Here is a 56,958-nt window from a genome sequence, read left to right as displayed (position 1 = left end):
CCTGTCCGTCCGCGTAAGTTGTTATTGAAACAATCGGAAATCAATAAGTTAATCGGCAAAACCGAACGCGCCGGTTATACGATTGTGCCTTTAAACCTGCATTACACCCGCGGTAGAATCAAAGTGGAGATCGGTTTGGCCAAGGGTAAGAAACAGCATGACAAACGCCAAAGCCTGAAAGAAGCGGATTGGAAGCGTGAGAAACAACGTTTGATGAAAAACGTACGTTGATTTTTTCAGACGGCCTTTGCATAAAGGCCGTCTGAATATTTATTGTTTGAACATTTTAAAAGGAAAACAGATGAAAACCATGATTTTAGCGGCGGCTTCAGCCGTATTGTTGCTGGGCGCGTGTTCTACTACGGAACAAAGAGTATTGAAGCCTGAAGAGCTGACCAGCATCAAACATGTCTGCATCATTCAAAATGCAAAAGTAAGACCGCATGATTTGGATCGTGCTTTGTCCAAAGCTTTGGCAAAACGCGGCATTGGCAGCACTATTGTGACAGCAGACAACCGCGGCAAACTGTATGATTCTTCTTGCCCGTATAATCTGCGTTACAAAACCAAAGGCAATAACGAAATCTTGCGTAAAGGCGTATTTGTGTTGCGAAGCACCAAATACGCGGTTTCTACGGTCAGCTATTCTTTGAACGATGAAAACCACTTCCGAACCAATCCTGATTTGGTGAAACAGGCCGAAGGCGTTGTCGCCAAATTGTTGGAAAAAAACAGCAAATAAAAGCCAGAATAAAAAACCGGCTTGCCGTGATATGGAGAATATCGGGCAAGCCGGTTTTATTTTCAGACGGCCTTAAATGGATTTGATTTTTTCCCAAAGGGTTTTGACCGTACCTTGATAGTAAGTATCGGAAGTGCAATAGACTGTTTCTAAAGCACATTGTCCTTGAGAGCCATATTTTTTGATGCACTGGTTCAAGGCAATTTGATGCACGTTTTTGAAGCGCGGAGACGTAATGGCCACCACGTTTTGAGCGGTCAATTTGCCCATGGCTTTAGGATAGGCAACCGCGATACAGGTGTTATGCAGAGGGACAACCGTTTTGCAGCCTGTTGCTTGGCCTGCGCCGATACCGGCTAAGGCATCTTGGCCTTTACAGAATGTTTCGAGTTCTGCCGTCGCGTCCAGTTGGGTGGCATTTTCTTTGGTGGTTTTGATTTGCAGCGCTTCATTGCTGTCAGCTGGGTTTTGCCACATGGCCAAGTAGCCGTAAGTGTCGGCAGCCAGGGCGGCAGGAGTCAGTGCGCAAAGGATAAGTGTCGTTAGTGTTTTTTTCATGTTTGTTCCCTGTTTGTTGGGTATTTGTTGTCATTATAAAGCAAAAGTACTTATTTGATATAAATTTGCCATTAAAATGAAATTCAGTGTGGCAAACAGATAATAGGCCATCTGAAATTTCAGACGGCCTGTTGATGATGTTTTAAAGAATAGGGCGTAGCTTAGAGGCTCATACGCCGTGGCGGTCGAGCCAGCGTTCGGCATCCAGCGCGGCTTGGCAGCCGGAAGCTGCGCTGGTGATGGCTTGACGGTAGGTATGGTCTTTGACATCGCCTGCCGCCCATACGCCTTCGATATTGGTGGCGCCGACATTGTCGCCGGTGCCGCCTTTGGTTTTCAGGTAGCCGGTTTCATCCATATCAAGTTGGCCTTTGAAGATGTCAGTGTTGGGTTTGTGGCCGATGGCGATGAAGACGCCTTTGACGGAGATTTCTTCAGTGCCGCCGTCATTGTGTTTCAGGCGTGCACCGGTAACACCACTTTCGTCTCCCAAGATTTCATCAACCGAGCTGTTGAGCTTGAGGATGATTTTGCCTTCTTCGACGCGTTGCATCAGTTTGTCCACCATGATTTTTTCGGCGCGGAAGCTGTCGCGGCGGTGAATCAGGGTAACGGTGTTGGCGATATTGGCAAGGTAGAGGGCTTCTTCTACAGCGGTATTGCCACCGCCGACTACGGCAACATCTTGTTTTTTGTAGAAGAAACCATCACAAGTCGCGCAGGCGGAAACGCCTTTGCCGGCAAAGGTTTCTTCGCTTGGCAAACCTAAATATTTGGCGGATGCGCCGGTGGCAACGATAAGCGCATCGCAGGTGTATTCGCCCATATCGCCTTTGAGGGTAAACGGACGGTTTTGTAAATCGACAGTGTGGATTTGGTCGAAAATCATTTCAGTGCCGAAGCGTTCGGCATGAGCTTGGAAACGGGCCATCAGTTCCGGGCCTTGTACGCCTTCTGCGTCGGCAGGCCAGTTGTCCACTTCGGTGGTGGTCATCAGTTGTCCGCCTTGCTCAACGCCGGTAATGATCACAGGGTTAAGGTTGGCGCGGGCGGCATAGACGGCGGCAGTATAGCCGGCAGGGCCGGAGCCGAGGATGATGAGTTTATGATGGTTGCTCATGATGGTTTCCTTGCTGATAAATGATTGAATTTTGTCGTATCTAAGCTTTCAGACGGCCTGAATTTTACTTGAATTTGCCGTTGCCTGAAATATGTTTGTTACTTGGGTTTAGTGGCTGTCTTTCCATTGATAGTATTTTGAGCCGAGGAAAGAGCCGAGTTTGCGCAGAAAAGGCTGGGTAATGATGTTGCTGTGGCGCAGTTGCTCAAAAGGTTTCAGACGGCCGTCATCGCCCATGATGGCTTCGGCAATCGCCAAACCGGCAATACCGGTAATCGCCATGCCGTGTCCGGAATAGCCTTGGGCGTAGAAAACGGTAGGGGCGAGGCGGCCGAAATGTGGGGCAAGGTTGCGCGTGATGTCGCATTCTCCGCCCCAAGAATGCTCGATTCTGACATCGGCAAGTTGCGGGAAAACTTTCAGCATGTCTTGGCGGACGAGTTCGGTCATGCGCTCTGGATCGTCGATAAACTCGTTATCTTTGCCGCCAAAAAGCAGGCGGCCGTCGGCGCTGAGACGGTAGTAGTCGAGGACGTGGCGGTTGTCGCAGATGGCCATATTGTTGCGGATCAGGTCTTTGGCGCGTTCGCCCAGTGGCTCGGTGGCGATGATAAAGGTGCTGACTGCAATGGCTTTTTGTTCCAATACTTTGAATTTCGGGTGTAAGCCTGCATAAGTATTGACGGCATAAACGAGGTTTTTGCACTCAACGCTGCCATTGGGTGTATGAACCAGCCAGCCGTTATTGCATGGCTCGATACGCGTCATCGGGGATTGCTCAAAAAGTTGTGCGCCTGCATCTGCTGCCGCTTTGGCAATGCCTAGGGTGTAATTGAGCGGGTGTAAGTGGCCGGATAAAGGATCAAATTGCGCTCCTTGATACATATCACTGGCAAGTTGCTGCTTCAGCGTGGCTTTATCCCAAAGCCGGTAATGGCTTGCACCATAATGTTTTTGAGCGTGCTCATGCCATTGTTGCAATTCTTCCCAATGCTGAGGACGGACGGCGACGGTAGCGTAGCCGCGTTGCCAATCGCATTGGATGTTGTGTTTTTGAATGCGCGAGTCAACCAGTTCAACGGCTTGCATAGATTGCTGCCAGAACCATTGGGCCTGTTTCAAACCGACTTGTTTTTCGATTTCTTCCATGCCGCAGGCAAAGTCGCTGATGACTTGTCCGCCGCTTCGGCCTGATGCGCCGAAACCGATACGGGCGGCTTCAAGTACGATGACTTCATGGCCGTTTTCGGCAAGCGGTAGGGCGGTGCATAAGCCGGACAGGCCGCCGCCGATAACGCAGGTTTCAGTTTTTAGACGGCCTTCAAGCGTCGGATAAGACGGATGGGGATTGGCAGTGCTGACATAGTAGGAAGGAAGGTATTCTTTGAAGCTAGGATTAATCATGATTTGAGCTTTAGGTTGGTTTTCACTTCATTGAAATTGGTTTTCAGACGGCCTGGAATGTGGGTTTAGATTTAGGCCGTCTGAAAGGATAAGATGCAGTTAATAAAACAGGCTGTTCCGACACTTTATCGAACAGCCTGTCTGCATATTAGGCGGCTTTCTCGGCTGCCAATTTTTCTTGGCGGTAGGCTTCGGCAGCCTCGCGTTCCCGTTTGGTTGCCTGTCGCATCATCCAATAGTTGACGACAATTACCAGCGTACCGATGATACCGATCAGGATGGTTGCCAAAACGTTCATCTGAGGGTCAAGGCCGAGTTTGATTTTGGAGAAAATCACTTGCGGCAATGTCGATGAACCCGGGCCTGACAGGAAGGAGGTAATCACCAAGTCGTCCAAAGACAGGGTAATGCCCAAGAGGAAGCCGGAAGCAATCGCAGGGGCAATCAGCGGCAGGGTAATCACGAAGAAAATTTTCAGTGGACGGGCACCCAAGTCCATAGCCGCTTCTTCCAAGGATTGATCCAATTCTACCAAGCGCGAGCGGATAACGACGGTAATGTACGCCATGCAAAGCGTGGTGTGTCCGAGGAAGATGGTGAAGAAGCCGCGATCGAAGTAGAGCGATTGCAGCAATTCACTGCCTTGCAGGAACATTTGCACCTGAATAATTAACAGCAGCATGGACAAACCGGTAATCACATCAGGCATTACCATAGGCGCGGAAATCATACCGGCAAACAGGGTACTGCCGCGGAAGCGTTTGATACGCGCCATGGCGTAACCAGCCAATGTGCCGAGTGCTACGGCGGCAAGCGAGGAAACGATGGCGATACGCAATGACAGCCAGGCCGCTTCCAAGATGGTGTCGTTTTCCATCAATGCGCCGTACCATTTGGTTGAAAAACCGCCCCAAACGGTAACCAGTTTGGATTCATTGAAAGAATAGACGACCAAAACCACCAGCGGAATATAGAGGAATGCCAGCGAGAGCAGGAGCATCAGTTTCAAGAACCAGGATAATTTGGTTTTCTGCATTATTTGCCTCCTTCTTCCAATTCGCGGTTTTCATAGTGCTGGAACAGGGCAATCGGTACAACCAGCAGGGCAACCATAACGACGGCGACGGCAGAAGCCAGCGGCCAGTTGTTTTGGTCGAAGAATGCCTGCCACAATACTTTACCGATCATCAGGTTTTCAGAACCGCCCACCAATTCAGGAATCACAAATTCGCCGACGGCCGGAACGAAGACCAGCATAGAGCCTGCGATGATGCCTGTTTTGGATAAAGGCAGGGTAATGGTAAAGAAGGATTTGATCGGCCCTGCGCCCAAGTCGGAAGCGGCTTCGAGCAGACGGTTGTCCAGTTTGACCAATTGTGTGTACAGCGGCAAAATCATAAACGGCAGATAGGCGTAAACCATCACCAAATTCAGCGAGAAAGCATTGTAAAACAGGTCTAAAGGCTCGCTGATGATTCCATATTTAATTAAGAAATTATTGATGATGCCGTTGTGTCCCAATAAGCCCATCCATGCGTAAACACGCAGCAGGAAAGAGGTCCAGAAAGGCAGCATGATTGCCAACAGCAGGCCGTTGCGCGCAGCCGGATTGGCGCGTGAAATGGCATAAGCGGTCGGATAACCAATCAGCAGGCAGATGATGGTCGTCGTCAGTGCAGTCTTAATCGAAGACCAGTAGGTCATCAGATAGATATTGCTGTTTTCACTGTCGCCAAACGGATTGAGCGTATTCCAAAAGTTTTGGAAGATGTCGGCGTAGTTCTGATAGCTGATGGCAATGTTCAGACGGCCTAAGTCTTCATCAATCGTTGTCAACGGCGTAAATGGCGGAATGGCGATTTCTTGTTCGGCAAAGCTGATTTTCAAGACGATGGCGAACGGAATCAGAAACAGCACCAAGAGCCAGATATACGGCACGGCAATCACTGCATGCTGTCCAGGACGGCGAAACAGTTTCTTTTTCAGTTTTTTAAGGTCCATTGCATTTCCCTCAAATTAACTGTACAGAGGCGTAGGTTGGTTTTCAGGCCAGCTGATATAGACGGTCTCGTCCCAAGTCGGCGGCGTAATGTTACGCACATACCAATAAGGTGCGGGAACTTGGCTCTTAACGACACGGCCGTTGGCAAGTTTGATGTGGTAAATCGCGAAGCTGCCCAAGTAGGCAATCTCTTTGACTGTACCTTGGGCCCAGTTGTGTGCGCCTAAGTGTTCCGGTTTTTCTTTGTGCAAATCAATGTCTTCAGGGCGGATACTGATCCAAATTTCATGGTCGTTTGGAACGCCTAAACCATGGTCGATGCGGACGTGGTTTTCCAAGCCGTCACATTTGACGATAGAGAAATCGGCGCGGTCATCAATGACGACGCCGTCAAAAATATTGGTTTCGCCGATAAATTCAGCGGTAAAGCGGCTATTAGGATAATCGTACACATCGCTAGGCGTACCGACTTGGCGCAATTGGCCGTCAGACATAATGGCGATACGGGTAGCCATGGTCATGGCTTCTTCTTGGTCGTGGGTAACCATGATGCAGGTTACGCCGACTTGTTCGAGCGTGTTGACCAATTCCAGTTGGGTTTGTTGGCGCAGTTTTTTATCGAGTGCGCCCAAAGGTTCGTCAAGCAACAGGATTTTAGGACGTTTCGCCAGGCTGCGCGCCAAAGCGATACGTTGTTGCTGGCCGCCGGAGAGTTGGTGCGGCTTACGTTTGGCGTATTTGGTCATTTGCACCAGGCGCAGCATTTCTTCGACGCGGGCGTCAATTTCGCCTTTAGGCATTTTGTCTTGTTTCAGACCGAAAGCAATGTTTTGTTCAACGCTCATGTGCGGGAACAGGGCATAGCTTTGGAACATCATGTTGATTGGGCGCTCGTACGGAGCAAGCTTGGTAATGTCTTGGCCGTCGAGAATGATTTTGCCCTGATTTGGGCTTTCCATGCCTGCCAACATGCGCAGCAGCGTGGATTTGCCACTGCCTGAGCTGCCCAAAAGGGCAAAGATTTCATGTTGGTAAATGTCCAAGTCGATGTTATCGACAGCGTAATTGTCACCAAACTTTTTCACCAAGCCTTGGATTTGCAGATAAGGTTTGGCTGAAGACGCAGTGGTTGCGGTCATAATGGCAATACTCCAAAAAGAAAGACGAGTACCGGCAAAACGGATTTTCGAATGGGTGATAAAAAGCTGTTTGATTGCTGGCGGGAGTCGGACGGAGGCCGTCTGAAACTCTTGTAAAGCGCACGGGCAGCGTGGATAGAAAGCAGTTTAAGCCTCAGCTTTTGCTCTCGGCAAACTCAATATTATATTAGCCTAAGCCTCATAGGGGCAATATGAAAATGCTTGTAGCGGCTGATTTGAAACAAATAGGAAAGGAAAGGCAGGCAGGGGAACAGGATAGCGAAAATGGGTAACGTTGTTTTTCTGCACAAAGGGGTTTAATTATTATTCATATGTCTTAAATAATTATTCAAAATAGAATAAAATAAGCAAATTGCATTTATTTGCTAAAGCCATAATGGATGACGTTTTATATCGGGCGAGGCGGTTTTGCCCAAAATTGAAACTAAATCCGCTATATAAATAAAAGGGAAAACATGAGTATCAAAGAATGGCCCGAAGGGGAGCGGCCGCGCGAGAAGCTCTTGGCGCACGGTGCGGCGGCATTGAGTGATGCGGAGTTGCTGGCAATTTTGCTGCGTGTCGGAACGCGTGGTATGAGTGCGGTCGATTTGGCTCGTTATTTGTTGAGTGAGTTTGGCAGTTTGGGGAAGCTGATGAGTGCGGATGCCAAAACACTCGCTGCTTATAAGGGCATGGGTTTGGCAAGCTATACTCAATTTGCCGTGGTCAAAGAAATCGGGCGGAGGATTTTGGGTGAGGATTTGCAGGAGCAGATTGTTTTGTCAAACCCGAAATCGGTTGCGGATTATCTGCGCCTGCATCTTGGGCATGAAAAAATCGAGGTTAGCGTTGCTTTGCTGCTCAACCGTCAAAATCAATTGATTGCGGTACGGGAATTGTCGCGCGGTACGGTGGCAGAAAATACGGTTTATATCCGTGAAATCGTCAAATTGGCATTGGATGAATACGCGGATAGTTTGATTTTGGCACACAACCATCCAGGCGGTTCGGCAAGGCCGTCTGAATCTGATGTGCAGTTTACAGAGCGTTTGAAACAGGCTTTAAGTTTGGTCGATATTACGCTGTTGGACCATTTTATCGTGACGGCAAAAGAAACCTGCTCTTTGCGCGAACAGGGCTATATGTAAGGATGAATGTTCAGACGGCCTCAGTAGGATTGGTTACCTTGCTGAGGCCGTCTGAAGGATTATTGCGTTACTTCGTCGGAGGATTCTTCTTTATAGACGATTTCTTCCGATTTTGGCTTTTCTTTGCTCTTTTCCTTCTCTTTTTCTTTATTCTTGTCTTTTTTACCGTCGGGAATGGCGGCATCAATCACTGCCCCTGTTCCTTTGACAACCAATTTTCCGGCAGTCAGGACGGTTGTTGCAGCCAAATCGACAGCCGCGCCTACAACGCAGCCGTTAAGCGTCAAGCAAAGGGCAAGTGCCGGAATCAGGCGGTTTGTGCATCTCAATGGCTGCATCCGCAGTGTCCTTCGTGATGATGGTTGCACCCGAGTGCTTCTTGCCAAGCATCATCATTGCCGTCAAATTCTTCAACTTCGTCAAATTCGCCGTTTTCTACCATGCTTACCAGCTCTTCCAAGCTTTCTGCGCCTTCTACCCAAAAGCAGGGAATATCGGGTGGTGTGTCGGGGGCAAGCAGGGCGGCTTGTTGGTCGTACCAAGCAATCCAGTAGCCGTTTTGCGTTTGTACGAATACGGCATCGGGATGGATGGTTTCGTTTTCGGTATTGACCAGCATTCTGTCAGCGATATCGGTTTGAAAAGGTAAGGTTTGCATGATGGTTTGAGAATGTAAGAAAAGAAAGTATTGTAACATGGCAAAAACAAACGCACCGTCTGAGTCAGACGGTGCGTTTGTGTCTCGGCAACTTGGGTGCAGTCGGTTGATGGAGTAGGCCGCACCGGGAATGTCATTCCGTCAAGATTATTTGTCGTCGTTAGCCAAAACGAAGCGGTAAATAGCCGCGCCAACTGCTGCGCCGGCAATAGGAGCCAACCAGAACAACCACAGTTGTTCAACAGCCCAGCCGCCTTGGAACAAGGCAACACCGGTAGAACGTGCAGGGTTAACGGAAGTATTGGTTACAGGAATGCTGATCAAGTGAATCAGGGTTAGACCCAGGCCGATGGCGATAGGAGCAAAGCCGGTTGGAGCCAGTTTGTCGGTAGAACCCATGATGATGATCAGGAAGAATGCGGTCAGGACGAATTCGATCAGCAAAGCGGCCATCATATCGTAACCGTTAGGAGAATGCTCGCCGAAACCGTTGCTGGCAAAGCCGGAGACAGCAGCATCAAAACTGGTTTTACCGGAAGCAATCAGATACAGAACGCCAGCAGCAATCGCACCGATCACTTGGGATACGATGTAAGGCAACAAGTCTTTACCGTTGAAACGGCCGCCGATGAAAAGGCTGTCTGAAAAGGGCGACAAATGGATAGGGAGATATATCTTGCAGGTCGAGTTTTGTTTATTGAGGCTGGGTTTATTTAATAGCGAAGCAAATACCGTTAATGCAAAGACATTTGATTTTGTAAGAAATGCCGTTTACAGATTGCTTATTTACTTGTTCATTTAATTGGAATTTTTGAATCCATTATCTGATTTAAAAAGGCCGTCTGAAAGTTTTCAGACGGCCTTGATTTAAGCGAGGATAAATTAATCCAGATGGTCGCTGCTTTGCGCCAAGATGGTGCGGTTACCATTGTTTTCCGCCGGGGAAACAATACCGTCGGCTTCCATTTGGTCAATCAAGCGGGCGGCGCGGTTGTAGCCGATGCGCAGTTGGCGTTGGATATTGGAAATGCTGGCCTTACGCGATTTTAAGACAACGGAAACGGCTTCGTCATACATGGGGTCGAGGTCGCTGTCGTTGCTACGGCTGGTACCGGTAAAGTCCTCGGTCGAACCGCTGCTTAAAATATCGTCGATATAGTCAGGCGCGCTGAATTGTTTCAAGTATTCCACGACGCGGTGTACTTCGTTGTCTGATGCGAATGCGCCGTGTACGCGTTGCGGATAGACGATGCCGGGCGGCAGGAACAGCATATCGCCTTGGCCGAGCAGATTTTCCGCACCCATTTGGTCAAGAATCGTGCGGCTGTCGATTTTGCTGGACACTTGGAAAGCAATGCGTGTCGGAATATTGGCTTTAATCAGGCCGGTAATGACATCCACGCTTGGGCGTTGGGTAGCAAGAATCAAATGGATACCGGCTGCGCGGGCTTTTTGGGCGAGGCGGGCAATCAGTTCTTCAATTTTCTTGCCTGCGGTCATCATCAGGTCGGCAAACTCATCTACCACGACCACGATAAACGGCAGTTTCTCCAATGGCTCAGGATTTTCAGGCGTGAGGCTGAACGGGCTGCCGATTTTTTCGCCACGCGCGGCGGCTTCGGCAATTTTTTGGTTGAAACCGGCAAGATTGCGCACGCCCATAAAGCTCATCAGGCGGTAGCGTTTTTCCATTTCGTTGACGCACCAGTTCAGGGCGTTTGCAGCCAGCTTCATATCGGTCACGACAGGGGCAAGCAGGTGCGGAATGCCTTCGTAAATGCTCAGCTCCAGCATTTTAGGGTCAATCATAATCATGCGCACGTCTTCCGGCGTTGCTTTGAAGAGCATGGACAGAATCATGGCGTTCACGCCTACGGATTTACCCGAACCGGTTGTACCGGCAACCAGCAGATGCGGCGCTTTGGCCAAGTCAGTCACAACAGGCTGGCCGGTAATGTCTTGGCCGAGAGCGAGGGTCAGTTTGGATTTGGATTCGGTAAACGCAGGCGAATTGAAGATTTCGCTCAGGCGGATCATTTGGCGTTTCGGATTAGGCAATTCCAAGCCCATGCAGGTTTTGCCGGGGATGGTTTCCACCACGCGGATGGAAGCCACGCCAAGCGAGCGCGCCAAGTCTTTTTCAAGGTTCAAAACGGCACTGCCGCGTACGCCGACATCAGGCTCAATCTCGTAGCGCGTAATGACCGGGCCGGAATAGGAGTCCATCACTTTGACTTTGACTTTGAACTCCGCCAGTTTTTCTTCGATGGTAATGCTGTTTTCTAGCAACTGTTCTTCAGTTTGCGAGGCGCTTGGGTCAAATTGCGGCGGCAGAAGCAGGGCAGTAGTCGGCAGGTGTGCTTCGGTAAGTGTTGCCGAAGTCGGAAGAACTACGCTTGGCGTACTCTCTTGAATGCTTGGTTCTACGGTTTGAACAAGCGTTTCAACGACTGTCTGTGTATATTCAGACGGCCTTGCGATTGTTTCAACAGATTCAACGGGTTCAATGGTTTCAACCGTTTGAATAGCTTCTGCTTCCGGTTGTACAGGTGCTTCCGGCTCACCATCGAATTCTGCTTCTTCGACGGCAGATTCGCTGATTAAATAATCACGGATACTGCGTTCAGGCTGATTGCTGACATGTGCATTGACTTGTGCGTCAAAAATCGGTACTTGGATTTTATGTTCGAAAGCAGGCGGCTCGGGGATATCAATCGGCGCAATCGAGGTTTGGAAAACGGGCGGCTCTGGGATATCGGTTTTAGCCATAGGGACAACTGGTACGGCAGGCGGCTCGACTACGGTAGCGTTTGGCGCGGCAGGTCGGGAGATATAAGGGGATTTTTTAACAGGCGCAGCCGGTTTCGGACGGGACGGCGTTGCCGGTGCGGCAGGTTGTGGTGCAACAGCTTCCGTGGCAGCTTGTTTACGCGCCCATCTTTCGGCGGCCGCTTCGGTATGGCGAACTTGACGGCGCAAGCTGGCAGGACGGCTGATTTGTCCCAAGTTGGCCAGAATTTCGTCATTTTCGATGGTGCGCGGAGAGTAGTCGCGCAAAGGAGCGACGGCCGCGGCCAGTTTGTGGCGTGCTGCGGTGCGGCGGGCAAGGTTGTCGTGAATATCTTCCGCTTGGATTTCAGAAGGGAATGCCTGCATGGAAGTATAGGGGAGGATGGCTTCTTTTTCGGCAGTCCTTAAGGCCGTCTGAACGGTTTCGATATGCGGCGCATTGGCTTCTGCTACGCGGACATTATTCGCACGCGCCAAGGCACGCTCGCGTGTGCGGCGCAAAATAGGGTCGTTGTAGTCGATGATTTCCATGCCTGTCATCGGCAGGGATGAAGCGCGCAACAATGGAGTTTCAACTTCGTCTTTGTAAATTGGCGCATTTTTTTCGGCCAAATGCTCGTTCCATTCTTCAACCGCAGCTTCGTGCATGGAACGGGTGGCTTCTTCTAATGTGATTTCTTCGAAATTGCTGTTTTGCACCAAAGACGGGCTGTATTCGGGCGTTTCCATTTGTGCAAACGGCGTGATTTTAGGAATACGTTCCGGTTTGGCAGATTTGCGGGTTTTAGGCACAACTTTGATTTCTTCTTCAGTTGTTGCGATGTGTTCTGGCTCTTCGGTAAACGGCTCTGCTGTGTGCTCTTCTTCTGTTTCGGTGCGTTGTGTTTTATTGTGTTCGAGCGCGGAAAGCAGGCGGATGCGGGCGATTTTATGGTTGTCGGCAGAGCGCTTGTTCATGCTGAACAAACGTTTCAGGCTGTCCAGTTGGTCGGAAAAACCGACCGGGCTGTCTTCTTGGTTTATTTCTTGTTCGTCGTCACTGAGTCGGGCCAATTCTTGGCGCCACTTTTGCTCTTGTTGCTGGCGCCACCAGAACAAGCCGGCTATGACAGCCAGCAGAATTAAAGCCAATATTGTCCAAAGCATGCGTCCATCCCCTTAATTAAACGGCAAAGTCCGTTATTCTAACGCTTTTTTCGGGTAAACAAAACCAGCCGAAACAAGCTTTAACGGCAAAGGCAGACAGGATTGCCAAAGCTATGGCTTGAGACGCGTATAATAGGCCGTCTGAACATTTTGCGGATGAGATGATGATTTTTCAAAACGGATGGTTTCCCGTTGGTGTCGTGATGGCGGCATGGCCTGTGTTGCTGGTGATTTTTGCTTTGTGTGCAAAGCAGGCATGGGTGTCGGTATCGCAGCATCGTTCCGCATTCTTGGTGGCTGCCGTGATGTTGCCGCTGGCTTGGAGTTTGAATGCTTCTCCTGAAAGCGGACAATTAGCCGGCATGAGCTATCATCTGCTTGCCTTGAACCTGACGGCCTTAATGCTGGGCACCTCTGCCGCATTCTGCCTTGGCGTTTTGCTGTTTTTTCCGTATTTGTGGCTTTGGGGCGATTGGCATATGTTCCCCATTAACGCTTTGTCCGTATTGCTTCCGCCTTTGTTGGTGAATTTGGGTTTCCGCCATTGGGTATCGCGTTTGCCTGCCAATATCTTTATCTTTATTTTTCTAAATGGTTTTTGGGCCGCGGCGGTCGGCATGGTGTTTACCGGCATAATTTTGGTCGGTTTGTTAGACTGGGCGGATGTGTTTGATACGGCGGTATTGTGGAAAACCGCCTTTCCTGTTTTCTTCTTAATCGCTTGGGCGGAGGCATTTTTGAGTGGTATTTCAACAGCTATTTTTATTGCGCTCAAGCCGCAATGGATTTGTACTTTCGATGACGACAGGTATTTGAAATCCGCATCTAAGATTTGGCAATAAGATATGAAGGCATCCTTGCTTGGTTTTCAGACGGCCTAAATGACCGGATAGCCTATTTTTGAATTGAATTTTTAACTTGTTATGTTTGCTTATATTTTTCCCATTGTTTGCGGTGCCGCCGTCGGGGCTGTATTGCGTTGGTTGTTTGGCTTGGTGCTGGTGTCTTCTGCGCCTTTTCCTATCGGTACATTGGCGGCAAACTGGCTGGGTGCACTGCTGATTGGTGTATTGGCAGAACTCTTAACCGATCCGCAATGGCGTTTGCTTTGGATTACCGGCTTTCTCGGCAGCTTGACCACATTTTCAGGTTTTTCAGTGGAAATGGTGGGTTTGATGCAGGCGCAACGTTGGGGCATGGCTGCGATGGCAACCTGTCTGCATGTTTTCGGTTCGTTTGGTTTGACGGCGCTGGGGATTAAATTGGCACAGATTTGGAAGTAAACAAAAATAACAGGGTGCAAAATTGCACCCTGTTATTTTTTATAGGCATTTAATCAATGCCAATAGGCAAACAGACGGTTTCTTGACAATAGGTTTTGCCGGACTCGCTTAAGTGTGCCGGTTTGTAGGCGGCAAAGGTGTAGGTCAGGTCTGCGCGGAATGTGTCGGGATCGGCTTCGGCGGTGTCGCAGTTGAGGCCGGTGGGAATATCGAGGGCGACTTTTAGGCCGTCTGAATGATTGAGTTGGCGGCAGAGGGCGGCGATTTCTGATGGAAGCGCGCCGCTGAAGCCTGTGCCGAATATGCCTTCGATAATGATGTCGTAACCGTTTTTCAGACGGCCTTCCAGCTCTTGCTTGGTAATAAATTCAATATAGGGCAAACCGTTGAGGCGTTCGCGATTGGTTTGAGCCAAGGGGGAGAGATTTTCTCCGAGTGCAAACAGAATGTCGATGTGCCAACCTTGCGACTGCATATATCTTGCCATGACTAAGCCGTCGCCGCCATTGTTGCCTTTGCCGCAAACGATCAGGGCGCGTCCGGCTTGAGGATGACGCTGCATGAGGTCTTGGGCGGCAGAGCTGCCGGCATTTTCCATCAGTTGGTCGAAGCTTGTGCCTTTATCGACGGCTGCTTGTTCACGTTCGCGCATCTGGGCGGCGGTATAGACTTTCATGATCGGCTCTCTTTGCAGGAAGTTATTTGTCGGCGGTATTCATCAGGCGCAAGGCTTTCAGACGGCCTATTTCTTTTTGATATTCCACCAGTCCGATAAATGTGCCGTCTCGGCTGTACACACGGATGGGCTGTTCGGCGGAAATGTCTTCGATAAACTGGGGACGTTGGCCGTGTTTGAGCATGGTAACGGCGTAGTCGTTTAACTCAAGTTTGGGGAAATGTTGTACCAAAATATCGCAAGGCAGCAGCAGGGCATCGCGTTCGGCTTCGTCCAATTCGGCCAAAGCTTCGAGCGTGTGGCTTTGGGCAATGGTAAAGCCTGCGGTTTCGGTACGGCGCAGGGCGGTCAGGTGGGCGAATGTGCCGATGTGTTTGGCGATGTCTTCGCTGAGGGTGCGGATGTAAGTGCCTTTGCTGCAACGTACGTCTATCACGGCTTTGGGTGCATCAAATTCAGTGATATCAATGGAGTAAATTGTAATATCGCGCGCTTTGCGTTCGATAACGATGCCTTTGCGTGCGTATTCGTACAGCGGTTTGCCTTCGTGCTTGAGGGCGGAAAACATGGGAGGCACTTGGCGGATATCGCCGGTTAAAGCTTGGCAGGCCGTCTGAAATTCAGACAATGAAATATCGGCGCGTGCGGTGGCAACGATTTCGCCTTCTGCATCGCCTGTACTGCTGGCTTCGCCCAGTTTCAGCGTGGCTGTATACGCTTTGTCGGCATCAATCAGATATTGGGCAAACTTGGTCGCTTCGCCGAAGCAAACAGGCAGAAGCCCTGTGGCTAAAGGATCGAGTACGCCGGTATGCCCGGCTTTTTCGGCGCGGAACAAGCGCCGCGCTTTTTGCAGGGCGGTGTTGCTGGAAAGTCCTTCGGGTTTGTCGAGAAGAAGAACGCCGTTGACCGGGCGTTTGGTGGGTTTGGGTGTCATATCGGGTAGGGGGTAATGTTCAGGCCGTCTGAAAGCATTCAGACGGCCTGTGTGTTTTAATCAATCAGTCTTCAACCGGTTTTTCCGCCGCCACTTGGTCGATCAGGCTGGAAATGCTCATGCCGCGTTCGAGCGATTCGTCGTATTTGAAGTGCAGCTCGGGCGTTTTGAAGAGTTTGATGCGTTTGGCCAATTCGCTGCGCAAATGGCCTTTGGCGTGTTCCAAAGCTTCTTCGGTGATGTCGCGTGTGCTGTCGTCGAGGACGGTGTAGAACACGGTCGCATGGCTGTAATCGCGGGTTACTTCGACTTCGTTGATGGTGATGAAGCCTGCGCGCGGATCTTTCAGGCCGGTGCGGACGAGTTCGGCCAGCTCGCGCATGATTTGTTCTTTGACACGGTCTTGGCGGGCGTAGCCGCGTTGGGGTTTTCTCATGGTTTTCCTTGATGTATGGCAGGCTGTCGTTTTCAGACGGCCTGCGGTTTGGATTTTGAACAGCTGCCTATTATAACGGAGCGCGGTTTATTGTGCTTGAACCGAGAAAGGCATATCGATTTTTTGCCATTGCGCGCTTTCGTAGTCCAGCGCATCGGCGATGAGGGGGTGTTGCTCCAGCCATTGGGCGTTGATGCGCAAGATGAAGCTGTGGTTGCTTTCATCAATGCGAAGCTGGGTTTGCGGCGGTAAATCGAGCGGCAGGCGCGAGCGGCAGAAGAGGGCGGCCAGACGCAGGGACAATACGGCACACCACATGATTTCGTTGTCGCCGATAATATCCGCCATTTTCTTGAGGTCGCCGCGATGGCCGATAACCAGTTGCGCCAAAATGGTTTGCTCTTTGCGTGAGAAGCCCGGCATATCGGCGTTTTCGAGAATGTAGGCGGAGTGTTTGTGATAACCGGTATGGGCGATATCCAAACCGATTTCATGTAGACGGCCTGCACGGCTGAGGTATTGGTTCCACAGGGCAAGCTCTTGAACGGTTACGTTTTTGGCGTGGCATAGGCTGTTCATAAAGGCTTGCGCGGTATCGGCAACGCGTTTGGCTTGGTTGAGGCTGACGTGGTAGCGTTTTTGGAACTCTGCCGTTGTCTGTTCGCGCATATCGACATTGAGACTGCGGCCGATTAAGTCGTAGAACACGCCGTCGCGGAGTGCGGCTTCGGTAACGGTCATTTTGGTCAGCGAGAGTTCTTCAAAAGCGGCCATCATCACGGCCAATCCGCCTGCAAAAACTTCGACACGTTCGGGTTTGAGGTTTTCAAATTTGGCTTTTTTAACCGAACCGGCTTCGATAATCCTATCGACAAGATAACGCATGCCTTGGGCGGTAATATCGGCTTCCTGCGGCAATTCGGCCGCCAAAACGTCGCGTATGGATTTTGCCGAACCGGACGTGCCGATGGCGAAATCCCAACCGGTGCGCTTCATCAGTTTGCTGATGCGCTGGATTTCGATGCGTGCGGCGGAAACGGCGGCTTGGAAATCTTTGGCGGTCACTTTGTTTTGGAAGAAGCGCATGCTGTATGTTACGCAGCCTAAAGGCAGGCTTTCTGTGGTCAGCGGTTGCAAATCAGAGCCGATGACAAATTCGGTCGAGCCACCGCCGATGTCGATAACCAGCATTTTGTCGCCTTTGGGCGGCAGGGTATGCACTACGCCGGTGTAAATCAGACGCGCTTCTTCGCGGCCGGCAATGACTTCGATGGGAAAACCCAACGCCGCTTCGGCACGGGGCAGGAATTGGGCGATGTTTTTGGCGACGCGGAAAGTATTGGTGGCCACCACGCGCACGTTTTCAGGTTGGAATCCGCGCAGGCGTTCGCCAAATTTTGCCAAACATTCCAAGGCTTGTTCTTGAGAGGCTTCGCTCAGGTTTTTTTGTTCGTCCAAGCCGGCGGCAAAGCGAACCATTTGTTTGAACGAGTCGATGACTTTCAGCTGGCCGTTGTTGTTTTCACAAATTTGCAGGCGGAAACTGTTGGAGCCCAAGTCGACGGAGGCTAAAACGTTGGCGGGAGTGGTGGTCATAAAAAATACCGCTTGATTAGAAAAACCTAAATGTTACTTGAGGCGGTATCACTTGACAATAAAAGGAATACAGCTCTTTGATTCTGCTCATAGATGTATTTTATAATGCCGATTTTAAGCAAATATATCAAAGGCCGTCTGAACTTTTCAGACGGCCTAAAAAGAGAAACACATGAAATCGGAAAACCAAGATTCCTTATTTTTATCGCGCCGCCGCCTGTTGCAAGTCGGCGGAGCCATGCTTCTGACGCCTGCGACCGCATGGGCGGGGGCGCAACGTGAAGAAACGCTGGCCGATGATGTGGCGTCCGTGATGCGCAGTTCGATCAATAGCGCCAGTCCGGCGCGGCTGGTGTTTGCCGATTCGAGGGAAGGGGAACGTTGGTTGGCGGCGATGTCTTCCCGATTGGCACGTTTCATTCCCGATGAGGGCGAGCGCCGCCGCCTGCTGATCAATATCCAATACGAAAGCAGCCGCGCCGGACTCAATACTCAAGTGATTTTGGGTTTGATTGAAGTGGAAAGCGCGTTTCGCCAATATGCCATCAGCGGCGTGGGTGCGCGCGGTTTGATGCAGGTGATGCCGTTTTGGAAAAACTATATCGGCAATCCGTCGCACAACCTTTTCGACATCCGCACCAATCTGCGCTACGGCTGCACCATTCTGCGCCATTACAACAATATCGAAAAAGGCAATATTGTCCGTGCGTTGGCAAGGTTTAACGGCAGCTTGGGCAGCAACAAATATCCGAATGCCGTATTGGGTGCGTGGCGGAATAGATGGCAGTGGGGTTGAGCGGCTTGCGATTTGCCCCATGCAATTCCTTTGAATCCTGTATAATCAGAAAATCTGTTAATTCACACTTTCAGACGGCCTTTCGCAAATTTAAGGCCGTCTGAAACATTATTTATGGCAAGAGATAACCGCATTCAAATGTTTCCGCACGAATGGCGTGCCAGTACCACACTCTCCGGCGTTTACGCACTGCGTATGCTGGGGATGTTTTTGGTGCTGCCTGTTTTGGCGATGTATGCCGCTTCGTTGCCCGGTGCGGAAGATAATAAAGCATTGGTCGGTATGGCAATGGGCATTTACGGGCTGACACAGGCCTTGTTACAGTTGCCATTGGGCATCGCTTCCGATAAGTTCGGCCGTAAAAAAGTGATTTATATCGGCTTGATTGTGTTTGCCGCCGGTAGTTTCCTGGCCGCAGTTGCCGACAGCCTGCAAATGTTGGTCGCCGCGCGTGCCATTCAAGGCGCGGGTGCCGTCAGTGCGGCGGTAACGGCTTTGCTAGCAGATTTAACCCGTAACGAAGTGCGGACGCGTGCGATGGCGATGATCGGCCTGAGTATCGGCTTGACCTTCTCCGTCAGCCTAGTGCTTGCCCCGATGATTGCCAGCTTTATCGGCGTATCCGGCCTGTTTGCGCTGACCGGTATTCTGACTGTAATCAGTATCGGCGTGGTTGCCTGGATGACGCCTGATCCGGAAGTATCCAAAATGCACGAAGATACGCAGGCGCAGCCTTCGCGTATAGGCGAGGTATTGAAAAACCGCCAACTGCTCAATCTCGATTTCGGTATTTTTGCCTTGCATGCGGCACAAATGGCTTTATTTACCGCATTGCCGTTTGCCATGACGCAGTTGGGTTTGGAAAAAATCCATCACTGGCAAGTCTATCTACCGTCAACCATTACCGGCCTGATTATTATGGTGCCGCTGATTATCGTCGGCGAAACGCGCAACAAACTCAAACAAGTGTTTATCCTGGGTATCGTCTGCATTGCCGCGGCGCAAATCGGTTTGCTGTTTGGAATGCACTCGGTATGGTTGATTACCGCTTATCTGATTGTTTATTTTATTGGTTTCAATGTATTGGAAGCCAGTCTGCCGTCTATGGTATCGAAAATCGCTCCGTCCGATTTGAAAGGTACGGCGATGGGCGTGTATAACACCATGCAGTCGGTCGGCTTGTTTGTCGGCGGCGCAACCGGTGGTTTATTGTTCCAAAAATACGGTTTTGTAGGCGTATTTGCCTTTTGTAGCGTATTGATGTTGCTGTGGCTGGTATTGGCAGTCATTTCGCCGGCACCGAAACCTGTCAAAAACCTCAGCTATCTGCTTAACGCTGAATGGCAACAAAATCCGGATTTGCTCTACCAAAAATTGACCGAAATTGAAGGCGTTGAAAGCATCAGCTTTAGCGCAGACAAACAAACCATTTATATCAAGGCCTTGCAAAAAGGATTCGACCAAGAGGCCGCCGAAAAAATTATCACAGGAGTGTAAAATGTCATTGAATAAAGTTATCCTCATCGGCCGCCTCGGCCGCGACCCGGAAGTCCGCTATATGCCCAACGGCGAGGCCGTCTGTAACTTCAGCGTTGCCACCAGTGAAACGTGGAACGACCGCAACGGCCAACGCGTAGAACGTACCGAATGGCACAACATCACCATGTACCGCAAACTCGCCGAAATCGCCGGTCAATACCTGCGTAAAGGCAGCCAAGTGTATTTGGAAGGCCGTATCCAAAGCCGTAAATACCAAGGTAAAGACGGCATCGAGCGCACCGCTTACGACATCATCGCCAACGAAATGAAAATGCTCGGTGGCCGTAACGACAACAGCGGTGGCGCACCATACGATGACGGCTACAACCAAGGCGGTCATTCAAGTCAAAGCAGTTACCAACAAGCGCCACAGCAGCAATATCAATCTGCTCCGGCTCAAGAACCTCCAGCAGCCCCAGCCCGTCGTCCTGCCCCGGCACAACCGACTGCTCCGGTTGATGATATCGACGACGATATTCCGTTCTAATCATTGAGCAATACAAAAGGCCGTCTGAAAAATATACTTTCAGACGGCCTTTAAAATGATTGAAAAGAAAATCCTACATTTGCACCGAGCCGCTGACGGTTAGGCTGATTTCTTCTGAGCCTGGGGAGGCTGGTATGCCATCTTCTATTCCTGCAGCCATCTCTGCGACGGGGGCTGCCCGTAACATTTTGGCGCGTGCGAAATCGCCTCCGACTTGGCGGTTGCCGATATGGCCCAAGTTGAGTTTAACGATTTTGTAGCTGGAGAAGCCGAGTGTTTGGGCGAGGTTTTGGGCGCGGTCTTTGAAGCGCAGGATGACGGCTTTGCTCAGTTGGTCGACGGTTTCTTCGCGTTTTTCTTTGGATACGGAAAATGAGGAGTTTTCCAAAACGGCGATATTGATGCTGTCGGCAATCAGGCGGTTGAGTGCTTCGAAGTCTTTGCTTTCTACTTTGAAGTAGGCGTGTTCTTCCCAGCTTGTTTGGGTACGTTTGCCGTTGGTGTATTGATAGTGTGGGGATGCGTTGCGCTCCATCAGCTCGGCTTTGAATTTGCTGTTTTGGGAGATTTTGTTGAACTGGTTGAATTTTTTCATGAAGGCTTGGTTGACGGCTTGACGGTCTTTGCCTTCTGCGTTGATGCTGAAATGCGCGGTCATAGTATCCCGTGGCACTTCCATATTCGCTGATTCGGAAAATTCAACGATGTTGTAGTTGAGGCTTTCTGCTGCAACGGGCAGGGAGGCGGCTAGCAGTAGGACGGTAAGGGCTGGGCGGAACATTTTGTTTTTCCTTGTGATGCGGATTTCAAAAAAGTAATTTAGCATGAAAGATGGAAACGTTGGCTTTGGCAAGCGTAAGGATTTGTATGGGTTGTGGCCGTCTGAAAAAAAGTTACTTTGTATTCATCAAGCCAACTTCATGGGGATTGAGGCGGGCTTTTTCTTCTTGGCCTAGGCCGACCAATTTCCGCAAGCGGGTCATGTAGGCGTTGACATCAAGACCCCGTCCGTAGCGTTGTGCTTCCCAGATGGTTTCTGCCAAGGCTTCCATCATATCGTGTTCGGCTTTGACCCAGTCGCCATTGTAACGGGCGCAAAGTTGTTGGTGGATGGCACGGATGCCTGGGGGTTGGTCTATGGCGCTTTGCTCTTGCAGGGAAAGGTGTAGCGACATATGCAGGAATGGGTTGCTTTCGCCGTCTTCGGGCAACCATTCTTTATCTAAATATTGTTCGATGTCTTCGAGATAGTGTCCGTATTCGGGATGGGCTTCGATGATGCGTAAAGCTTTTTGTTGCAGGCCGTCTAATTGGAGCGGTGCGAGCCTGTGTTGCCAAACGTGGGCAAAGAATCGGCGGACATCGTGGGTGTTTACGTCATACATGATGGGTGTGATTTGATTTTGGGATATGTGATTATATAGCGATTGCGATAAAAAAGGCCGTCTGAAACATATGTTTTCAGACGGCCTTTGTTTTGCAGGGTTTAGCGGCGGTCGATGATTCGGTAATACACTTCGCCGTCTTGGACATAGCCTAATTCGACGCGGGCAATTTCGGCAATGGCCTCTTGTCCGTGTGCCAAGTCTTCAACTTCCGCATTGAGGAAATTGTTGCGTAAAGTGAGCGTTTGGTTTTTTTCCTCCTGACGGACGAGCTGTTCCTGCAATTCTTCCGTATGCCCGACGCTGCCTTTACCAAACCAAAGGCTGTACTGACAGCACAAAAGTGCGAAGGTTAAAACAAAAGTCACCCACTTCATACAATCAATATCCTATGTTCTGCTTATTTGCCCAGTTGGTAGAATGCGGCTTTGCCAGGGTAGTAAGCGGCTTCGGCCAATTCTTCTTCAATGCGCAACAATTGGTTGTATTTCGCCATGCGGTCAGAACGGGACAGGGAGCCGGTTTTGATTTGCATACAGTTGGTGGCGACTGCCAAGTCGGCAATAGTGCTGTCTTCGGTTTCGCCGGAGCGGTGGCTCATGACGCTGGTGTAGCGGTTGCGTTTTGCCAAGTCAACGGCTTTCAGGGTTTCGCTCAAGGTACCGATTTGGTTGACTTTGACCAGCAATGCGTTTGCCACGCCTTTTTCGATGCCTTCGGCCAAGATTTTTGGATTGGTTACGAACAAGTCGTCGCCGACCAATTGAACTTTTTTGCCCAATTTTTCGGTCAGCAGTTTCCAGCCTTCCCAGTCGTTTTCGTCCATGCCGTCTTCGATGGAGATAATCGGGAATTCGTTAACCAGGCCTTCGAGGTATTCGGCAAATTCTGCGCTGGTGTACGAACGGCCTTCAGCTTCCAAGTGGTATTTGCCGTCTTTGTAGAACTCGCTGGATGCGCAGTCCAGAGCAAACAAGACATCATCGCCTGCTTTGTAGCCTGCAGCTTCAGTTGCTTCAACCATCAGTTGCAGGGCTTCTTTGTGACTGTTCAGGTTAGGGGCGAAACCACCTTCATCGCCGACAGTAGTCGGGAAGCCTTTACCGTCGCACAGTTTTTTCAGCGCGTGGAAAATTTCGGCACCGCAGCGCAGGGCTTCGCGGAAAGATTTTGCGCCGACAGGCATAATCATAAATTCTTGAATATTCAAGCTGTTATTGGCATGTTCGCCACCGTTGATAACGTTCATCATCGGAACAGGCAAAGCCATAGGACCGGCACCGCCCAAGTAACGGTAAAGCGGCAGGCCTGAATCTTCGGCAGCCGCGCGGGCAACAGCCATAGAAACTGCCAAAGTGGCGTTGGCACCCAAGTTGCCTTTGTTTTCAGTACCGTCCAATTCGATCATGATTTGGTCGATATAAGATTGTTCGTTGGCATCGATACCGATGAGGGCTTGCGCGATTTGGTTGTTGACGTGGTCAACGGCTTTCAATACGCCTTTGCCCAAGTAACGGGATTTGTCGCCGTCACGCAGTTCCAAAGCTTCTTTTTGGCCGGTTGATGCGCCGCTAGGTACGGCTGCGCGTCCCATGACGCCGGATTCCAACAATACGTCACACTCTACAGTAGGGTTGCCGCGGGAGTCCAAAATTTCGCGTGCAAAAATATCAACGATTGCGCTCATGAATATCTCCAAATAGGATGGTAAAAGAAAAGTAGCTTTGTTACGTTTCAGACGGCCTTAAGGATGATTGCCAAAGTCTGATGAATGCAGACATTATACCGTCTTTGCCGAGCATGGTATCGGAGTCGGTATGAAACCGACTGTAAGTTTGTTTCACGTCAATATCGTTCAAACAAACATAAGCCGTATAGTGTAACATTTTTTACCCTTTTTAGGGTGAAAAGCTGATTAAATAAGGCATAAGGCCGTCTGAAAACCAGATTAGCCTTCGCCCAAAATCATCGAGCCTACGCCGTCATCGGTCAGCACTTCCAAGAGCAGGGCGTTGGGAACACGGCCGTCTATGATATGCGTGGCTTTGACGCCGCTTTTGGCGGCTTCGACGGCGGAGGCAATTTTAGGCAGCATACCGCCGTACAGCGTACCGTCTTCAATCAGTTCGTCGATGCGGCTTGGTGTCAGGGTGGTCAATAATTTGCCTTCTTTATCCAGTACGCCGGGGATATTGGTCATCATCAGCAGTTTTTCGGCCTGAAGTTTTTCCGCCAGTTTGCCGGCAACCAAGTCGGCATTGATGTTGAACGCTTCGCCGTCTTGGCCTACGCCGATGGGTGCGATGACCGGAATGCAGCCGCGCTCGACCAAGCCTTCCACCAAACGGGTATCGATGTCGGCCACTGTACCGACTTGGCCGATGTCCACACCTTTTTGTTCGGGCGTGTCGATCAGGAGTTTTTCCGCTTTGATGAAGTGGTTGTCTCGGCCGGTAATGCCGACGGCGCGACCGCCGAAGGTGGTAATCATGGAAACGATTTCTTTATTGACGTGTCCGCCCAAAACCATTTCTACAATGTCCATGGTTTCGCTGTCGGTTACGCGCATGCCTTGAACAAACTCTCCTTGTTTACCGACTTTTTCCAGCATCTCATTGATTTGCGGGCCACCGCCGTGAACGATGACGGGATGCAGGCCGATTAGTTTGAGCAGGACGACATCGCGTGCGAAACCCTCTTTTAAGGCAGGTTCGGTCATGGCATTGCCGCCGTATTTGATGACGATGATGGAGCCGGAAAAACGGCGGATATAAGGTAAAGATTCAGCAAGGACGCGCGCCTTGATGGAAGGGGAGACAGATTGTTGCTGGGTCATGGTTTCAACCTTGTTTCATGATTTCGGCCTTTATCTTAATCCCAAAGGCCGTCTGAAACAATATTTCCAGGCGCTTGAAATCCTGTTAAATCAGTTAAATGGTTGAAACCAGCCTCATGCAAACGGTAAAATGACGGTTTGCTTCGGCCTCTTCGCCGATTACTAAGGATACCCATGATGAAAATCAGCACCCAATTCGATGCCGGTTCGGTCGTTGTCAAAGATTTGAGCAACCCTGCCGATATCCGTCTCGCCCTGCGTCCCGACAATGCTTCGGAGTTTGCCCAATGGTTTTACTTCCGTTTGCAGGGTGCGGCCTATCAAAACTGCGTGATGCATTTTGAAAATGCGGCGGACGCTGCGTATCCTTTGGGCTGGGAGGACTATCAGGCTTGCGCCTCTTACGACCGCCAAAATTGGTTCCGCGTGCCGACCAGCTATGAAAACGGCGTGTTGACCATCAACCATACGCCTTTGTCCAACAGCGTTTACTACGCTTATTTCGAGCCTTATTCCCACGAGCAGCATTTGAACCTTTTGGGCGATGCGCAGGGCAGCGGCTTGTGCCGTATCGACGATTTGGGCAGTACCGTTCAAGGCCGCGACATCAATCTTCTGACTATCGGTAACCAAGTCGAAAGCGACATGAAAGTCTGGATTATCGCCCGTCAACATCCGGGCGAAACCATGGCGGAATGGTTTGTCGAAGGTTTGCTGGGCCGCCTGCTTGATCCGCAAGATCCGACCGCGCGCATGCTGCTTGACCGTGCGACTTTCTACATCGTGCCAAATATGAATCCGGACGGCTCAGTTTTGGGTAATTTGCGCACCAATGCCGCCGGCGCCAACCTCAACCGCGAATGGGAAAACCCGACTTTGGAGCGAAGCCCCGAAGTCTTTACCGTGCGCGAAAAAATGATGGAAACCGGCGTGGATTTGTTCTTGGATATTCACGGTGATGAAGGTCTGCCGTTTGTCTTTGTGGCCGGTACCGAAGGCGTGCCGAACTACAACGAGCGCATCGAAGCCTTGGAAGACCAATTCAAACTTGCCTTGCTCAATGCCAGCCCCGATTTCCAAGACGATTACGGCTATGACAAAGATGCGCCGGGTCAGGCAAACATGACTTTGGCGACCAACTGGGTCGGCAATCATTTCAACTGCCTTGCCTATACTTTGGAAATGCCGTTTAAAGACAATGCCAACCTGCCGGACGACGATTTCGGCTGGAACGGCCAACGTTCGCTGCGCTTGGGCGAGGCAATGTTGTCTGCTATTTTGAATGTGGTTGGCGATTTGCGTTAAACCATCCGACACCGCATACAGGCCGTCTGAAAGTTCAGGCTTTCAGACGGCCTTTGAGATAAGGAACACACATTATGATGATACATCCCCAGTTTGATCCGGTGCTGATCAGCATCGGCCCGCTTGCCATCCGCTGGTATGCCTTGAGCTATATCGTCGGCTTTATCCTATTTACGATTTTGGGCCGCCGCCGTATCGCGCAGGGCAATTCTGTGTTTACCAAAGAAACACTCGACGATTTCCTGACTTGGGGTATCTTGGGCGTCATCTTGGGCGGCCGAATCGGCTACGTTTTGTTTTATAAATTTTCCGATTATCTTGCCAACCCTTTGGATATTTTCAAAGTTTGGGAAGGCGGCATGTCGTTCCACGGCGGCTTCTTGGGCGTGGTCGTTGCCATGTGGCTGTTTGGCCGTAAGCACAACATCAGTATCTTGAAATTGATGGATACCGTTGCGCCGCTCGTACCGCTGGGCTTGGCTTCCGGCCGTATCGGCAACTTTATCAACGGCGAACTTTGGGGGCGCGTGACCGAACTCAATGCTTTCTGGGCGATGGGTTTCCCGCAAGCGCGTTACGAAGATGCGGAAGCTGCGGCGCACAATCCTTTGTGGGCCGAATGGCTGCAACAATACGGCATGCTGCCGCGCCATCCGTCTCAGCTTTACCAGTTTGCCCTTGAAGGCATTTGTCTGTTTGTCATTGTTTGGATTTTCTCGAAAAAACCGCGTCCGGCCGGTCAAACGGCGGCATTGTTCTTGGGTGGTTACGGTTTGTTCCGCTTTATTGCCGAATTTGCCCGTCAGCCTGACGACTATCTCGGCCTGTTGACTTTGGGTTTGTCTATGGGTCAATGGTTGAGCGTACCGATGATTGTATTGGGTGTGATTGGTTTTGTTTGGTTTGGCCGTAAAAACAGCGTTGCCAAAGCATAAATAAAACAATAAATAAAGGCCGTCTGAAAACCTTTTCAGACGGCCTTTTTATGGCTTCAAGCAAACGGATTTCGGATTTAACCGAAAAAGCCCATTTTGACTTGAATGAGTTTTTCCAGCTCCGGCAGGACGCGGCGGCGTGACACGAAGAAGATAATATGGTCGCCGTCTTGCAGGATGGTTTCGGTGTGGTGTCCCATGATGACTTCACCGGTTTCGCCGCGGACGATGGCGGCAATGTGGCAGTCGTTCGGCCATTTAATGCCGCTGATACGGCGGCCGACAATGGCGGAGGTATTTTTATCGCCGTGTACCACCACTTCAATGGCTTCGGCCGTACCGCGACGCAGAGGATGGACGGCAACGATGTCGCCGCGGCGGATGTGGGCGAGGATGGAGCCGATGGTAATCAGATGGGGGGAAACAACGATATCGATTTTGTTACCTTCAAGCAAATCGACGTAGCTTGAGCGGTTGACGATGGTGATTACGCGTTTGGCACCAAGGTTTTTCGCCAACAGGCTGGACATGATGTTGTTTTCGTCATCGTTGGTCAGCGCGCAGAAGACGTCGATTTCATCGATGTATTCTTCGTCCAGCAGGGTTTCGTCGGTGGCGGAACCTTGCAGGACGAGGGTATTGTCCAGATTTTCGGCCAGCCATTCGGCGCGCTGGGGTTTGTATTCGATGATTTTGATGTCGTATTTGGATTCGAGCTGCTTGGCGAGGCGGTAGCCGATGTTGCCGCCGCCGCCAATCATGATGCGGCGGGTGCGCGCTTCTTTCGGACGCAATTCGCGCATGATGGCTTCAACGCTGTTGATGTCGGCGGCAAACAGGACTTCATCGCCTTCGATGATGACGGTTTGCGGCGTTGGGACGATCAGGCGGTTGTTGCGGTAGATGGCGCAGATTTGGCAGTCCACACCTTCGGGCAGGTGCTGGTTGATGTCGGTAATTTCACGGCCGATCAGCAAACCGCCTTTGCGGGCTTGAACAATCACCATGCGGACTTGGTCGTTGGCAAAGCTGAGTACCTGCAATGCGCTGGTGTAGCTGAGCAGTCCGACGAGTTGCTCGGTAACCAGTTGTTCGGGGCTGATGGTTTCGGTAATACCGAAGATGTTGAGGCTGCCTTCTTCGGGGTTGTCGCTGCCGGCAACCGGATATTCGAGGTATTCGCTTGAGCGTACGCGTGCGATGCGGCTAGGGATATTGAACAGGTCGGCAGCGATTTTGGAGGCAACGATGTTGGTTTCGTCGCTGCGGGTCAGTGCAAGCAGGAGGTCGGAGTCCGCCGCACCTGCCTGTTCGAGGGTAAAGGGCGATGCGCCGTTGCCGACGATGGTTTGGACATCGAGACGGCTGCTGATACGGTTGAGCGCTTTTTCGTCGATGTCGATAATAGTGACGTCGTTGCTGGGAACGGAGGCAAGGTTTTGGGCGACGGTCGAACCGACTTGGCCGCTGCCGAGGATGAGTATTTTCACGATAATTGAGTGTGTTCGGTAAAAATGAAATTGTAACAAAAGGCCGTCTGAAATTGGAGTTTTCAGACGGCCTGTGTTTTAAATAAAGAGGGTTACCAGTAGCCCAAAACTTTCCACCACAAGATACCGACAGTGCCGAAAATCAGGATTTCGAGTACGCTCATGATGAAACCGGCTTTCCACCATTCGGTCATGGTCACATAGTTGGAGCCGTAAATGACAGGAGCGGAACCAGTGGCGTAGTGGGTTAGCGACATCATGATGCCGGTAGCGGATGCCATAACCAGGGCAAACAGCATCGGTGGTGCACCCAAGGCCAAGCCTGCGCCGTAGAATGCGCCGAACATGGCGGTAACGTGTGCCGTGCCGCTGGCGAAAACGTAGTGGGCGTAGAGGTAGGCAAGCATCAACAGGGCACAGCCGGCTTCCCAACTCAAGCCCATGTGGGCGATACCGCTTTGCATGGAGTCGGACAACCAACTGATGAGGCCCAGTTTGTTGAGGAAGTTTGCCATCATCACCAAAGCCGCAAACCAAACGATGGTGTCCCACGCGCTTTTTTCTTTCAGCGCATCTTCCCAAGTCAGTACGCCGGTCAAAAGACACAGGCTCAAGCCGAGGAAGGTGGTGGCGGTAGCGTCAACTTTTACGCCGAACAGCATCTCGGGAATACCCGCCCACAACAGCAGCAGAACCAGGAAAATGCCCAGCATGATTTTTTCTTCACGCTTCATCGGTCCCATGGCAGCCAAATGTTCTTTTGCCAATGCAGTGGCGTTAGGGGTTTGTTTGATTTCAGGCGGATACAGGAAATACAGCACCAGCGGCATCAGCAGCATAGCAAGCAGGCCGGGTACGACCATAGCCAAGAACCAAGTACCCCAAGAGAGTTGGATTTGTGAATTAGTGGCTTTGGCAACCAATTCGACTACCAGCGGATTGGGTGCGGTGGCAGTGATAAAAATCAGACAGGTAATTACGTTGGAGTGGAAGTTGACCAAAGAAAGGTATTTACCGATTTTGCCTTCCGTACCTTTTTCTGGGTCGGAATCGAAGCTCAGTGCGATGGATTTCATAATCGGATGCACGATCGCACCGCCGCGCGCGGTATTGCTTGGCGTTACCGGACCGATGACCAAGTCGGCCATTGCCAAGCTGTAACCTACGCCCAGCGTGCGTTTGCCGAAGAGGGAAATCAAGAGGTAGCCGATACGCATACCCAAGCCGGTTTTCAACAGGCCGCGCGAGATGATGATGGCGATACCGATCATCCAGATAAGTGAGTTGTTGAGGCTGCTCAAAGCGTCTTTGGTTGCGTCTGCGGCTTTTTCGTTGGTTACGCCGGTCAGTGCAACCAAGGTAATACCCAAAATCGCCATGGCACCGATAGGCATGGCTTTGCCGATGATGCCGGCAATGATGCCGATGAACAATGCCAAAAGATGCCATGCGTCAGGCGATACGCCTTGAGGAACGGGGATAACGAACCAGATAAGCAGCGTCAGCACAAGTGCGACCGCAGCAGGAATTGGCTTGAAGCCCATGTTGAATCTCCTAATTTGAGGATTGAAGTATTGGGAAATCTGTTTTCAGACGGCCTGAGTGTTGCTGAAACCTGTCTGAACGTATTTTGGTAGGTTCGGAAGGTATTTTTCTTATTGGTTTCTCTTCCATCTTGGAAAGAAGAGAAAGGGATTCGGGTATCGTTTTTCAGACGGCCTTTACAGCAACAGGCCGTCTGAAAACAATGCCGTTTTACTCCTGTTCTTGCGGCAGGCCGTATTCTTCGGGGAAGGTGCGCAGCGAGCTTTGCAACACGGTAACCGCGCCGTCAATCAAACCGCAACGGCCGCTTCGTGGCAGCAGTTGGCACAGGCTTTGCAAGGCGCGCAGGTCGTCGGGAGTGCCGATGCCGGTGTCCACACGGTTGAGCAGGCGGGAAAGCTGGAATGTGCCTCCTTTGCAAGGCGGACATTGACCGCATGAGTTGGAAGCAAAAAATTCCACATATTCGGCTACTTTACGCACCACGCTGGTGCCTTCGGAAATCACAATCATCGCGCCGGTACCGAGGCTGGATTTGCGTTCGCGTACGGAAACGAAATCCAAAGGCACATCCAAATCTTTTACGGTCAAAAGCGTGTTTGACGGGCCGCCAGTAAATACGGCTTTAAACGTGCGGCCTTCGAGCATACCGCCGCCGTGATCGTAAATCAGCGATTGCAGGGTCGTGCCCATCGGCAGTTCGTACAGGCCCGGGTTCAATACGTCGCCGGAGAGCGAATAGAGTTTTGTACCGGCCGCATCGCCCAAACCCAAAGATTTGTACCATTCCGCGCCTTTGGCAAGGATTTGCGGAATATTGGCGAAGGTTTCTGTATTGTTGATAAGGGTCGGCTCACCGTTGACACCGCTTTCGGCAGGGAAAGGCGGCTTGCGGTGAGGGAAGGGGAAACCGCCTTCCAGCCATGAAATTACGGCAGTTTCTTCGCCGCCGATATAACGGCCTGAAGTTTCGACCAATTTCAGGTCTAAAGGTTTGCCTAGATAGTTTTCGATGCGGATGAACAAATCGCTTTTTTTCCACTGCTCGATGGCGGGTACGATGGAGGTAATGGATTCGGTCTGGTGCGGGTTGACATACATAATCGCTTTGTTAGCGCGGCAGGCAACGGCGGCAATCAGTACGCCCTCGATAACTTGGTGCGGCGTATTTGCCAGCAGTACTCGGTCTTTAAATGTACCCGGTTCGTCTTCGTTGGCATTACAGACGACGTATTTGTCGCCATTTTTGCTTTGGGCGGCAACGGCAGCCTCCCATTTGCGCCAAGTCGGGAAACCTGCTCCGCCCATGCCGCAAAGATTGGCATCTTGCAGTTTGGAAACAATGCTTTGAGGATCGGCAAGCGCAGCCAGCAGACCTTCGCCGCCGCCGACTTTGCGCCACGCGGCTAAATCTGCGCCGACTTGGCGGGAAGGATGCAGTAAGTTTTGATTGGCTTGATTCATGATTGTTGCTCCTGCAAACCGGCGTGTTCGCGCAAATCGAATTTGCCGTAGTCGGGATATAAAACTGGGGCTTTGATGTCGCTGGTCAGTCCGGCGCGGGTCATTTCGCGTTGCAGGTCGTGGACGTGTCCGACACCGCCGCGTACTTTTTTCAGAGGCAGGCCGCAATTTGTCGCGGCTTTACCGGCACGGCGGCCGAAGCTGATGATGTCCAAAAGCGCATTGCCCATCAGGCGGTTGCGGCCGTGAATGCCGCCGGTTACTTCGCCGGCACAATAGAGGCCTTCGACGCAGGTCGCGCCGTCGCCGTTGATTTCGATACCGCCGTTTTGGTAGTGCAGGGTCGGATGAATCATGACCGGCTCAACAGCAGGGTCAATGCCGCATTTGTGGGCAACGTGGCCGAGTGTTACCAAACGGTTCAATACGTCAGGGTCGTTAGCAATTAGGCGCGGGGTGTCGAGGAATACGCCGACTTGACCGTCGCGTACTACGCCGCGGCCTTCGCAGCACTCGCGCAGAATCGCAGCGGCAACAACGTCGCGCGGTTGCAATTCGTCAACGAAACGTTCGCCCAAACCGTTGACCAGCTTGGTGCCTGCGGAGCGCACGGCTTCAGAAATCAGCGCGCCTGCCAAGTGTGGAGGGTGAGCAACGCCGGTCGGGTGGTATTGGAAAGAATCGACATCGCGCAGTTTGGCGCCGATACGGTAAGCCATTACCAGGCCGTCTGCAGTCGCGCCATAATGGTTGGAAGTAGCGAAACCCTGCAAATGCAGCCGTCCGCTGCCGCCGGTCGCCAATACCACGGCTTTGGCGTGAACCAATACCAAAGAGCGTTTTTCCAAATCGTACAAAATCGCGCCGACGCAGCGGCCGTGTTCGTCTGACAATAATTCGATGGCGGGGTGGCGGTTGAGCTGGGTGATGTTTTCGTCGAGTTCGACCGCCTCGCGCAGTACGCGCATCATTTCGAGGCCGGTAAAGTCGCGGTAGCTCAAAATGCGCGGCACGGTCGTACCGCCTGCACGTTTGCGGCTCAACATACCGTTGCTGTCCGCGCCTTTGGCAAGGTCGAAAGTCATGCCCAAACCAATCAGCCAGCGGATGGCGGACGGCGCGTCGGTAACCATTTGCGCCACCAATTCTTTCTTGCCTGCGTTGTGGCCGCCTTTGATGGTGTCGTCAAAGTGTTGCTGCAAGCTGTCTTCCGCACCGACAGCCGCTTGAATGCCGCCTTCGGCCATCACGGTATTGCTGTCGCCGATACGCAGCTTGTTCGCCATGATGACGCGTGCGCCGGCTTCAGTCGCAGACAATGCCGCCGCCGCACCTGCGCCGCCGCCACCGATCACCAATACGTCGGTGTTTAGGTGTTCTGCACCCGACAAATCGTAGTCGTCAATCAGAGGCTGACTGATTAAGAGTTTGGCCAAATCAGGATGGCAGTAATCGCCTTGGTTCGGGCCGATAGGCAGTTTCACACGCGCATCGGCCTGATAGTCAGGGTGAAATTGGCTCAGCAATTCGTTTTTTTCAGGTAAATCGCCACGCAGTTCCAATGAAGATGCACGCAGATTGGCAAGGGCGGTTTCGTAGTCTATGCCTTGGATTTTTTTAGCCATCACAGTGCCTCCTCTTCAAACTCGACTTTCATTTTGCCGCTGTCGATTTCGCGCAGGCGGCGCATCAAATCCACCGGACGCAACGTACGCGCCGCTTTCATACGGCGGGCGAACAGGCCTAAGTGGTTCGGACGGATGTGTTCTGGGCAGGAAAGGGTGCAGAGGTTGCACATCACGCATTGGTCGAAGGTCAGCGCAGCCGCGCCGAAATCGCCGGAAACTACCTGCGCTACGCCGTTTTCCACTTGCAAACCTTTAGGACAGGCGCGATTACAGCCGCCGCAATGACGGCAGTTTTGCGCTTCTGGGAAGGCTTTGGCGGTATCGTCCAACCAGTTCCAGCCATCACCAATTTCGCTGACGTCGTAATATTGGATGTGCTCCGGAATAAAGTAGTCCAAGAAGCTGACCTGCATGCCTTCTTCAACTTTGGTCTCGCATGCCAACGCAGTGGTTACTTCGCGCTCGCCTTCTTTACGAATCATGCAGCGGCAGGAACCGCATACGCCTTGACCCATACAGCCGACATTGGCAGTAATTGCATTGCCTGAACGGGCATAGGCTTGGATGATTGACGAGTCGGCAGAAGCTTTGACTTCATGGCCGTCTATGGTCAGGGTTAACAAATTTTCACTCATGGTTTGTTCCTGTGAAATTGGAAGTTGGAATAGTGGGCAATTTGCTTAATTGTATTTTTATTACATCTGTTGCGTGTGAGGAAATATCCAAGTCATTTACTTAGAAATTCTTTTAAAATCAATATTTATCTGTATGAGTCGAAGTGTATCAGAATTTAGTGATTTTGATGATAGGAGTAATCTAAGGTTTTATAGAGGAATGATTGTAAACAAAATATGCTTATTATTTAGGCAAATTATTACACTTTTTTGATTTTAAAAGTAAAATAAAATTACTTTTTTAGTATAAATTTTAAAATATTCGTCTATTTACTAGTAAAAATCATTATTACATATTAGGTAATTTTGCATAGATTATTGTATATATTGAATAATATTTAAACATGTAAGCATGTGAAAAGACTGTTATAAAATTTCAGAAAATAAAACAAGTTTGATATCAGTCAAGAAGATTGAGGGAGAAAATGACATGGATTTTACAATTGTGTATTGTATTGGAAAATAAGAAAGGCTGCCTGAAATTTGGATGTTTCCTTTTTAAATACAATCTACTAAATTTCTTTCTCAGATACTTAAGGCAAATATTTTCAGACGGCCTTGAAATAAGATTATCATTTAAAAACAATGTAATTTTATTTCCATGTAAGTGAATGGTCAGTAGATATAGATTATCAATAACCAAGTAATTTAATGCGATATTAAATTTCATTTAAATCAATAGGGTATGAAAATGATATTGTCTGGGTCATTCATTTGAAAGCACTATTACACTATTGAAGGCCGTCTGAAAAAATCGGTCTCTTAAGAAATAAACACAAATCCTCCCTACCATGACTCCGAAAAGGAACACAATCATGACCGTCATCAAGCAAGAAGACTTTATCCAAAGTATTTTCGATGCTTTCCAATTCATCAGCTACTACCATCCTAAAGACTACATCCAGGCTTTGTATAAGGCTTATCAAAAAGAAGAAAACCCTGCGGCCAAAGATGCGATGGCGCAGATTTTGGTCAATAGCCGTATGTGTGCTGAAGGCCATCGTCCGATTTGTCAGGATACCGGTATTGCGACCGTATTCTTGAAAGTGGGCATGGATGTACAGTGGGATGCCGAGATGAGCGTACAGGAAATGGTTAACGAAGGCGTACGCCGTGCATACACCTATCCTGACAACAAACTGCGCGCCTCCGTATTGGCCGACCCGGCTGGCAAACGTCAAAATACCAAAGATAACACCCCTGCCGTCGTACATATGGAAATCGTAAAAGGCGACAAAGTCGAAGTCACTTGCGCAGCCAAAGGCGGTGGTTCTGAAAACAAAACCAAAGTGGCCATGCTCAACCCTTCAGACAATATCGTTGATTGGGTATTGAAAACCGTTCCTCAAATGGGTGCCGGCTGGTGTCCTCCGGGTATCTTGGGTATCGGTATCGGCGGTACGCCTGAAAAAGCAGTGTTGATGGCCAAAGAAAGCCTGATGAGCCATATCGATATTCAGGAGCTCAAAGAAAAAGCCGATTCCGATGCAGAATTGTCTACTACCGAAGCCTTACGCTTGGAACTCTACAAAAAAGTAAATGCCTTGGGCATCGGCGCACAAGGTTTGGGCGGTTTGAGTACCGTTCTCGATGTCAAAATCCTTGACTACCCAACCCACGCGGCTTCCAAACCGATTGCCATGATTCCAAACTGCGCGGCTACCCGCCACATCGAATTTGAATTGGACGGCTCAGGCCCAGCCAAACTGGAAGCCCCGTCTTTGGAAGACTGGCCGGATCTGACTTACAGCCCTGACAACGGCAAACGTGTCGATGTCAACAACCTGACTAAAGAAGAAGTGGCCACATGGAAAACCGGCGACGTATTGTTGCTGAACGGTAAAATCCTGACCGGCCGCGATGCCGCGCACAAACGTTTGGTTGACATGCTCAACAAAGGCGAAGAATTGCCGGTAGATTTCACCAACAAACTGATTTACTACGTCGGCCCGGTTGATCCAGTCCGTGATGAAGTTGTTGGTCCGGCAGGTCCGACTACTTCCACCCGTATGGATAAATTTACCCGTCAAATGCTGGAACAAACCGGCCTCTTGGGTATGATTGGTAAATCCGAGCGCGGCGCAGCGACTTGTCAAGCCATTGCCGATAATAAAGCCGTTTACCTGATGGCTGTCGGTGGTGCGGCATATCTGGTTGCCAAAGCCATTAAAGCATCTAAAGTCTTGGCGTTCCCAGAATTGGGTATGGAAGCGATTTACGAATTTGAAGTCAAAGACATGCCTGTGACCGTTGCGGTGGATAGCAACGGCGAGTCGGTTCACGCCATTGCGCCCAAACAATGGCAGGCCAAAATCGGTATTATTCCGGTTGAAGCTTGATATTTAGCTGAATAATCAATGGCCGTCTGAACGATTTCAGACGGCCTTTTTTTTTGCTTACAAATAATTCAAATGTTTTCAAACGAGTAAATTTCCCTTTTTAAAAAGCACTTGTCAAAATCAGCGTTTGAAACTAGAATTCACAGCTTATCGAGTCGGAGTGTGGCGCAGTCTGGTAGCGCACTTGCATGGGGTGCAAGGGGTCGAAGGTTCGAATCCTTTCACTCCGACCAAAGAATTTAAAAGAGCCGTTTTAAAAACGGCTCTTTTTTCGTTTGGATGATTTATCTGAATAATGTGGAATGGATTTTAAAACTTAATACCAATGCCGTCTGAAACAAAACCTGCTTAAAAAAAGCAGGTTTTGTTGTTTTCAAAGCAGAACTATTCAGCACTATCTTTCAGCGTGTCTTTATAAGTATAAAGATAAGATGCACCAACAAATGATGCGCCACCGACGACATTGCCCAGGAATACGGGAATCATATTGAAGAAAAACTGCCCCCATGTGATGTTTGCGCCAGCCAGAATACCTGCGGGGATAACGAACATATTGGCGACAAGGTGTTGGAAGCCGTTTAATACGAAAATCATGACGGGGAACCAAATGGCCAGCATTCGTCCGGTTGTGTTTTTAGCGGCAAAGTGCAACCACGTGCCCATGCAGACCATCCAGTTACATGCTACTGCCGATACGAAAGCGCAGCCGAAATCCATATGGACTTTTGCTTCCGCCACGGCAATGGTTTTTTCTGCCATGCTGCCTTCAATCATACCGACATAGTATCCGAGGAAAAAAGCCATTGCCAGCGTGCCCACCAAATTGCCCATGCAAACGATAACCCAGTTGCGCAGCAGCATTTTGGAGGAAATCCGTCCGGCCAATCTGCCTAAAGACATGATCATCATGTTGCTGGTTACCAGTTCACCGCCGCCAAGCAGGATGCAAATCAAGGCGATAGGGAACACGGAGGCGCCGAGTAAAGTTGCAACACCGCCCCATTCGTGCGGAATGCCGCTGACTATTTTTAAATAGGCAAGATAACCGAAGCCGATGTATCCGCCGGCCAAAACGCTTAAGATTGCCAGTGTGGGGATGCTGGATTGTGCTTTGGCGCAGCTTTTGTTGAGAACAACCTGTAAAATTTCCTGTGGGTATAAATCGCGCGAAGCCATGATGTTCCTTAAAGTGGGTTGAGGAGGAAATGCCGTTTCAAAAGTGGCGCGAACTGTCACGGTAGGGCAGTGTTATATGGAGCCGGTGTATGGTCTTTGTCTTATCAATCAGCCTGAATTAAACCTAAAAAACAGATACTTCGCCTTGCTTTAGTTCAAAAGAAATATTATTACATTTTGCTTCTGTATTAAAAAAGGCCGTCTGAACGTTGAGGTTTCAGACGGCCTTGTTTTGAATTTTTAAACTTACAAATGAGCCAGCTTTGCATTGCCTTCGCGAGGAATGGGGCGCGGATTGCCTTGTGCATCGATGGCAACGTAAGTGAACACGGCTTCGGTAACCAGTTGGCGGTCTTCCGTTACCATATCGTTCATCAAAGTTTTAACCCACACTTCGATTTTCAGTTGCAAAGAAGTATTGCCTACGCGGACGCAATGACCGTAGCAGCACACAACGTTGCCGACCTTTACCGGTCTGATGAAATTCATTTCTTGAACGGCCACGGTTACAATTCGTCCCTGTGCGATTTCTGCCGCCAAAATACCGCCGCCCAGATCCATTTGCGACATAATCCAGCCGCCGAAGATATCCTGATTAGGATTGGTATCGCGCGGCATGGCTACCGTACGCAATAAAAGTTGTCCTTCTGGTGCAGCATGTGTTTGTTTGTTGTCAGCCATAAATAATCCTGTCAAAAAAGTGCTATTTTACGCCATTTGTGGCGATAAACCTATGTAGGCCGTCTGAAAAATCAGCAGGCAAAGTGTTACAATCAACATATTCATCAGACAAAGGAGAAAGCTCATGCATCCGATTCAAGAACCAAGAAATAGCGGCCTTTTGCGCGTATCCGACATTCACGAAATCTACTGGGAAGAATCAGGTAATCCTGATGGACACCCCGTGATTTTCCTGCATGGCGGCCCCGGAGCAGGCGCATCACCTGCCTGTCGCGGCTTTTTCAATCCAGAGCATTTCCGCATCGTCATTATCGACCAACGCGGTTGCGGACGTTCCAAACCCTATGCCTGTATCGAAGACAACACCACATGGGATTTGGTTGCCGATATTGAAAAAGTACGCGAAATGCTCGGTATTCAAAAATGGTTGGTTTTTGGCGGTTCATGGGGCAGCACCTTGTCGCTGACTTATGCCGAAACCCATCCCGATCGCGTCAGCGGCTTAGTTTTGCGCGGTATTTTCCTGTGCAGGCCGTCTGAAATGGCATGGTTGAACGAAGCAGGCGGCGTCAGCCAAATTTATCCGGCCCAATGGCAAAAATTCATTGCTCCCGTAGCCGAAAACAAACGCCAAGCCCTAATTAAAGCCTACCATGAAATGCTGTTCAGCGACGATGAAGCCACGCGCCTCAAAGCGGCCAAATCATGGGCAGACTGGGAAAGCTACCTTATTCAGTTTGAACCTAAAGACGTAGATGAAGACCCACAAGCCTCCCTTGCCATCGCAAGAATGGAAAACCATTACTTCGTGAACGAAGGCTGGTTGCAGGGCGATAAAGCCATCTTGGCAAACATCGACAAAATCCGCCATATCCCAACCATCATCGTCCAAGGCCGCTATGACCTATGCACCCCGATGCAAAGCGCGTGGGAACTCTCGCAAGCCTTTCCTGAAGCAGAATTAAGAATCGTTCAAGCAGGCCACTCTTCTTTTGATCCTTCGCTTTCCGAAGCTTTAGTGAAAGCAGTGGAGGATATTAGAAGCAAGTTATAAAGATTAATAAATGACAATGCCGTCTGAAAAAGTTTCAGACGGCATTTTTTCTATTTACATATTAAATTTAATATCATATTATCATTGCATGATATCAGTCTGAATTTTTTAGAATTTCAATATGAAACCCCTAATTTACTACGCCCATTCCGCGCAAGACGAACTCGGTAATCTCTTACCTTACGAACATTGGCAAACCTTGCAAAGCCATTCAGTAAATGTAGGCGAAATGGCGGCGGAGTTTGCTCGGGTATTTGGTGCGCAGGGAATTGCCTGCCAGACGGGACGGCTTCATGACTTAGGGAAATATTCGGAACCCTTTAACCGCCGATTACATGGTGGCCCATCAGTCGATCATTCCACTGCTGGAGCCAAAATTGCTGTCGAACGTTGGGGAAATGTTATCGGCAAGTTAATGGCGTTTTGCATTGCGGGGCACCATGCAGGGTTGGCTAATGGAAACGGTGAAGGTGATAACCGTCGCACATTAAAGCAGCGTTTAGCCTTGCAATTCAGCGAAGATATTCCCGTTCTCGATAACCTGTGGCAACAAGAAATCAAGCCCCCTCAAAACCTATCCGTACCACCACTCAAAGCCGACGCGCATCATCCTTTTTTCTCCTACGCCTTCTTCACCCGAATGCTCTATTCCTGCTTGGTGGATGCTGATTATCTTGATACTGAAGCCTTTTATTCCAACCTAGAAAACAAAGCCGCCGAGCGAGGCGGTTATCCCGATTTAAACGCCTTACAACACAATTTCAATCAATTTATCAACGCTTTCAGACGACGTATCGCCGAAGCTCCAGAGCAAACTGAAGCCGAAAAACGCAATGCCGCCTTAAACCGCCTGCGCAGTGAAATTCTCGATCATACCGTAGAACAAGCGGCACAACCGCAAGGGCTATTCACGCTTACCGTGCCAACCGGCGGCGGTAAAACTTTCACTTCCATGGCATTTGCGCTGGAACACGCCAAACAGCACGATATGCGACGCGTGATTTACGTCATCCCGTTCACCAGCATCATCGAACAAAATGCCGCCGAATTCCGCAAAGCCTTTGGCAAATTGGGCGAACAAGCTGTGTTGGAACATCACAGCACCTTCGACGACGGCAAACTGCAAAATGAGTCCACTAAAGACAAACTGCGCCTTGCCTCGGAAAACTGGGACGCGCCGATTGTCGTGACCACCGCCGTGCAATTCTTCGAATCCCTCTTTGCCGACCGCTCCTCGCGCTGCCGCAAGCTGCACAACATCGCAGGCTCCGTCATCATCCTCGACGAAGCACAAATGCTGCCGCTCAATCTTTTGCTTCCCATCATGCAAGCCATCAAAGAATTGGCGCAAAACTACCGCTGCAGCATCGTCATGTGCACCGCCACCCAACCAGCCGTGCAAGCCGAAAACGGCTTTTATCGCGGCTTTGAAAATGTGCGCGAAATTGCCCCAAAACCGACCGCACTTGTCAACAAACTGCGCCGCACCACCGTGCAGCACATCGGCACACAAACCGACGCCGACCTGCTCGCCAAACTTGCCGAACACCCGCAAATGCTTGTTATCGTCAATAACCGCCGCCACGCCCGCAGCCTGTACGACCAAGCCAAACACCTTGACGGCACGTTCCACCTGACCACCTTAATGTGCGCCAAACACCGCAGCCAAAAGCTCGATGAGATCCGAGGCCGTCTGAAAAACGGCGAACCTTGCCGCGTCATTGCCACCTCCTTAATTGAAGCCGGTGTGGATGTGGATTTTCCGCTGGTGATGCGCGCCGAAGCAGGTTTAGACAGCGTCGCCCAAGCTGCCGGACGCTGCAACCGCGAAGGCAAAAGGCTACCTGAAAACAGCTTTGTATGGATATTCGCACCCGAAGAACAATGGAAAGCCCCACCTGAACTTGCCACCCAAGCCGCCGTTATGCGCCTGACCGCCGACAGCTTTTCAGACGACCTCTTATCCACCCAAGCCGTCGCCGCCTATTTCGCCGAGCTTTATCAATTAAAAGGCAGCGAACTGGACAATAAAAAAATTTTGAAAATGCACAACGATACAGGGCAAAGCCTCGATTTCCCATTCCAAACCATCGCCGACAAATTTCGCATGATCGAAAGCCACATGCAACCGCTGATTATTCCGTTTGACAATGAAGCGGAGAACCTCATCAGCAGCCTGCACCACGCCGACCACATCGGCGGACTCTTACGCAAACTGCAACCCTACACCGTCCAAATCCCCGAAAAAGCCCTAGCCGCCTTGTATAAAGCCGGGCGTATCGAACCGATTAACGAGAAAAACTTCGGCAAACAGTTTTATACGCTGATTGGACTGGATTTGTATGATGAAGTGGCGGGGCTTTCTTGGGAGGATACGGAGTTTTTGAAGGGAGAGAGTTTGGTTTTTTAAGCTTGCCTATAAGATAAAATAATTTAACTTCTTTAGAAGTTGATTTTTTAAATGTACAAGAGTAATATGCAATCAACACAAAAATGGATGCTGGAGAACGCGTAAAAAATGAATAACACAGAACTTGATGATTTAAAAAAATGGTTGCAAACGATCTTTACAGATAAGTTAGTAATTATTGTTGGTTCAGGTCTATCTTGTGCGGAAGGTTTGCCTAGTATGTGGCATCTAGGTGAGAAATTGAAACAGGAGATACCCAGCAAAATCTCCGATGAAAATTTGAAAACTTGGAATGAGATTGCAACCTGCCTTGAATCAGACGGATTAGAAGGTGCTTTATTAAAGCATCCAGCTAATGATGCAATCGAATCTGCAATAATCAAAATAACGGCTGAATATGTTTTAAATGAAGAACAGAAAGCAATTAATAGATGTATTTCTGAAAATAAGAAGCTCAAATTCTCCTATTTATTGCCTCATATTTCAGCATGTGACCCTAAAACAGTTCGTGTAATTACAACCAATTACGATAGATTGATTGAGTTTGCAGCTGAGTATGCAGATTGGGGTGTTGATTCAATGATGGTCGGACGATACTGGGGAAAACATAATTCTGATTTAAGTGCAAAATTATTAGTTGAAAAGGTTGTTACAAAAGGAAAAACACTAAGACTTGTTTATCGAAATCATATCAAAATTTATAAACCACATGGCAGTTTAGATTGGTTTATGGCTGGGGACACTCCAATGACTAGTTGCATAGGTGCAATGGAAGAGCCGTTAATTATTACGCCTGGTGTTGGTAAGTATAAAAAGGGCTATGAGCAGCCATTTGATGTTCATAGAGAACAAGGGAATAAGGCAATTGATGACGCTTCTGCAATTTTATGTATTGGCTATGGTTTCAATGATGATCATCTTCAAACGCATCTGACCACTCAGATTAAAAGCGGTATCAAAACTTTAATATTGACAAGGGGTTTGTCAGATAATGCTCGAAAAGTAGTCAGTGAATCATCAAATTGCAAGGCTCTTGTTTTTAATGAAAATCCACAAGGCACTTCCGTTATTAGTAGCTCGGGAGAAGAGGTTATTTCTAATGTTGACTGGTGGGATATTGAATATTTTGTGAAAGAGGTTCTAGAAAATGGATGTTAATAAATTAAATTTTGAAGCTAAAGATCAGCTCGGTAGAGTGGTAACGGTAGATACAAGTCGGGTTTTGATTTCTGTCGAAGAACATGAACAAATGACCAGCATTGCCGTTGGTAATTTGATTGCAATCAATGGTAGAACAGCCAATGAATTCCTTATTGGCATCATTGAACGGGTAACTCGATCAATTAGTGAAAAATTACTTTTGGAAAATGAATCTGATGATGGTTCAATTCCGTTAGGAGAAAGTCAAGATGATTTTATTAGAGCTGTTTTAATTGGGACTTACAAAACAGTTGATGGCAGCTTGAGCAATACATTTAAACGTGGTGCGGATTGCTTCCCTCAAATTGATAAAACTTGCTTTCATCTTAGTGGCAATAATCTGCAATTATTTATGAATTTGCTATCAGCCAATGTAGCAGAAAATGAGCGATTGACATTAGGTCATTTTATGGCTGATGAAACAGCAATAGCAGTAGCGAATGGCGATAAGTTTTTTCAACGGCACGCTGCTATTTTAGGTAGTACCGGCTCTGGTAAAAGTTGGTCTGTTGCTTTGATTCTAGAAAGAGCAGCAGCATTAAAGTCGGCTAATCTTATTGTATTTGATATGCATGGAGAATACTCAACCTTATGCGAGGGAGACAAACCAATTGCACAGCAATATCATATTGCAGGGCCAGGAGATTTAGACGGTTCAAATCCGAATAGCTTATTTATACCCTACTGGTTGTTAAATAGAGAAGAAATGCTGGCTTTGATTCTTGACCGAAGTGATGATAATGCACCAAATCAGGCAGCAAGATTTACCGAACATGTCCGTACCTTGAAAGAGCAGACCTTAAAAAGTGAAAGAAAAACGGAAGTTCTTGAGACATTTACAGTTGATTCACCGATTCCATATAACATTAATTCTTTGCTGGAGTATCTAAATAGAGATGATACTGGTATGAAGCAAGGAGCAAGAGGAGAGGTAAAAGGTGATTGGAACGGTAGATTAACTAGATTCATAGGTCGTCTGAAAGCCAAAATTGATGATAGACGTTGTGGGTTTATGTTTCAGCCTCCTAAAGAATGTAATGCCTACGGTTGGCTAGAAAATATGTTGATGAAACTGTTTGCTGTTTCAGAGAGCCAAAGAGGCATTAAAATCATTGATTTCTCTGAAGTTCCATCAGATGTATTGCCAATTATTACAGGTGTTCTTGCTCGCTTGTTATATAACATTCAATTCTGGATGGATAAGGATGCACGACACCCATTAACGATTGTTTGCGATGAAGCGCATTTATATCTCCCAGTTCGTGATGCAGCAGAGGCAGCAGAAAAACGTGCATTAGAAGCCTTTGAACGCATTGCAAAAGAAGGCAGAAAATATGGTGTATCTTTATTAGTTGTTAGCCAGCGTCCTTCGGATGTTAGTCGGACGATTCTCAGTCAATGCAATAATTTCTTGGTTCTTCGCTTAACAAATGATCAAGATCAAAGTGTTGTGAAACGGTTGTTACCTGAATCAATGGTGGGAATTACAGATATTTTGCCATTGCTTGACTTAGGTGAAGCATTGCTATTAGGCGATTCAATTTTACTCCCTACAAGAATTAAACTAGATAAGCCTAAAATAGCTCCTGAAAGCGCAACGCGGCAATTTTGGAGTGATTGGGCAAACCAAGAACCAAAACCAGATGCTGTCTCAAAAGCTGTTGAAGCACTACGCCGACAAGTTCGAACATAGCACGTCATCTGAAAACTTTTCGCACTTAACCGTGCGTGGATTGAAACTAAAGTAGTTAGATTAGTCAGCTAATCCGCCCCTTCTTTATGAAGGGGCGTGTGTACAACCAAAAGGAGAACCAAATGAACCAAATCCGCCTACATGTTTGGGGCGATTATGCCTGTTTTACCCGTCCGGAGATGAAGGTGGAGCGGGTGTCTTATGATGTCATTACGCCGTCGGCGGCGCGCGGGATTTTGGCGGCGGTGCATTGGAAGCCGGCGATTCGGTGGGTGATAGATCGGATTTATGTGCTGAAACCGATTCGATTTGAGTCGGTGCGGCGCAATGAGTTGGGCGGCAAGATTTCGGCGGGTAAGGTCAGCGGCGCGATGAAGCGCAAGAGCGTTGCCGATTTATATACGCTGATTGAAGACGACCGCCAGCAGCGTGCGGCGACGGTGCTTAAAGACGTGGCTTATGTGATTGAAGCCCATGCGGTGCTGACGGCAAAAGCGGGGGCGGATGAGACCGTTACCAAGCATATCGAGATGTTCAAACGTCGTGCGAAAAAAGGGCAATGCTTTCAGCAGCCTTGTTTGGGCGTACGTGAATTTCCTGCCGATTTTGCGTTGATTGACGAAGGCGAGCCGCTGCCGCCATCGGCGTTATTGGAAAGCGAGGCAAGCCGTGATTTGGGCTGGATGCTGCATGATATTGATTTTGACCACGGCAACACGCCGCATTTTTTCCGCGCGGAAATGAAAGAGGGCGTGATTGATGTACCGTCGTTTTACGCCGAGGAGGTGAAAGCATGATTCTTGCGTCCCTTGCCCGCTATTACAGCCGTTTGGCAGCGGAAAACGATGAAATGGGCAACCCGAAAGTGCCGCCTTATGGCTTTAGCGAGGAGAAAATCGGCTGGATTTTGGTGTTGGATAAAGAAGGCAGTCTGAAAACCGTTGTGCCGAATCTGACTGCCGATAAAAAGCCACAGCCGAAATTGATGAGCGTGCCGCGCCCTGAAAAACGCACGTCGGGTATCAAGCCGAATTTTTTGTGGGATAAAACCGCCTACGCGCTTGGCGTGGAAGTCAATAAAAACAAAGCCGAAGCGAAAGCAAAACCGTTTACGCCGTCTGAAAAAACTTTTGACGCCTTCAAGCAATACCATCTCGATTTACTGCAAAACAGCGACGATGAAGGCTTACAAGCCTTGTGCCGTTTTCTAAAAAACTGGCAGCCTGCACATTTCGCTGCCGAAAATCTGCCTGCCGAAATGCTCGATGCCAACATCGCATTTTCTCTTGAAAAACCGACCGCACTTATCCATAAACGCGAAGCCGCGCAAAGCTTGTGGGCAGGCTGCCTGAAAAGCGATGAAGCACTCGAGGGTTTGTGCCTGATTAGCGGCGACACCGCCTCGATTGCGCGGCTGCATCCGGCGATTAAAGGCGTGTTTGGTGGACAAAGTTCCGGCGGTTCGATTATTTCGTTCAACAAAGAAGCCTTTGCTTCGTTTGGCAAGGAGCAAGGCGCAAATGCGCCCGTCTCTGAACAATCCGCCTTTGCCTACACCACCGCGCTGAACTATCTGTTGCGCCGCGAAAATAATCACTGTTTGACCATCGGCGATGCCAGTACGGTCTTTTGGGCGGAAGCGGATGATAACGCGACCGCGCAAGCTGCCGAAGGCTTCTTCGCGCAAGTGTTCACGCCGCCGGATGATGAACAAGAAAGCGCCAAAGTTTTCAACGTATTGAAACAAATAAGTAACAAAGGCCGTCCACTGCAAGAAATTGCACCCGAACTCTCTCCCAATACCCGTTTTTATATCTTAGGGCTTGCCCCCAATGCTGCGCGGATTTCTGTTCGGTTTTGGCTGGATACCACGTTTGGGCAGTTGGCGGAAAATTTGGCGAAGCATTGGCAAGATTTAGCTATTGAACCTTGCGCATGGAAAACGCCGCCGTCTATTTGGCGACTCTTATTGCAAACTGCCGTATTGGGCAAAAGCGAAAATATCTCACCCGTGTTGGCAGGCGAAATGACCCGCGCCGTGATTTGCGGCACGCCGTACCCCTTGAGTTTACTGTCGCAACTGATTACCCGAATTCGCGCCGACGGCGATGTAAACGGACTGCGCGTGGCAATGATTAAAGCCGTATTGCAGCGGCGTTTTAGAAAAGATTTTATCGAAGAAGGAGTTCCTATGAGTTTGAACAATGAAAGCCCGAATCGCGCCTATCTTTTAGGGCGGCTGTTTGCCGTGTTGGAGCGCATTCAATATCAGGCGTTGGGCGAATTAAACGCCGGCATTGCCGACCGCTATTACGGCTCTGCATCCGCCGTGCCGTTTTCGGTTTTTCCGCGTCTTTTGTCGGGCGCAAAACACCATTTATCGCGCTTGCGTAAAGACAAAGCCGGTATGGCGGTGAATTTGGATAAAGATTTGGGCGAAATCATTGCCAAACTGCCCGAAACCTTTCCGCGCCATTTGAGCATTGACGAGCAAGGCCGCTTCGCCATCGGCTATTACCATCAAAAACAAAGCTATTTTGCTAAAAAAGAAACCGCTGAAACTATTGAAAACTAAGGAGCCAGAAAATGTCTGCCATTCAAAACCGCTATGAATTTGTTTACTTTTTTGACGTAACCAACGGCAACCCCAACGGCGATCCCGACGCGGGCAATATGCCGCGTCTTGATCCTGAATCCAGTAAAGGCTTGGTAACCGATGTCTGTTTAAAACGCAAAATCCGTAATTTTGTCGAAATCAGCAGCGAAAACGAAGCCGGTTACGAAATTTACGTGAAAGAAAAAAGCGTGTTAAACCTGCAAAACAAACGCGCTTATGAAGCACTCGGCATTGAATCGGAAGCCAAAAAACTGCCCAAAGACGAAGCCAAAGCCCGCGACATTACCGCTTGGATGTGTAAAAACTTCTTCGATATCCGCACCTTTGGCGCTGTGATGACCACCGAAGTCAACAGCGGACAAGTGCGCGGCCCGGTACAACTGGCATTCGCCCAATCCATCGACCCGATTGTGCCGCTGGAAGTTTCCATCACCCGCATGGCGGTAACCAACGAAAAAGACTTGGAAAAAGAACGCACCATGGGGCGCAAATACATTGTCCCTTACGCGCTCTACCGCGTGCACGGCTTTATCTCCGCCAACCTTGCCGCCAAAACCGGTTTTTCAGACGACGATTTAGCCAAACTCTGGCAAGCCCTGACGCTGATGTTTGAGCATGACCGCTCCGCCGCCCGTGGCGAAATGGCAGCGCGCAAACTGATCGTTTTCAAACACGACAGCGCACTCGGCAGCCAGCCTGCACATAAATTGTTTGACGCCGTGAAAGTCGAACGCGTAAACGGAGAATCAGGTACGCCCGCCAGCGGTTTTGGCGATTACAAAATCAGCGTGGTTTCAGACGGCCTAAATGGCGTGAGTGTGGAAGAGTTGCTTTAAAAAACATTTGAAAAGATGACCGCACTTTCAACCAAAAGCCAAGGGGAAAATCAGGACACGCGCCTGATTCCCCTTTCTGCCCTGCAACACTACGCCTTCTGCCCGCGTCAATGCGCGTTAATTCACAACGAGCAGGCGTGGGCAGAGAACTATTTGACCGCGCAGGGCAAGGCGCTGCATGAGCGGGTGGATTCGGGCGAACCGGAAACGCGCAAGGGCGTGCGTTTTGAGCGGACGGTGCATGTGTCTGCGGAAAAACTGGGTATCAGCGGCGTGTTGGATTTGGTGGAAGTAGATACAAAAACAGGTCGTCTGAAACCTGTGGAATACAAACGCGGCAAGCCCAAACCCGATCCGATGGATGAAATCCAGCTTTGTGCCCAAGGCTTGTGTTTGGAAGAAATGACGGGGCAAACCGTCTCTGAGGGCGAGCTGTGGTATATGCAAACCCGCCACCGCGTCCCCGTCGTATTTTCAGACGACCTGCGCACCCAAACACTCGCCACTATCGCCGCCGTGCGCGAACTCCTAAACAGCGGACAAACCCCGCCGCCCGACTACGGCAAACGCTGCAAAGCCTGCTCGCTAGTGGAGATTTGCCAGCCGGAGTTGTTGGGGAAACGGGATAGGAGTGTGGGGTATGTGGAGGGGTTGTTTAGGGAATAGAAATTTTCAATTATTTAATCGAGATGAAATTATGAAAATAATGAGTTATATCATTACACATGATTATGGTTTTGCTCCTAATCCTTATGGTGGATTTTTAACTCTCGCCACATGCAAACCAAAAATAAGAAATAGTGCAAAAATAGGAGATATTCTTGTTGGAATAGGCTCCAGCGCAGGAGCTTATAAAAATCGATTAATTTATGTAGCTCAAGTATCTAATGTGGTGAATATGAATGAATATTTTGAAAATCCAATATATCAAGTTAAAAAACCAAGTGATGAAAATATTTCAAGAAGAAGAGGAGATAATATTTATTATCAAGAGAATGGAACCTGGATTCAGTTAAATAACCCTTTCCATGATGAAGGCAATATGAGTCATGATTTGAACTCTACTAATGTTTTAATATGTGAAGATTTTTGGTACTTTGGAAGCAAAGCACCATTATTGCCTGAAAAATTCCTTGGGATTGTTAAGAAAGGACCAGGCCATAAAAATATAAATGACCAAAATTTAGTATCCAGTTTTTTAGATTGGTTATCAATACATGAAAAAGGAATTATTGGTAAGCCTAGTAGTTTAGAAAATAGATAGGAATACACCCATGCGCAAACTGCAAAACACGCTCTACATCACCACTCAAGGCAGCTACCTGCATAAGGAGCGGGAGACGCTGGTGGTGGAGCAGGAGCGCAAGAAGGTGGCGCAGTTGCCGGTGCATTCCATTGGACATATTTTCTGTTTTGGGAATGTGCTGGTATCGCCGTTTTTGCTGGGATTTTGCGGTGAAAATAATGTGAATTTGGCGTTTTTTACCGAAAACAGTCGTTTCTTGGGGCGGCTTCAGGGGCGGCAGAGCGGTAATGTGCTGTTGCGACGGGCGCAGTATCGGGTGTCGGAGCAAAATCCCGTGCCGATTGCGCGGAACATTATCGCGGCGAAGATTCAGGCGAGTAAGCGGGTGCTTCAGCGGCAGATTCGCAATTACGGAGAGAATGCGGCGATTCAAAGTGCGGTCGATGCTTTGAATATCTCGCTGCGGCAGTTGAAGGGCGCGGCGGAGCTGGACGTGGTGCGCGGCATTGAAGGCGATGCGGCGGCGCGTTATTTCGGCGTGTTCGGGCAGCTTTTGAGCGAAAAAAGCGGCTTTACTTTTGACGGGCGCAACCGCCGTCCGCCCAGAGACGGGGTGAATGCGCTGTTGTCGTTTGTGTACAGCATTCTGGGCAAGGACATCAGCGGCGCGCTGCAAGGCGTGGGACTGGACCCGCAGGTGGGCTTTCTGCACGCCGACCGACCCGGGCGCGACAGTTTGGCGCAAGATATTTTGGAAGAATTCCGCGCGTGGTGGGCGGACAGGTTGGTGTTGTCGCTGATTAACCGCGGGCAAATCAAACCGCAGGATTTTGTTACCGAGGCAAGCGGCGCGGTGAGTCTGAAAGCCGAGGCGCGTAAGCTCTTGTTCCAAGCCTTGCAGGCGAAAAAGCAGGAGAAAATCGTTCATCCGTTTTTAGGCGAGGAAGTGGAAATTGGGTTGCTGCCGTATATTCAGGCAATGCTGCTGGCGCGCCATTTGCGTGGGGATTTGGCGGAATACCCGCCGTTTTTGATGAGATAGGTTTGCAGACTGCCTGAAAACGGGTTGGATGCTTTCAGACGACCTCTAAAGCAGCCTGCACGTGGGAATACAAAATGCTGATGCTGATTACTTACGATATTTCTCTGGAAGACGCCGAAGGACAGGCAAGGCTGCGGCGCGTGGCGAAATTGTGTCTGGACTACGGCGTGCGCGTGCAGTATTCTGTGTTCGAATGCGACATCGCGCCCGACCAGTGGGTTGTTTTAAAAGACAAACTCTTGAAAACCTACAACCCTGAAACCGACAGCCTGCGCTTTTACCATCTGGGCAGCAAATGGCGGCGCAAAGTAGAGCACCACGGCGCGAAACCGGCGGTCGATGTGTTTAAGGATACGTTGATTGTGTGAATCGCTAACCTGTTGTTCTCATGAAAATGTGGCAAGATTAGCGAATTAGGATTGTTCTTTAACAATCAGGATATTGCGAATGTGGGTGTAACAGAAAAGGCTGTGTTATACTCGCATTTCTGCTTTTCTTGAGAGTTTAGCGAAATCGGATTTGAGAAACCTGATGGAGCAAGGCTTTTGAGAGAGGCTCCAGCCGCCTTCAGGCGGCTGTGTGTTGAAACAAACTCTACTCCGCCGCCGTGTGGGGGCTGATTTTCCAGCCGCCTTCAGGCGGCTGTGTGTTGAAACCATGCCTGGCTGCGGCTGTATTGATTAAAGGGTACCAGCCGCCTTCAGGCGGCTGTGTGTTGAAACGTTGGTCAGGGCGACTTTGAATAAATAGGTGTCGCCCAGCCGCCTTCAGGCGGCTGTGTGTTGAAACGGCGGTTGTGTGCGTGATGGCGGCGGTCAGGGCGGAGCCAGCCGCCTTCAGGCGGCTGTGTGTTGAAACTTCATATCCAGCCTTGCCCTTTTCGATCATCGTCCAGCCGCCTTCAGGCGGCTGTGTGTTGAAACTTTCCAGTAAACCAGCTCGACGGTAAATTTATGCCCAGCCGCCTTCAGGCGGCTGTGTGTTGAAACAGTGTTTTTGCTTTCGGCAACGCGCACGATGACGCCAGCCGCCTTCAGGCGGCTGTGTGTTGAAACGCCAACACTTTGACCAAAGCATTGCCGCCGCCGCCAGCCGCCTTCAGGCGGCTGTGTGTTGAAACCTTGCCTGCGGCCTATTGATGAACGGCCTGCTCAACCAGCCGCCTTCAGGCGGCTGTGTGTTGAAACCAAGCCCAGCCCAATCGGCTGACGAGACCGTCGCCAGCCGCCTTCAGGCGGCTGTGTGTTGAAACCAGTTGGTTGAACTGCATTACTACTTCGTGGCTCCCAGCCGCCTTCAGGCGGCTGTGTGTTGAAACCCCGGCGTGGAGCTTGCAAGCGAGAGTAGCCATCACCAGCCGCCTTCAGGCGGCTGTGTGTTGAAACATGCACCAAAAAATCAGAATTGCTTGTTCTGATTCGCCAGCCGCCTTCAGGCGGCTGTGTGTTGAAACCACTTGAGCGGACAACTCCTGAATCGCTTTAACCCCAGCCGCCTTCAGGCGGCTGTGTGTTGAAACCAGCATTTCCAAGCTGTCGGGATTGAGTGGCTCCGTCCAGCCGCCTTCAGGCGGCTGTGTGTTGAAACAGACAACATCAAATCGTCTGCTGTGATTTGGTCGCAGCCAGCCGCCTTCAGGCGGCTGTGTGTTGAAACTACTCTCTTGATGTACCGGCATTTTGGGATAAATCCAGCCGCCTTCAGGCGGCTGTGTGTTGAAACTCGCAATCGGGCTTTGAAATCCTCGATAATTGCAACCAGCCGCCTTCAGGCGGCTGTGTGTTGAAACTGCTGATGACGTAGGAATTGATTTAGAAGCCCCGACCAGCCGCCTTCAGGCGGCTGTGTGTTGAAACATCTTTTTAGACAACAACCGCCCTGAAGTTACCGAACCAGCCGCCTTCAGGCGGCTGTGTGTTGAAACCGTGAACCAGTCGCCATCATCAAAGCCGCCAACGCCAGCCGCCTTCAGGCGGCTGTGTGTTGAAACGGTGTTTTTGCTGTCGTTAACGCGCACGATGACGACCCAGCCGCCTTCAGGCGGCTGTGTGTTGAAACTGCTACCTGAGCTTGTGTAAGCCCAAATTGTTTTCCCAGCCGCCTTCAGGCGGCTGTGTGTTGAAACAATTTTGCTTTGCAGCGCTTGGCGCTGGCCTGCCCCAGCCGCCTTCAGGCGGCTGTGTGTTGAAACAGCTCGGCAGAGCCGGAGGCAGTCAGTTCTTTTGCCAGCCGCCTTCAGGCGGCTGTGTGTTGAAACCATCAGGCTCGGATGCATCGGCTTGTCGAGCGCCCCAGCCGCCTTCAGGCGGCTGTGTGTTGAAACGGTTTTCTTGGTGGTCGTGGCGCGCGCGTGGGATTCCAGCCGCCTTCAGGCGGCTGTGTGTTGAAACTCAAAGCGATTGGGCGTATCTGTACCTGATTGGCACCAGCCGCCTTCAGGCGGCTGTGTGTTGAAACAAAACGTTGAGTGACAACAAAAATGTTTTTATCAGCCAGCCGCCTTCAGGCGGCTGTGTGTTGAAACGTTGTCAATCAACATCAGCTCACGCTGGCCGAAGCCAGCCGCCTTCAGGCGGCTGTGTGTTGAAACGCTCTACCCACGGTGGCGGATAACGTCTTACTTTCCAGCCGCCTTCAGGCGGCTGTGTGTTGAAACGAGCCTATGCCCAGTGTTTTGCCTGTATTTGTATCCCAGCCGCCTTCAGGCGGCTGTGTGTTGAAACATAGACTTCTGGACGCGCGTTTTTCATCCCTGATCCAGCCGCCTTCAGGCGGCTGTGTGTTGAAACTTCCTGATCGTCTTTGATTCTTAGTGCTTTCATCCAGCCGCCTTCAGGCGGCTGTGTGTTGAAACTTTAATTTATTTGTTTAAGGGGTAGATATGAAAAAACCAGCCGCCTTCAGGCGGCTGTGTGTTGAAACCACGCACAAATCATGCAGCACGTCATCAAGGAAGCCCAGCCGCCTTCAGGCGGCTGTGTGTTGAAACATTTGCCCGGCTATGTCTTTGATGATAGTGTGAGCCAGCCGCCTTCAGGCGGCTGTGTGTTGAAACACAGGGAGCAAGGAAACAGAAAAAGGATTATTGCCCAGCCGCCTTCAGGCGGCTGTGTGTTGAAACAGTTGACGGAATATCAGGAAGCATACGGCGATATCCAGCCGCCTTCAGGCGGCTGTGTGTTGAAACTAAAGGTAAAAAACAGGAAATGCAAGTTTTTGATACCAGCCGCCTTCAGGCGGCTGTGTGTTGAAACAATCGAAATGCAAAAGGCGGTTTTAGCCGACCAACCAGCCGCCTTCAGGCGGCTGTGTGTTGAAACGCGCCATAGTTTCATGGCGCGGCCGTAGGTCAGATCCAGCCGCCTTCAGGCGGCTGTGTGTTGAAACCGTATGGCTTGAAGCGATTGAGATTATTCCAGTAACCAGCCGCCTTCAGGCGGCTGTGTGTTGAAACATAAACCGCGTTAAAAACGATGTACCGCGCCCGAACCAGCCGCCTTCAGGCGGCTGTGTGTTGAAACCGCCCATAACCAAGACAGACGAATCAGCTTTACTCCAGCCGCCTTCAGGCGGCTGTGTGTTGAAACAGCCATCGGACAGGGAGCGGAACGTTTTTATTCTAGGGCCAGCCGCCTTCAGGCGGCTGTGTGTTGAAACAGGCGTTATTCGACATCATCAACGGCGAATCGTTCCAGCCGCCTTCAGGCGGCTGTGTGTTGAAACCGGGCTGACGAAGCTGTCAAAACCTGCCTATGGTTCCAGCCGCCTTCAGGCGGCTGTGTGTTGAAACTTGTTGGTTTTCTCGCAACTCTCTCTTTGATTTTCCAGCCGCCTTCAGGCGGCTGTGTGTTGAAACCGTCTGAAAAAGTGTTTTCGCTCTACCCACGGTGGCCAGCCGCCTTCAGGTGGCTGTGTGTTGAAACTCGGTAGTTGTTTGTACCTACAAGCACAAACCAAAAGCCAGCCGCCTTCAGGCGGCTGTGTGTTGAAACTTCTTCGGGGATAAGCAGCTCGGCGATGACTTGCCCAGCCGCCTTCAGGCGGCTGTGTGTTGAAACATCATAAACGTATTCATAAAACAATGAATATTCATCCAGCCGCCTTCAGGCGGCTGTGTGTTGAAACCAATGCGGCGAGGCGGCGTTTCAAGTCGCTGTCGCCAGCCGCCTTCAGGCGGCTGTGTGTTGAAACTGATATCCGGTCAGCTCAGGCTTACGCTCTCTCGCCCAGCCGCCTTCAGGCGGCTGTGTGTTGAAACCCCATAACTTGGACAGTTTGTAGTCTGTTCGTATCCAGCCGCCTTCAGGCGGCTGTGTGTTGAAACAGCCCGAATGGCGGTGTAGTCGGTTCAAATTAGAAACCAGCCGCCTTCAGGCGGCTGTGTGTTGAAACAGCTTGGGTTTCTTACAACAACAGCGAATTCAATCCAGCCGCCTTCAGGCGGCTGTGTGTTGAAACCGATGTCTTACGTCTGTATGGCCGTTGAAAAGCTCCAGCCGCCTTCAGGCGGCTGTGTGTTGAAACAAAAATTCAAAAACCCAACCATCTTCATGCGTCCCAGCCGCCTTCAGGCGGCTGTGTGTTGAAACATTGAAGGAATTGAAGCCATGTACAAATTAGGTAGCCAGCCGCCTTCAGGCGGCTGTGTGTTGAAACGACACCGCCGTCGACGCCGTCGCCTACGTCAACGACCAGCCGCCTTCAGGCGGCTGTGTGTTGAAACCCCCAAAGGGTCAATAGGCTTTTAACAACTTTTTCCAGCTGCCTTCAGGCGGCTGTATGTTGAAACTCTAGCAACTACGAATTCTATGACAACCTATTCCGTCAGCCGCCTTTGGGTGGCTGTATGTTCAAATATCGTCCAAGCAGGCTACTCTTCTTCGGTGTACAGGAAATGGCCTGCCAGATGGGAAAGTTGCATGACTTAGGGAAATATTCGGAAGCCTTTAACCGCCGATTGCATGGTGGCCCATCAGTCGATCATGCTACCGTCGGAGCTAAAATTGCAAAAATGCTTGCTTTATAGAGAATTCCAAAGTATAAGCTGTTGTTTTCTTTCTTAGGCTAAATAACTTTAATTAATGAATTAAAAGGCAAAAATAATGGAAAATAAACAAACCAATTCAACCATCAAATCTCGTGCGGCGGTGGCATTCGCCCCAAATCAACCCTTACAAATTGTGGAAATCGACGTAGAAATGCCACGCAAAGGCGAGGTATTAATTCGTAATACTCACACGGGCGTGTGCCATACTGATGCATTTACGTTATCAGGAAGCGATCCTGAAGGCGTATTCCCTGTGGTGCTTGGGCATGAAGGTGCCGGTGTGGTGGTTGCTGTGGGCGAAGGTGTGTCAAGCGTAAAACCGGGTGATCACGTCATTCCTCTTTATACCGCTGAATGTGGCGAATGTGAGTTTTGTCGTTCAGGTAAAACCAACTTATGCGTCTCAGTCCGTGATACACAAGGTAAAGGTTTAATGCCGGACGGCACGACGCGTTTTTCTTATCAAGGTCAGCCGATCTATCACTATATGGGCTGTTCGACCTTCAGTGAATACTCAGTTGTTGCAGAAGTTTCACTGGCGAAAATCAACCCAGAAGCGAACCACGAACAAGTATGTTTGCTTGGCTGCGGCATTACCACAGGTATTGGTGCGGTACATAACACAGCAAAAGTACAAGAAGGCGACTCTGTTGCCGTGTTTGGCTTGGGGGCGATTGGTTTGGCTGTCGTGCAAGGTGCGCGTCAAGCCAAAGCGGGTCGCATTATTGCTATTGATACCAATCCTTCAAAATTCGAGCTGGCAAAACAGTTTGGTGCAACTGACTGTTTGAACCCGAACGATTACGATAAACCGATCAAAGATGTGTTGTTAGACATCAATAAATGGGGCATTGACCATACCTTTGAATGTATCGGCAATGTAAACGTAATGCGCCAGGCATTAGAAAGTGCACACCGTGGCTGGGGACAATCCATTATCATCGGCGTAGCGGGTGCAGGCCAAGAAATTTCAACTCGTCCGTTCCAGTTGGTCACAGGTCGTGTTTGGAAAGGCACGGCATTTGGTGGCGTGAAAGGTCGCTCTGAACTTCCGAAAATGGTGGAAGATTCAATGAAAGGCGACATCGAGTTAGAACCGTTTGTGACCCACACAATGACACTTGATCAAATCAATGAAGCCTTCGAGTTAATGCACGAAGGTAAATCGATCCGCTCTGTTATTCATTACTAAGGCCCGCGATGAAACTGATTGAACAACATCAAATTTTCGGCGGTTCGCAACAAGTTTGGGCACATCATGCCCAAACGCTGCAATGCGAAATGAAATTTGCCGTCTATTTGCCGGATAATCAGGAGAATCGACCGCTTGGTGTGATTTATTGGCTTTCCGGTTTGACTTGTACTGAACAAAATTTCATTACCAAATCAGGCTTTCAGCGTTATGCGGCTGAACATCAAGTGATTGTAGTTGCTCCCGATACTAGCCCTCGCGGAGAGCAAGTGCCGAACGATGCTGCTTACGATTTAGGGCAAGGTGCGGGCTTTTATCTTAATGCGACCGAGCAGCCTTGGGCGACGAATTATCAAATGTATGATTATATTTTGAACGAGTTGCCTGGTCTGATTGAGGAAAATTTTCCTACCAACGGCAAATGTTCCATCATGGGACATTCAATGGGTGGACACGGTGCATTGGTATTGGCACTGCGAAACCGAGAACGTTATCAAAGTGTTTCTGCCTTTTCGCCCATTTTGTCGCCAAGCCTTGTGCCTTGGGGAGAAAAAGCCTTTTCTGCCTATTTAGGAGAGGATCGCGAAAAATGGCAGCAATATGATGCCAATTCGCTCATCCAACAAGGCTATAAAGTGCAAGGTATGCGCATTGATCAGGGCTTGGAAGATGAGTTTTTGCCAACACAATTGCGTACCGAGGA

At 49.8% G+C, this 56,958-nt stretch carries 51 protein-coding genes, 1 tRNA gene and 1 CRISPR repeat array (2 of these 53 only partly in view); of the genes, 25 read left to right on the top strand and 27 right to left on the bottom strand.

From position 1 onward, the window contains the following. A protein-coding gene (gene smpB, locus ACTHS8_RS01375; RefSeq protein ID WP_003679566.1) for an SsrA-binding protein SmpB crosses the window boundary here: on the top strand, positions 1-231 show its 3' portion. 216 nt of this gene lie to the left of the window's left edge; 231 of the gene's 447 nt are visible here — the last part of the coding sequence; the start codon falls outside the window, past its left edge; the stop codon is at positions 229-231. Positions 232-301: 70 nt separating this feature from the next. Beyond that, positions 302-742 carry a hypothetical protein gene (locus ACTHS8_RS01370; protein WP_003682952.1) on the top strand — a complete coding sequence of 147 codons (441 nt, stop codon included), beginning with the start codon at positions 302-304 and terminating at the stop codon, positions 740-742. 72 nt (positions 743-814) lie between these two features. On the opposite strand, the gene ACTHS8_RS01365 is transcribed toward ACTHS8_RS01370, so the two are convergent. The 6 genes from ACTHS8_RS01365 to ACTHS8_RS01340 all read right to left on the bottom strand — a co-directional run bounded on the left by ACTHS8_RS01365 (position 815) and on the right by ACTHS8_RS01340 (position 6,965). Further along, entirely contained in the window at positions 815-1,300 is a 486-nt protein-coding gene (locus ACTHS8_RS01365) for a DUF4189 domain-containing protein (RefSeq protein ID WP_440372758.1), read from the bottom strand. Between the two features lie 169 nt (positions 1,301-1,469). After that, positions 1,470-2,420, bottom strand: coding sequence for a thioredoxin-disulfide reductase (gene trxB / locus ACTHS8_RS01360; protein ID WP_308904422.1), 951 nt, complete (start codon positions 2,418-2,420; stop codon positions 1,470-1,472). A gap of 108 nt (positions 2,421-2,528) precedes the next feature. After that, complete coding sequence (locus ACTHS8_RS01355; protein ID WP_440372757.1) at positions 2,529-3,824, bottom strand: NAD(P)/FAD-dependent oxidoreductase; 1,296 nt, start codon at positions 3,822-3,824, stop codon at positions 2,529-2,531. A gap of 148 nt (positions 3,825-3,972) precedes the next feature. Then, positions 3,973-4,860 carry an ABC transporter permease subunit gene (locus tag ACTHS8_RS01350; RefSeq protein WP_063076460.1) on the bottom strand — a complete coding sequence of 296 codons (888 nt, stop codon included), beginning with the start codon at positions 4,858-4,860 and terminating at the stop codon, positions 3,973-3,975. Next, complete coding sequence (locus ACTHS8_RS01345) at positions 4,860-5,825, bottom strand: ABC transporter permease subunit (RefSeq protein ID WP_063076461.1); 966 nt, start codon at positions 5,823-5,825, stop codon at positions 4,860-4,862. The genes ACTHS8_RS01350 and ACTHS8_RS01345 overlap by 1 nt, the downstream gene beginning before the upstream one ends. A gap of 15 nt (positions 5,826-5,840) precedes the next feature. Beyond that, a complete protein-coding gene (locus ACTHS8_RS01340) occupies positions 5,841-6,965 on the bottom strand; it encodes an ABC transporter ATP-binding protein (protein ID WP_063076462.1) in 1,125 nt (374 codons plus the stop codon). A gap of 476 nt (positions 6,966-7,441) precedes the next feature. On the opposite strand from ACTHS8_RS01340, the gene radC reads away from it, so the two are divergent. Then, positions 7,442-8,116 (top strand): RadC family protein, encoded by a 675-nt coding sequence (gene radC, locus ACTHS8_RS01335; RefSeq protein ID WP_063067883.1) that lies wholly within the window; start codon positions 7,442-7,444, stop codon positions 8,114-8,116. Between the two features lie 59 nt (positions 8,117-8,175). Here radC and ACTHS8_RS01330 read toward each other — a convergent pair whose 3' ends face one another. From ACTHS8_RS01330 to ACTHS8_RS01315, 4 genes are all read right to left on the bottom strand, one after another. After that, positions 8,176-8,454, bottom strand: coding sequence for an NF038104 family lipoprotein (locus tag ACTHS8_RS01330; RefSeq protein WP_063076463.1), 279 nt, complete (start codon positions 8,452-8,454; stop codon positions 8,176-8,178). Beyond that, positions 8,442-8,774, bottom strand: coding sequence for a hypothetical protein (locus ACTHS8_RS01325; protein ID WP_063076500.1), 333 nt, complete (start codon positions 8,772-8,774; stop codon positions 8,442-8,444). Before ACTHS8_RS01325 ends, ACTHS8_RS01330 begins: the two co-directional genes overlap by 13 nt. A gap of 147 nt (positions 8,775-8,921) precedes the next feature. Next, positions 8,922-9,431, bottom strand: coding sequence for an aquaporin Z (gene aqpZ, locus ACTHS8_RS01320; RefSeq protein ID WP_440372756.1), 510 nt, complete (start codon positions 9,429-9,431; stop codon positions 8,922-8,924). 225 nt (positions 9,432-9,656) lie between these two features. Continuing rightward, complete coding sequence (locus ACTHS8_RS01315; RefSeq protein WP_440372755.1) at positions 9,657-12,710, bottom strand: DNA translocase FtsK; 3,054 nt, start codon at positions 12,708-12,710, stop codon at positions 9,657-9,659. 164 nt (positions 12,711-12,874) lie between these two features. Here ACTHS8_RS01315 and ACTHS8_RS01310 point away from each other — a divergent pair, with 164 nt between their 5' ends. Continuing rightward, positions 12,875-13,552 carry an energy-coupling factor ABC transporter permease gene (locus tag ACTHS8_RS01310; RefSeq protein WP_063076501.1) on the top strand — a complete coding sequence of 226 codons (678 nt, stop codon included), beginning with the start codon at positions 12,875-12,877 and terminating at the stop codon, positions 13,550-13,552. Between the two features lie 81 nt (positions 13,553-13,633). Then, positions 13,634-13,993, top strand: a complete 360-nt coding sequence (locus ACTHS8_RS01305) for a CrcB family protein (protein WP_063076466.1) — start codon at positions 13,634-13,636, stop codon at positions 13,991-13,993. 49 nt (positions 13,994-14,042) lie between these two features. Here the strand turns inward: ACTHS8_RS01305 and ACTHS8_RS01300 are convergent, their stop codons facing one another. From ACTHS8_RS01300 to ppx, 4 genes are all read right to left on the bottom strand, one after another. Next, entirely contained in the window at positions 14,043-14,669 is a 627-nt protein-coding gene (locus ACTHS8_RS01300; protein ID WP_440372754.1) for an NAD(P)H-hydrate epimerase, read from the bottom strand. Between the two features lie 22 nt (positions 14,670-14,691). Next, positions 14,692-15,606, bottom strand: coding sequence for a tRNA pseudouridine(55) synthase TruB (gene truB, locus ACTHS8_RS01295; RefSeq protein ID WP_440372753.1), 915 nt, complete (start codon positions 15,604-15,606; stop codon positions 14,692-14,694). Between the two features lie 64 nt (positions 15,607-15,670). Then, a complete protein-coding gene (gene rbfA, locus ACTHS8_RS01290) occupies positions 15,671-16,042 on the bottom strand; it encodes a 30S ribosome-binding factor RbfA (protein WP_003685554.1) in 372 nt (123 codons plus the stop codon). 87 nt (positions 16,043-16,129) lie between these two features. After that, a complete protein-coding gene (gene ppx / locus ACTHS8_RS01285) occupies positions 16,130-17,638 on the bottom strand; it encodes an exopolyphosphatase (protein ID WP_063076469.1) in 1,509 nt (502 codons plus the stop codon). A 172-nt stretch (positions 17,639-17,810) separates the two neighbouring features. Here ppx and ACTHS8_RS01280 point away from each other — a divergent pair, with 172 nt between their 5' ends. The 3 genes from ACTHS8_RS01280 (at position 17,811) to ACTHS8_RS01270 (ending at position 20,460) form a co-directional block, all read left to right on the top strand. Continuing rightward, the gene (locus tag ACTHS8_RS01280) at positions 17,811-18,434 is read left to right on the top strand and encodes a lytic transglycosylase domain-containing protein (protein ID WP_070583298.1); all 624 of its coding nucleotides are present in this window, start codon (positions 17,811-17,813) and stop codon (positions 18,432-18,434) included. A 114-nt stretch (positions 18,435-18,548) separates the two neighbouring features. Further along, positions 18,549-19,931 carry an MFS transporter gene (locus tag ACTHS8_RS01275; protein ID WP_440372752.1) on the top strand — a complete coding sequence of 461 codons (1,383 nt, stop codon included), beginning with the start codon at positions 18,549-18,551 and terminating at the stop codon, positions 19,929-19,931. A gap of 1 nt (position 19,932) precedes the next feature. Further along, on the top strand, positions 19,933-20,460 hold the full coding sequence (locus ACTHS8_RS01270; protein ID WP_049332709.1) for a single-stranded DNA-binding protein: 528 nt from the start codon (positions 19,933-19,935) through the stop codon (positions 20,458-20,460). Positions 20,461-20,533: 73 nt separating this feature from the next. On the opposite strand, the gene ACTHS8_RS01265 is transcribed toward ACTHS8_RS01270, so the two are convergent. The 6 genes from ACTHS8_RS01265 to argB all read right to left on the bottom strand — a co-directional run bounded on the left by ACTHS8_RS01265 (position 20,534) and on the right by argB (position 24,681). Next, positions 20,534-21,241 (bottom strand): SIMPL domain-containing protein, encoded by a 708-nt coding sequence (locus ACTHS8_RS01265; protein WP_440372751.1) that lies wholly within the window; start codon positions 21,239-21,241, stop codon positions 20,534-20,536. Between the two features lie 112 nt (positions 21,242-21,353). Continuing rightward, positions 21,354-21,845 (bottom strand): DUF1841 family protein, encoded by a 492-nt coding sequence (locus ACTHS8_RS01260; RefSeq protein ID WP_440372750.1) that lies wholly within the window; start codon positions 21,843-21,845, stop codon positions 21,354-21,356. Positions 21,846-21,946: 101 nt separating this feature from the next. Continuing rightward, positions 21,947-22,222: a cell division protein FtsB gene (gene ftsB, locus ACTHS8_RS01255; RefSeq protein ID WP_003679613.1), complete on the bottom strand. Its 276-nt coding sequence runs from the start codon at positions 22,220-22,222 to the stop codon at positions 21,947-21,949. Between the two features lie 23 nt (positions 22,223-22,245). Continuing rightward, positions 22,246-23,532, bottom strand: a complete 1,287-nt coding sequence (gene eno / locus ACTHS8_RS01250; protein WP_440372749.1) for a phosphopyruvate hydratase — start codon at positions 23,530-23,532, stop codon at positions 22,246-22,248. 40 nt (positions 23,533-23,572) lie between these two features. After that, positions 23,573-23,731 carry a hypothetical protein gene (locus tag ACTHS8_RS01245; RefSeq protein ID WP_440372748.1) on the bottom strand — a complete coding sequence of 53 codons (159 nt, stop codon included), beginning with the start codon at positions 23,729-23,731 and terminating at the stop codon, positions 23,573-23,575. Positions 23,732-23,793: 62 nt separating this feature from the next. Beyond that, complete coding sequence (gene argB, locus ACTHS8_RS01240) at positions 23,794-24,681, bottom strand: acetylglutamate kinase (protein WP_440372747.1); 888 nt, start codon at positions 24,679-24,681, stop codon at positions 23,794-23,796. A gap of 174 nt (positions 24,682-24,855) precedes the next feature. On the opposite strand from argB, the gene ACTHS8_RS01235 reads away from it, so the two are divergent. Both ACTHS8_RS01235 and lgt read left to right on the top strand, forming a co-directional pair. After that, positions 24,856-25,986 carry a M14 family metallopeptidase gene (locus ACTHS8_RS01235; RefSeq protein WP_063076476.1) on the top strand — a complete coding sequence of 377 codons (1,131 nt, stop codon included), beginning with the start codon at positions 24,856-24,858 and terminating at the stop codon, positions 25,984-25,986. A gap of 74 nt (positions 25,987-26,060) precedes the next feature. Further along, positions 26,061-26,921: a prolipoprotein diacylglyceryl transferase gene (gene lgt / locus ACTHS8_RS01230; protein WP_003746206.1), complete on the top strand. Its 861-nt coding sequence runs from the start codon at positions 26,061-26,063 to the stop codon at positions 26,919-26,921. Between the two features lie 77 nt (positions 26,922-26,998). On the opposite strand, the gene trkA is transcribed toward lgt, so the two are convergent. The 5 genes from trkA to ACTHS8_RS01205 all read right to left on the bottom strand — a co-directional run bounded on the left by trkA (position 26,999) and on the right by ACTHS8_RS01205 (position 33,683). Beyond that, on the bottom strand, positions 26,999-28,411 hold the full coding sequence (gene trkA / locus ACTHS8_RS01225; protein ID WP_063076477.1) for a Trk system potassium transporter TrkA: 1,413 nt from the start codon (positions 28,409-28,411) through the stop codon (positions 26,999-27,001). Positions 28,412-28,503: 92 nt separating this feature from the next. After that, positions 28,504-29,955, bottom strand: a complete 1,452-nt coding sequence (locus ACTHS8_RS01220) for a DASS family sodium-coupled anion symporter (RefSeq protein ID WP_440372746.1) — start codon at positions 29,953-29,955, stop codon at positions 28,504-28,506. 211 nt (positions 29,956-30,166) lie between these two features. Beyond that, positions 30,167-31,420: a complex I 51 kDa subunit family protein gene (locus ACTHS8_RS01215; protein ID WP_440372745.1), complete on the bottom strand. Its 1,254-nt coding sequence runs from the start codon at positions 31,418-31,420 to the stop codon at positions 30,167-30,169. Further along, the gene (locus ACTHS8_RS01210; RefSeq protein WP_440372744.1) at positions 31,417-33,045 is read right to left on the bottom strand and encodes an FAD-binding protein; all 1,629 of its coding nucleotides are present in this window, start codon (positions 33,043-33,045) and stop codon (positions 31,417-31,419) included. The genes ACTHS8_RS01215 and ACTHS8_RS01210 overlap by 4 nt, the downstream gene beginning before the upstream one ends. Beyond that, the gene (locus tag ACTHS8_RS01205; RefSeq protein WP_003746216.1) at positions 33,045-33,683 is read right to left on the bottom strand and encodes a 2Fe-2S iron-sulfur cluster-binding protein; all 639 of its coding nucleotides are present in this window, start codon (positions 33,681-33,683) and stop codon (positions 33,045-33,047) included. Before ACTHS8_RS01205 ends, ACTHS8_RS01210 begins: the two co-directional genes overlap by 1 nt. Before the next feature lie 854 nt (positions 33,684-34,537). Here ACTHS8_RS01205 and ACTHS8_RS01200 point away from each other — a divergent pair. Then, positions 34,538-36,061 (top strand): fumarate hydratase, encoded by a 1,524-nt coding sequence (locus ACTHS8_RS01200; protein WP_440372743.1) that lies wholly within the window; start codon positions 34,538-34,540, stop codon positions 36,059-36,061. Between the two features lie 156 nt (positions 36,062-36,217). Continuing rightward, positions 36,218-36,294, top strand: a tRNA-Pro gene (locus ACTHS8_RS01195). A gap of 151 nt (positions 36,295-36,445) precedes the next feature. Here the strand turns inward: ACTHS8_RS01195 and ACTHS8_RS01190 are convergent. Together ACTHS8_RS01190 and yciA are read right to left on the bottom strand one after the other, a co-directional pair. Continuing rightward, positions 36,446-37,237 (bottom strand): formate/nitrite transporter family protein, encoded by a 792-nt coding sequence (locus ACTHS8_RS01190; RefSeq protein WP_440372742.1) that lies wholly within the window; start codon positions 37,235-37,237, stop codon positions 36,446-36,448. Positions 37,238-37,483: 246 nt separating this feature from the next. Further along, complete coding sequence (gene yciA / locus ACTHS8_RS01185; protein WP_049332732.1) at positions 37,484-37,918, bottom strand: acyl-CoA thioester hydrolase YciA; 435 nt, start codon at positions 37,916-37,918, stop codon at positions 37,484-37,486. Positions 37,919-38,042: 124 nt separating this feature from the next. On the opposite strand from yciA, the gene pip reads away from it, so the two are divergent. From pip to fghA, 13 genes are all read left to right on the top strand, one after another. Next, positions 38,043-38,972, top strand: a complete 930-nt coding sequence (gene pip / locus ACTHS8_RS01180) for a prolyl aminopeptidase (RefSeq protein WP_188213358.1) — start codon at positions 38,043-38,045, stop codon at positions 38,970-38,972. A 121-nt stretch (positions 38,973-39,093) separates the two neighbouring features. Further along, entirely contained in the window at positions 39,094-41,382 is a 2,289-nt protein-coding gene (gene cas3, locus ACTHS8_RS01175) for a CRISPR-associated helicase Cas3' (RefSeq protein WP_440372741.1), read from the top strand. A gap of 108 nt (positions 41,383-41,490) precedes the next feature. Continuing rightward, complete coding sequence (locus tag ACTHS8_RS01170) at positions 41,491-42,540, top strand: SIR2 family protein (RefSeq protein WP_440372740.1); 1,050 nt, start codon at positions 41,491-41,493, stop codon at positions 42,538-42,540. Beyond that, positions 42,530-44,275 (top strand): ATP-binding protein, encoded by a 1,746-nt coding sequence (locus ACTHS8_RS01165; protein WP_308111364.1) that lies wholly within the window; start codon positions 42,530-42,532, stop codon positions 44,273-44,275. The genes ACTHS8_RS01170 and ACTHS8_RS01165 overlap by 11 nt, the downstream gene beginning before the upstream one ends. A 122-nt stretch (positions 44,276-44,397) precedes the next feature. Further along, positions 44,398-45,072 (top strand): type I-C CRISPR-associated protein Cas5c, encoded by a 675-nt coding sequence (gene cas5c, locus ACTHS8_RS01160; protein WP_440372847.1) that lies wholly within the window; start codon positions 44,398-44,400, stop codon positions 45,070-45,072. After that, positions 45,069-46,850, top strand: a complete 1,782-nt coding sequence (gene cas8c / locus ACTHS8_RS01155; RefSeq protein WP_440372739.1) for a type I-C CRISPR-associated protein Cas8c/Csd1 — start codon at positions 45,069-45,071, stop codon at positions 46,848-46,850. The genes cas5c and cas8c overlap by 4 nt, the downstream gene beginning before the upstream one ends. An 11-nt stretch (positions 46,851-46,861) precedes the next feature. Next, on the top strand, positions 46,862-47,728 hold the full coding sequence (gene cas7c, locus ACTHS8_RS01150) for a type I-C CRISPR-associated protein Cas7/Csd2 (protein ID WP_005636528.1): 867 nt from the start codon (positions 46,862-46,864) through the stop codon (positions 47,726-47,728). 15 nt (positions 47,729-47,743) lie between these two features. Further along, complete coding sequence (gene cas4 / locus ACTHS8_RS01145; protein ID WP_440372738.1) at positions 47,744-48,394, top strand: CRISPR-associated protein Cas4; 651 nt, start codon at positions 47,744-47,746, stop codon at positions 48,392-48,394. Positions 48,395-48,434: 40 nt separating this feature from the next. Continuing rightward, positions 48,435-48,992: a hypothetical protein gene (locus ACTHS8_RS01140; protein ID WP_440372737.1), complete on the top strand. Its 558-nt coding sequence runs from the start codon at positions 48,435-48,437 to the stop codon at positions 48,990-48,992. Between the two features lie 10 nt (positions 48,993-49,002). Continuing rightward, a complete protein-coding gene (gene cas1c, locus ACTHS8_RS01135; RefSeq protein ID WP_440372736.1) occupies positions 49,003-50,016 on the top strand; it encodes a type I-C CRISPR-associated endonuclease Cas1c in 1,014 nt (337 codons plus the stop codon). Positions 50,017-50,090: 74 nt separating this feature from the next. Further along, on the top strand, positions 50,091-50,384 hold the full coding sequence (gene cas2, locus ACTHS8_RS01130) for a CRISPR-associated endonuclease Cas2 (RefSeq protein ID WP_003685729.1): 294 nt from the start codon (positions 50,091-50,093) through the stop codon (positions 50,382-50,384). Positions 50,385-50,573: 189 nt separating this feature from the next. Further along, a CRISPR array of direct repeats spans positions 50,574-54,805; the repeat unit is 32 nt; unit sequence CCAGCCGCCTTCAGGCGGCTGTGTGTTGAAAC. A gap of 313 nt (positions 54,806-55,118) precedes the next feature. Beyond that, the gene (locus tag ACTHS8_RS01125; protein WP_440372735.1) at positions 55,119-56,255 is read left to right on the top strand and encodes an S-(hydroxymethyl)glutathione dehydrogenase/class III alcohol dehydrogenase; all 1,137 of its coding nucleotides are present in this window, start codon (positions 55,119-55,121) and stop codon (positions 56,253-56,255) included. An 8-nt stretch (positions 56,256-56,263) separates the two neighbouring features. Then, positions 56,264-56,958: the 5' portion of an S-formylglutathione hydrolase gene (fghA, locus tag ACTHS8_RS01120; protein WP_440372734.1), read on the top strand. Its footprint extends 133 nt past the window's final position; the window shows 695 of its 828 coding nt (coding positions 1-695); it begins with the start codon at positions 56,264-56,266; its stop codon lies off the right edge, out of view.

Origin of the sequence: Neisseria sp. P0016.S008, from assembly GCF_051957775.1 — a bacterium.
Lineage (GTDB): Bacteria > Pseudomonadota > Gammaproteobacteria > Burkholderiales > Neisseriaceae > Neisseria > Neisseria flavescens_B.
The sequence above is the reverse complement of the archived record's forward strand: the minus strand, read 5'-3'. Positions and strand labels throughout refer to the sequence as shown.

Excerpts from the sequence above, each read along its gene's own strand:
- ACTHS8_RS01355 (WP_440372757.1), bottom strand. The coding sequence starts at position 3,824 with ATGATTAATCCTAGCTTCAAAGAATACCTTCCTTCCTACTATGTCAGC.
- cas8c (WP_440372739.1), top strand. The coding sequence starts at position 45,069 with ATGATTCTTGCGTCCCTTGCCCGCTATTACAGCCGTTTGGCAGCGGAA.
- ACTHS8_RS01280 (WP_070583298.1), top strand. The coding sequence starts at position 17,811 with ATGAAATCGGAAAACCAAGATTCCTTATTTTTATCGCGCCGCCGCCTG.
- ACTHS8_RS01370 (WP_003682952.1), top strand. The coding sequence starts at position 302 with ATGAAAACCATGATTTTAGCGGCGGCTTCAGCCGTATTGTTGCTGGGC.
- cas4 (WP_440372738.1), top strand. The coding sequence starts at position 47,744 with ATGACCGCACTTTCAACCAAAAGCCAAGGGGAAAATCAGGACACGCGC.
- ACTHS8_RS01365 (WP_440372758.1), bottom strand. The coding sequence starts at position 1,300 with ATGAAAAAAACACTAACGACACTTATCCTTTGCGCACTGACTCCTGCC.
- ACTHS8_RS01210 (WP_440372744.1), bottom strand. The coding sequence starts at position 33,045 with ATGGCTAAAAAAATCCAAGGCATAGACTACGAAACCGCCCTTGCCAAT.
- cas7c (WP_005636528.1), top strand. The coding sequence starts at position 46,862 with ATGTCTGCCATTCAAAACCGCTATGAATTTGTTTACTTTTTTGACGTA.
- ACTHS8_RS01305 (WP_063076466.1), top strand. The coding sequence starts at position 13,634 with ATGTTTGCTTATATTTTTCCCATTGTTTGCGGTGCCGCCGTCGGGGCT.
- ACTHS8_RS01310 (WP_063076501.1), top strand. The coding sequence starts at position 12,875 with ATGATTTTTCAAAACGGATGGTTTCCCGTTGGTGTCGTGATGGCGGCA.
- ACTHS8_RS01190 (WP_440372742.1), bottom strand. The coding sequence starts at position 37,237 with ATGGCTTCGCGCGATTTATACCCACAGGAAATTTTACAGGTTGTTCTC.
- ACTHS8_RS01300 (WP_440372754.1), bottom strand. The coding sequence starts at position 14,669 with ATGAAAGTCTATACCGCCGCCCAGATGCGCGAACGTGAACAAGCAGCC.
- ACTHS8_RS01245 (WP_440372748.1), bottom strand. The coding sequence starts at position 23,731 with ATGTTACACTATACGGCTTATGTTTGTTTGAACGATATTGACGTGAAA.
- ACTHS8_RS01340 (WP_063076462.1), bottom strand. The coding sequence starts at position 6,965 with ATGACCGCAACCACTGCGTCTTCAGCCAAACCTTATCTGCAAATCCAA.
- ACTHS8_RS01260 (WP_440372750.1), bottom strand. The coding sequence starts at position 21,845 with ATGTATGACGTAAACACCCACGATGTCCGCCGATTCTTTGCCCACGTT.
- cas5c (WP_440372847.1), top strand. The coding sequence starts at position 44,398 with ATGAACCAAATCCGCCTACATGTTTGGGGCGATTATGCCTGTTTTACC.
- yciA (WP_049332732.1), bottom strand. The coding sequence starts at position 37,918 with ATGGCTGACAACAAACAAACACATGCTGCACCAGAAGGACAACTTTTA.
- cas2 (WP_003685729.1), top strand. The coding sequence starts at position 50,091 with ATGCTGATGCTGATTACTTACGATATTTCTCTGGAAGACGCCGAAGGA.
- ACTHS8_RS01330 (WP_063076463.1), bottom strand. The coding sequence starts at position 8,454 with ATGCAGCCATTGAGATGCACAAACCGCCTGATTCCGGCACTTGCCCTT.
- ACTHS8_RS01215 (WP_440372745.1), bottom strand. The coding sequence starts at position 31,420 with ATGAATCAAGCCAATCAAAACTTACTGCATCCTTCCCGCCAAGTCGGC.
- ACTHS8_RS01315 (WP_440372755.1), bottom strand. The coding sequence starts at position 12,710 with ATGCTTTGGACAATATTGGCTTTAATTCTGCTGGCTGTCATAGCCGGC.
- ACTHS8_RS01220 (WP_440372746.1), bottom strand. The coding sequence starts at position 29,955 with ATGGGCTTCAAGCCAATTCCTGCTGCGGTCGCACTTGTGCTGACGCTG.
- ACTHS8_RS01265 (WP_440372751.1), bottom strand. The coding sequence starts at position 21,241 with ATGTTCCGCCCAGCCCTTACCGTCCTACTGCTAGCCGCCTCCCTGCCC.
- rbfA (WP_003685554.1), bottom strand. The coding sequence starts at position 16,042 with ATGAGAAAACCCCAACGCGGCTACGCCCGCCAAGACCGTGTCAAAGAA.
- ACTHS8_RS01275 (WP_440372752.1), top strand. The coding sequence starts at position 18,549 with ATGGCAAGAGATAACCGCATTCAAATGTTTCCGCACGAATGGCGTGCC.
- cas3 (WP_440372741.1), top strand. The coding sequence starts at position 39,094 with ATGAAACCCCTAATTTACTACGCCCATTCCGCGCAAGACGAACTCGGT.
- argB (WP_440372747.1), bottom strand. The coding sequence starts at position 24,681 with ATGACCCAGCAACAATCTGTCTCCCCTTCCATCAAGGCGCGCGTCCTT.
- ppx (WP_063076469.1), bottom strand. The coding sequence starts at position 17,638 with ATGACCACCACTCCCGCCAACGTTTTAGCCTCCGTCGACTTGGGCTCC.
- ACTHS8_RS01345 (WP_063076461.1), bottom strand. The coding sequence starts at position 5,825 with ATGGACCTTAAAAAACTGAAAAAGAAACTGTTTCGCCGTCCTGGACAG.
- lgt (WP_003746206.1), top strand. The coding sequence starts at position 26,061 with ATGATGATACATCCCCAGTTTGATCCGGTGCTGATCAGCATCGGCCCG.
- trxB (WP_308904422.1), bottom strand. The coding sequence starts at position 2,420 with ATGAGCAACCATCATAAACTCATCATCCTCGGCTCCGGCCCTGCCGGC.
- ACTHS8_RS01205 (WP_003746216.1), bottom strand. The coding sequence starts at position 33,683 with ATGAGTGAAAATTTGTTAACCCTGACCATAGACGGCCATGAAGTCAAA.
- ftsB (WP_003679613.1), bottom strand. The coding sequence starts at position 22,222 with ATGAAGTGGGTGACTTTTGTTTTAACCTTCGCACTTTTGTGCTGTCAG.
- cas1c (WP_440372736.1), top strand. The coding sequence starts at position 49,003 with ATGCGCAAACTGCAAAACACGCTCTACATCACCACTCAAGGCAGCTAC.
- radC (WP_063067883.1), top strand. The coding sequence starts at position 7,442 with ATGAGTATCAAAGAATGGCCCGAAGGGGAGCGGCCGCGCGAGAAGCTC.
- ACTHS8_RS01200 (WP_440372743.1), top strand. The coding sequence starts at position 34,538 with ATGACCGTCATCAAGCAAGAAGACTTTATCCAAAGTATTTTCGATGCT.
- ACTHS8_RS01140 (WP_440372737.1), top strand. The coding sequence starts at position 48,435 with ATGAGTTATATCATTACACATGATTATGGTTTTGCTCCTAATCCTTAT.
- pip (WP_188213358.1), top strand. The coding sequence starts at position 38,043 with ATGCATCCGATTCAAGAACCAAGAAATAGCGGCCTTTTGCGCGTATCC.
- eno (WP_440372749.1), bottom strand. The coding sequence starts at position 23,532 with ATGAGCGCAATCGTTGATATTTTTGCACGCGAAATTTTGGACTCCCGC.
- ACTHS8_RS01165 (WP_308111364.1), top strand. The coding sequence starts at position 42,530 with ATGGATGTTAATAAATTAAATTTTGAAGCTAAAGATCAGCTCGGTAGA.
- ACTHS8_RS01325 (WP_063076500.1), bottom strand. The coding sequence starts at position 8,774 with ATGCAAACCTTACCTTTTCAAACCGATATCGCTGACAGAATGCTGGTC.
- ACTHS8_RS01125 (WP_440372735.1), top strand. The coding sequence starts at position 55,119 with ATGGAAAATAAACAAACCAATTCAACCATCAAATCTCGTGCGGCGGTG.
- ACTHS8_RS01235 (WP_063076476.1), top strand. The coding sequence starts at position 24,856 with ATGATGAAAATCAGCACCCAATTCGATGCCGGTTCGGTCGTTGTCAAA.
- truB (WP_440372753.1), bottom strand. The coding sequence starts at position 15,606 with ATGACACCCAAACCCACCAAACGCCCGGTCAACGGCGTTCTTCTTCTC.
- ACTHS8_RS01350 (WP_063076460.1), bottom strand. The coding sequence starts at position 4,860 with ATGCAGAAAACCAAATTATCCTGGTTCTTGAAACTGATGCTCCTGCTC.
- ACTHS8_RS01270 (WP_049332709.1), top strand. The coding sequence starts at position 19,933 with ATGTCATTGAATAAAGTTATCCTCATCGGCCGCCTCGGCCGCGACCCG.
- ACTHS8_RS01170 (WP_440372740.1), top strand. The coding sequence starts at position 41,491 with ATGAATAACACAGAACTTGATGATTTAAAAAAATGGTTGCAAACGATC.